At 43.7% G+C, this 57,671-nt stretch carries 57 protein-coding genes (1 of these 57 running past the window's edge); 21 read left to right on the top strand and 36 right to left on the bottom strand.

What is annotated here, in order from left to right:
* The 7 genes from hflX to QZZ55_RS08280 all read right to left on the bottom strand — a co-directional run.
* Positions 1-701, bottom strand: the 5' portion of a protein-coding gene (hflX, locus tag QZZ55_RS08310; protein ID WP_293266855.1) for a ribosome rescue GTPase HflX. The gene continues 598 nt to the left of window position 1, outside the view; the window shows 701 of its 1,299 coding nt (coding positions 1-701); its start codon is at positions 699-701; its stop codon lies beyond the left edge, outside the window.
* A 12-nt stretch (positions 702-713) separates the two neighbouring features.
* Complete coding sequence (gene hfq, locus QZZ55_RS08305) at positions 714-953, bottom strand: RNA chaperone Hfq (RefSeq protein ID WP_028469893.1); 240 nt, start codon at positions 951-953, stop codon at positions 714-716.
* 107 nt (positions 954-1,060) lie between these two features.
* Positions 1,061-2,002, bottom strand: a complete 942-nt coding sequence (miaA, locus tag QZZ55_RS08300) for a tRNA (adenosine(37)-N6)-dimethylallyltransferase MiaA (RefSeq protein WP_293266854.1) — start codon at positions 2,000-2,002, stop codon at positions 1,061-1,063.
* Positions 2,002-3,831 carry a DNA mismatch repair endonuclease MutL gene (gene mutL / locus QZZ55_RS08295; protein ID WP_293266853.1) on the bottom strand — a complete coding sequence of 610 codons (1,830 nt, stop codon included), beginning with the start codon at positions 3,829-3,831 and terminating at the stop codon, positions 2,002-2,004. Before mutL ends, miaA begins: the two co-directional genes overlap by 1 nt.
* A gap of 39 nt (positions 3,832-3,870) precedes the next feature.
* Positions 3,871-5,214 carry an N-acetylmuramoyl-L-alanine amidase gene (locus QZZ55_RS08290; RefSeq protein ID WP_293266880.1) on the bottom strand — a complete coding sequence of 448 codons (1,344 nt, stop codon included), beginning with the start codon at positions 5,212-5,214 and terminating at the stop codon, positions 3,871-3,873.
* A 41-nt stretch (positions 5,215-5,255) separates the two neighbouring features.
* Positions 5,256-5,738, bottom strand: coding sequence for a tRNA (adenosine(37)-N6)-threonylcarbamoyltransferase complex ATPase subunit type 1 TsaE (gene tsaE, locus QZZ55_RS08285; RefSeq protein WP_293266852.1), 483 nt, complete (start codon positions 5,736-5,738; stop codon positions 5,256-5,258).
* A gap of 5 nt (positions 5,739-5,743) precedes the next feature.
* Complete coding sequence (locus QZZ55_RS08280; RefSeq protein WP_293266851.1) at positions 5,744-7,249, bottom strand: NAD(P)H-hydrate dehydratase; 1,506 nt, start codon at positions 7,247-7,249, stop codon at positions 5,744-5,746.
* 132 nt (positions 7,250-7,381) lie between these two features.
* Between QZZ55_RS08280 and queG the strand changes: the two genes are divergently transcribed.
* A complete protein-coding gene (gene queG / locus QZZ55_RS08275) occupies positions 7,382-8,470 on the top strand; it encodes a tRNA epoxyqueuosine(34) reductase QueG (protein ID WP_293266879.1) in 1,089 nt (362 codons plus the stop codon).
* Between the two features lie 2 nt (positions 8,471-8,472).
* On the opposite strand, the gene QZZ55_RS08270 is transcribed toward queG, so the two are convergent.
* The 5 genes from QZZ55_RS08270 to QZZ55_RS08250 all read right to left on the bottom strand — a co-directional run bounded on the left by QZZ55_RS08270 (position 8,473) and on the right by QZZ55_RS08250 (position 14,252).
* Entirely contained in the window at positions 8,473-10,314 is a 1,842-nt protein-coding gene (locus tag QZZ55_RS08270) for a VWA domain-containing protein (protein ID WP_293266850.1), read from the bottom strand.
* 88 nt (positions 10,315-10,402) lie between these two features.
* On the bottom strand, positions 10,403-11,215 hold the full coding sequence (locus QZZ55_RS08265) for a CbbQ/NirQ/NorQ/GpvN family protein (protein WP_293266849.1): 813 nt from the start codon (positions 11,213-11,215) through the stop codon (positions 10,403-10,405).
* Between the two features lie 83 nt (positions 11,216-11,298).
* Positions 11,299-12,720 carry a cbb3-type cytochrome c oxidase subunit I gene (locus QZZ55_RS08260; protein ID WP_293266848.1) on the bottom strand — a complete coding sequence of 474 codons (1,422 nt, stop codon included), beginning with the start codon at positions 12,718-12,720 and terminating at the stop codon, positions 11,299-11,301.
* Between the two features lie 17 nt (positions 12,721-12,737).
* Positions 12,738-13,172, bottom strand: coding sequence for a cytochrome c (locus QZZ55_RS08255; protein ID WP_293266847.1), 435 nt, complete (start codon positions 13,170-13,172; stop codon positions 12,738-12,740).
* Positions 13,173-13,355: 183 nt separating this feature from the next.
* A complete protein-coding gene (locus tag QZZ55_RS08250; protein ID WP_293266846.1) occupies positions 13,356-14,252 on the bottom strand; it encodes a LysR family transcriptional regulator in 897 nt (298 codons plus the stop codon).
* A gap of 74 nt (positions 14,253-14,326) precedes the next feature.
* On the opposite strand from QZZ55_RS08250, the gene QZZ55_RS08245 reads away from it, so the two are divergent.
* From QZZ55_RS08245 to QZZ55_RS08235, 3 genes are all read left to right on the top strand, one after another.
* Positions 14,327-15,265 (top strand): DMT family transporter, encoded by a 939-nt coding sequence (locus QZZ55_RS08245; protein WP_293266845.1) that lies wholly within the window; start codon positions 14,327-14,329, stop codon positions 15,263-15,265.
* A 111-nt stretch (positions 15,266-15,376) separates the two neighbouring features.
* Positions 15,377-16,516 carry a CHASE4 domain-containing protein gene (locus tag QZZ55_RS08240; RefSeq protein WP_293266878.1) on the top strand — a complete coding sequence of 380 codons (1,140 nt, stop codon included), beginning with the start codon at positions 15,377-15,379 and terminating at the stop codon, positions 16,514-16,516.
* Positions 16,517-17,164, top strand: a complete 648-nt coding sequence (locus QZZ55_RS08235; protein ID WP_293266844.1) for a GGDEF domain-containing protein — start codon at positions 16,517-16,519, stop codon at positions 17,162-17,164. It abuts the gene before it with no gap.
* 29 nt (positions 17,165-17,193) lie between these two features.
* Here the strand turns inward: QZZ55_RS08235 and QZZ55_RS08230 are convergent, their stop codons facing one another.
* The 4 genes from QZZ55_RS08230 to QZZ55_RS08215 form a co-directional block, all read right to left on the bottom strand.
* Positions 17,194-17,433 (bottom strand): cytochrome C oxidase subunit IV family protein, encoded by a 240-nt coding sequence (locus tag QZZ55_RS08230; RefSeq protein WP_293266843.1) that lies wholly within the window; start codon positions 17,431-17,433, stop codon positions 17,194-17,196.
* Positions 17,433-17,957 (bottom strand): cytochrome c oxidase subunit 3 family protein, encoded by a 525-nt coding sequence (locus QZZ55_RS08225; protein WP_293266842.1) that lies wholly within the window; start codon positions 17,955-17,957, stop codon positions 17,433-17,435. The genes QZZ55_RS08230 and QZZ55_RS08225 overlap by 1 nt, the downstream gene beginning before the upstream one ends.
* Before the next feature lie 141 nt (positions 17,958-18,098).
* Positions 18,099-19,862, bottom strand: coding sequence for a NapC/NirT family cytochrome c (locus QZZ55_RS08220; RefSeq protein ID WP_293266841.1), 1,764 nt, complete (start codon positions 19,860-19,862; stop codon positions 18,099-18,101).
* A gap of 114 nt (positions 19,863-19,976) precedes the next feature.
* Complete coding sequence (locus QZZ55_RS08215) at positions 19,977-21,623, bottom strand: cytochrome D1 domain-containing protein (protein ID WP_293266840.1); 1,647 nt, start codon at positions 21,621-21,623, stop codon at positions 19,977-19,979.
* A 219-nt stretch (positions 21,624-21,842) separates the two neighbouring features.
* Between QZZ55_RS08215 and QZZ55_RS08210 the strand changes: the two genes are divergently transcribed.
* On the top strand, positions 21,843-22,163 hold the full coding sequence (locus QZZ55_RS08210) for a plastocyanin/azurin family copper-binding protein (protein WP_293266839.1): 321 nt from the start codon (positions 21,843-21,845) through the stop codon (positions 22,161-22,163).
* Between the two features lie 10 nt (positions 22,164-22,173).
* Here QZZ55_RS08210 and QZZ55_RS08205 read toward each other — a convergent pair whose 3' ends face one another.
* From QZZ55_RS08205 to QZZ55_RS08170, 8 genes are read right to left on the bottom strand one after another with little or no spacing between them, the layout of a single operon-like run.
* Positions 22,174-23,730 carry a cytochrome D1 domain-containing protein gene (locus QZZ55_RS08205; protein WP_293266838.1) on the bottom strand — a complete coding sequence of 519 codons (1,557 nt, stop codon included), beginning with the start codon at positions 23,728-23,730 and terminating at the stop codon, positions 22,174-22,176.
* On the bottom strand, positions 23,727-24,911 hold the full coding sequence (gene nirJ, locus QZZ55_RS08200) for a heme d1 biosynthesis radical SAM protein NirJ (protein ID WP_293266837.1): 1,185 nt from the start codon (positions 24,909-24,911) through the stop codon (positions 23,727-23,729). Before nirJ ends, QZZ55_RS08205 begins: the two co-directional genes overlap by 4 nt.
* A gap of 9 nt (positions 24,912-24,920) precedes the next feature.
* A complete protein-coding gene (locus QZZ55_RS08195; protein ID WP_293266836.1) occupies positions 24,921-25,439 on the bottom strand; it encodes an Lrp/AsnC family transcriptional regulator in 519 nt (172 codons plus the stop codon).
* A gap of 9 nt (positions 25,440-25,448) precedes the next feature.
* Entirely contained in the window at positions 25,449-25,892 is a 444-nt protein-coding gene (locus QZZ55_RS08190) for an Lrp/AsnC family transcriptional regulator (RefSeq protein ID WP_293266835.1), read from the bottom strand.
* A complete protein-coding gene (locus QZZ55_RS08185; protein ID WP_293266834.1) occupies positions 25,885-26,457 on the bottom strand; it encodes a hypothetical protein in 573 nt (190 codons plus the stop codon). The genes QZZ55_RS08190 and QZZ55_RS08185 overlap by 8 nt, the downstream gene beginning before the upstream one ends.
* The gene (locus tag QZZ55_RS08180) at positions 26,454-26,900 is read right to left on the bottom strand and encodes an Lrp/AsnC family transcriptional regulator (protein ID WP_293266833.1); all 447 of its coding nucleotides are present in this window, start codon (positions 26,898-26,900) and stop codon (positions 26,454-26,456) included. The genes QZZ55_RS08185 and QZZ55_RS08180 overlap by 4 nt, the downstream gene beginning before the upstream one ends.
* Before the next feature lie 17 nt (positions 26,901-26,917).
* On the bottom strand, positions 26,918-28,117 hold the full coding sequence (locus QZZ55_RS08175; RefSeq protein ID WP_293266832.1) for a cytochrome D1 domain-containing protein: 1,200 nt from the start codon (positions 28,115-28,117) through the stop codon (positions 26,918-26,920).
* Positions 28,117-28,437 (bottom strand): cytochrome c, encoded by a 321-nt coding sequence (locus QZZ55_RS08170; protein WP_293266831.1) that lies wholly within the window; start codon positions 28,435-28,437, stop codon positions 28,117-28,119. Before QZZ55_RS08170 ends, QZZ55_RS08175 begins: the two co-directional genes overlap by 1 nt.
* Before the next feature lie 146 nt (positions 28,438-28,583).
* Between QZZ55_RS08170 and cobA the strand changes: the two genes are divergently transcribed.
* Positions 28,584-29,411 carry a uroporphyrinogen-III C-methyltransferase gene (gene cobA, locus QZZ55_RS08165; protein WP_293266830.1) on the top strand — a complete coding sequence of 276 codons (828 nt, stop codon included), beginning with the start codon at positions 28,584-28,586 and terminating at the stop codon, positions 29,409-29,411.
* Between the two features lie 100 nt (positions 29,412-29,511).
* A complete protein-coding gene (locus QZZ55_RS08160; protein ID WP_293266829.1) occupies positions 29,512-30,204 on the top strand; it encodes a Crp/Fnr family transcriptional regulator in 693 nt (230 codons plus the stop codon).
* Positions 30,205-30,263: 59 nt separating this feature from the next.
* Here the strand turns inward: QZZ55_RS08160 and orn are convergent, their stop codons facing one another.
* Positions 30,264-30,806, bottom strand: a complete 543-nt coding sequence (gene orn / locus QZZ55_RS08155) for an oligoribonuclease (protein ID WP_293266828.1) — start codon at positions 30,804-30,806, stop codon at positions 30,264-30,266.
* Positions 30,807-30,913: 107 nt separating this feature from the next.
* Between orn and rsgA the strand changes: the two genes are divergently transcribed.
* The 5 genes from rsgA to QZZ55_RS08130 all read left to right on the top strand — a co-directional run bounded on the left by rsgA (position 30,914) and on the right by QZZ55_RS08130 (position 36,479).
* Positions 30,914-31,939, top strand: a complete 1,026-nt coding sequence (gene rsgA, locus QZZ55_RS08150; RefSeq protein ID WP_293266827.1) for a small ribosomal subunit biogenesis GTPase RsgA — start codon at positions 30,914-30,916, stop codon at positions 31,937-31,939.
* Positions 31,940-31,986: 47 nt separating this feature from the next.
* Positions 31,987-33,642 (top strand): HDOD domain-containing protein, encoded by a 1,656-nt coding sequence (locus tag QZZ55_RS08145; protein WP_293266826.1) that lies wholly within the window; start codon positions 31,987-31,989, stop codon positions 33,640-33,642.
* Between the two features lie 75 nt (positions 33,643-33,717).
* The gene (locus QZZ55_RS08140; RefSeq protein WP_293266825.1) at positions 33,718-34,530 is read left to right on the top strand and encodes a sulfurtransferase; all 813 of its coding nucleotides are present in this window, start codon (positions 33,718-33,720) and stop codon (positions 34,528-34,530) included.
* A 32-nt stretch (positions 34,531-34,562) separates the two neighbouring features.
* On the top strand, positions 34,563-35,420 hold the full coding sequence (gene asd / locus QZZ55_RS08135) for an archaetidylserine decarboxylase (RefSeq protein ID WP_293266824.1): 858 nt from the start codon (positions 34,563-34,565) through the stop codon (positions 35,418-35,420).
* A 27-nt stretch (positions 35,421-35,447) separates the two neighbouring features.
* Positions 35,448-36,479, top strand: a complete 1,032-nt coding sequence (locus QZZ55_RS08130) for a folate-binding protein (protein ID WP_293266823.1) — start codon at positions 35,448-35,450, stop codon at positions 36,477-36,479.
* Between the two features lie 64 nt (positions 36,480-36,543).
* On the opposite strand, the gene QZZ55_RS08125 is transcribed toward QZZ55_RS08130, so the two are convergent.
* From QZZ55_RS08125 to prfB, 6 genes are all read right to left on the bottom strand, one after another.
* Positions 36,544-37,890: an AarF/ABC1/UbiB kinase family protein gene (locus tag QZZ55_RS08125; RefSeq protein ID WP_293266822.1), complete on the bottom strand. Its 1,347-nt coding sequence runs from the start codon at positions 37,888-37,890 to the stop codon at positions 36,544-36,546.
* 9 nt (positions 37,891-37,899) lie between these two features.
* The gene (locus QZZ55_RS08120) at positions 37,900-38,619 is read right to left on the bottom strand and encodes a TetR family transcriptional regulator (protein WP_293266821.1); all 720 of its coding nucleotides are present in this window, start codon (positions 38,617-38,619) and stop codon (positions 37,900-37,902) included.
* A 204-nt stretch (positions 38,620-38,823) separates the two neighbouring features.
* Positions 38,824-39,507, bottom strand: a complete 684-nt coding sequence (ung, locus tag QZZ55_RS08115) for a uracil-DNA glycosylase (RefSeq protein WP_293266877.1) — start codon at positions 39,505-39,507, stop codon at positions 38,824-38,826.
* Positions 39,508-39,513: 6 nt separating this feature from the next.
* A complete protein-coding gene (locus QZZ55_RS08110) occupies positions 39,514-39,951 on the bottom strand; it encodes a hypothetical protein (RefSeq protein ID WP_293266820.1) in 438 nt (145 codons plus the stop codon).
* Positions 39,952-40,047: 96 nt separating this feature from the next.
* Positions 40,048-41,562, bottom strand: a complete 1,515-nt coding sequence (gene lysS, locus QZZ55_RS08105; RefSeq protein WP_293266819.1) for a lysine--tRNA ligase — start codon at positions 41,560-41,562, stop codon at positions 40,048-40,050.
* Between the two features lie 30 nt (positions 41,563-41,592).
* Complete coding sequence (gene prfB / locus QZZ55_RS08100) at positions 41,593-42,687, bottom strand: peptide chain release factor 2 (protein WP_293266818.1); 1,095 nt, start codon at positions 42,685-42,687, stop codon at positions 41,593-41,595.
* A 149-nt stretch (positions 42,688-42,836) separates the two neighbouring features.
* Between prfB and nhaD the strand changes: the two genes are divergently transcribed.
* Both nhaD and QZZ55_RS08090 read left to right on the top strand, forming a co-directional pair.
* On the top strand, positions 42,837-44,327 hold the full coding sequence (nhaD, locus tag QZZ55_RS08095) for a sodium:proton antiporter NhaD (RefSeq protein WP_293266817.1): 1,491 nt from the start codon (positions 42,837-42,839) through the stop codon (positions 44,325-44,327).
* Between the two features lie 2 nt (positions 44,328-44,329).
* Positions 44,330-45,010 (top strand): cytochrome b/b6 domain-containing protein, encoded by a 681-nt coding sequence (locus QZZ55_RS08090; protein ID WP_293266816.1) that lies wholly within the window; start codon positions 44,330-44,332, stop codon positions 45,008-45,010.
* A gap of 9 nt (positions 45,011-45,019) precedes the next feature.
* Here the strand turns inward: QZZ55_RS08090 and QZZ55_RS08085 are convergent, their stop codons facing one another.
* From QZZ55_RS08085 to QZZ55_RS08075, 3 genes are all read right to left on the bottom strand, one after another.
* A complete protein-coding gene (locus tag QZZ55_RS08085; protein WP_293266815.1) occupies positions 45,020-45,523 on the bottom strand; it encodes an HD domain-containing protein in 504 nt (167 codons plus the stop codon).
* A gap of 79 nt (positions 45,524-45,602) precedes the next feature.
* Complete coding sequence (locus QZZ55_RS08080) at positions 45,603-46,118, bottom strand: flavodoxin (RefSeq protein ID WP_293266814.1); 516 nt, start codon at positions 46,116-46,118, stop codon at positions 45,603-45,605.
* A gap of 104 nt (positions 46,119-46,222) precedes the next feature.
* Positions 46,223-46,549: a phasin family protein gene (locus QZZ55_RS08075; RefSeq protein WP_293266813.1), complete on the bottom strand. Its 327-nt coding sequence runs from the start codon at positions 46,547-46,549 to the stop codon at positions 46,223-46,225.
* Between the two features lie 127 nt (positions 46,550-46,676).
* On the opposite strand from QZZ55_RS08075, the gene gloA reads away from it, so the two are divergent.
* The 4 genes from gloA to QZZ55_RS08055 all read left to right on the top strand — a co-directional run bounded on the left by gloA (position 46,677) and on the right by QZZ55_RS08055 (position 49,964).
* On the top strand, positions 46,677-47,075 hold the full coding sequence (gene gloA / locus QZZ55_RS08070; protein WP_293266812.1) for a lactoylglutathione lyase: 399 nt from the start codon (positions 46,677-46,679) through the stop codon (positions 47,073-47,075).
* 217 nt (positions 47,076-47,292) lie between these two features.
* Positions 47,293-48,102, top strand: a complete 810-nt coding sequence (locus QZZ55_RS08065) for a tetratricopeptide repeat protein (RefSeq protein WP_293266811.1) — start codon at positions 47,293-47,295, stop codon at positions 48,100-48,102.
* Positions 48,103-48,249: 147 nt separating this feature from the next.
* Positions 48,250-49,485, top strand: a complete 1,236-nt coding sequence (locus QZZ55_RS08060; RefSeq protein ID WP_293266810.1) for a YeeE/YedE family protein — start codon at positions 48,250-48,252, stop codon at positions 49,483-49,485.
* Between the two features lie 23 nt (positions 49,486-49,508).
* Complete coding sequence (locus QZZ55_RS08055; RefSeq protein WP_293266809.1) at positions 49,509-49,964, top strand: RDD family protein; 456 nt, start codon at positions 49,509-49,511, stop codon at positions 49,962-49,964.
* Here QZZ55_RS08055 and lptG read toward each other — a convergent pair.
* A complete protein-coding gene (lptG, locus tag QZZ55_RS08050) occupies positions 49,961-51,022 on the bottom strand; it encodes an LPS export ABC transporter permease LptG (protein ID WP_293266808.1) in 1,062 nt (353 codons plus the stop codon). The two genes, QZZ55_RS08055 and lptG, sit on opposite strands and share 4 nt — an antisense overlap.
* The gene (gene lptF, locus QZZ55_RS08045; RefSeq protein WP_293266807.1) at positions 51,022-52,137 is read right to left on the bottom strand and encodes an LPS export ABC transporter permease LptF; all 1,116 of its coding nucleotides are present in this window, start codon (positions 52,135-52,137) and stop codon (positions 51,022-51,024) included. The genes lptG and lptF overlap by 1 nt, the downstream gene beginning before the upstream one ends.
* A gap of 131 nt (positions 52,138-52,268) precedes the next feature.
* Here lptF and QZZ55_RS08040 point away from each other — a divergent pair, with 131 nt between their 5' ends.
* From QZZ55_RS08040 to QZZ55_RS08030, 3 genes are all read left to right on the top strand, one after another.
* Positions 52,269-53,777, top strand: a complete 1,509-nt coding sequence (locus tag QZZ55_RS08040) for a leucyl aminopeptidase (RefSeq protein WP_293266806.1) — start codon at positions 52,269-52,271, stop codon at positions 53,775-53,777.
* Positions 53,777-54,214 carry a DNA polymerase III subunit chi gene (locus QZZ55_RS08035; RefSeq protein WP_293266805.1) on the top strand — a complete coding sequence of 146 codons (438 nt, stop codon included), beginning with the start codon at positions 53,777-53,779 and terminating at the stop codon, positions 54,212-54,214. Before QZZ55_RS08040 ends, QZZ55_RS08035 begins: the two co-directional genes overlap by 1 nt.
* 172 nt (positions 54,215-54,386) lie before the next feature.
* Positions 54,387-57,257: a valine--tRNA ligase gene (locus QZZ55_RS08030; RefSeq protein WP_293266876.1), complete on the top strand. Its 2,871-nt coding sequence runs from the start codon at positions 54,387-54,389 to the stop codon at positions 57,255-57,257.
* Positions 57,258-57,671: the final 414 nt, after the last annotated feature.

Raw genomic sequence — 57,671 nt, 5'->3', positions numbered from 1 at the left:
TCAAGCGTGGCAAACAACTGATTAGCAACATACACTTCTGCATCCGTCATTTTATTAAATAACGATGATTTACCTGCATTGGTGTAGCCCACTAACGAAATAGTCGGCACCTCAGCGCGCTGCCTTGAACGACGCCCTTGCTCTCGCTGTTTTTGAACTTTTTCCAGGCGAGCAAGAATAGTTTGAATACGCGCTCTTAATAATCGCCTATCTGTCTCAAGCTGACTCTCACCAGGACCACGCAGACCTATACCACCTTTTTGTCTCTCAAGGTGAGTCCAGCCTCGCACCAAACGAGTAGACATATGCTCCAATTGAGCAAGCTCTACTTGCAACTTACCCTCATGGGTTCTGGCACGTTGTGCAAAAATGTCCAATATAAGTCCAGTACGGTCTAATACTCGGCACTGAATTACACGCTCAATATTTCTTTCCTGAGCGGGAGACAAAGCATGATTAAAAATAACCAATTCAGCTTCATGCAGCTGGGTAAGCTGTTTTAGTTCTTCAAGTTTTCCAGTACCTATAAAGAACTTTGCAGTAGGCCTTTGACGGCTACCTGTCAGTATTTCAACAGGATCAGCTCCGGCAGACAGTGCGAGCTCTTCGAGCTCGCGCGGGGATTCTTGGATAGCCTTAGCAGACATATCCATATGAACGAGTATGGCTTTTTCGCCTGACTCAGGACGCTCAAAAAACAATCAGTTTATACCTCAGTCAGGTTGAACTTCATCAGGCTGTGGCAGTTTCACCGGGCGTGATGGGACAACCGTAGAAATGGCGTGTTTATACACCATTTGGCTTACCGTATTTTTAAGCAAAATAACAAATTGATCAAAAGATTCAATTTGTCCTTGCAGCTTAATACCGTTTACCAAGAAAATTGAAACGGGAACACGTTCCTTGCGTAGAACGTTCAGATAAGGGTCTTGTAAAGATTGCCCTTTTGACATTGGAAACTCCTTCCTGATGAATATTTCATTATTATGTTAGGCCATTTATCTAAAAATGATAACAAAGCCTTTTTTGTGCACAGCACCAAAACCGTATAACTACAGCATTATATAATGGCTGAATCAAATAATTTCAAGCTGTGATTGAGAATATCTTTATCTTCGCTCTTCAGCCAGTGTAAATTTTCCCAGCTTCTTAGCCATGTTATCTGCCTTTTCGCCAATTGGCGCGTCGCTATAATACCCTTTTCGATCATTGTGTCATGATCATACTCGCCATCAAGGTACGACCACACCTGACGGTAGCCAACACAGCGTACAGATGGCATTTGCGCATGAAGGTCACCGCGCTGATACAATACGTTTACTTCTTCAACAAAACCTTCCTTCAGCATTAATTTATAACGCAGCGCAATTCGTTCATGTAAAGTTTTACGCTCCTCAGGCATAACTGCTATATTCTGCACTTCATATGGAAAACGCTGCCTTTCTTGCTCAGCCCATAACTGCGTCAAGGTTCGTCCGGTCAACTGATATACCTCTAGAGCTCGCTGCAACCGCTGAGAATCATTTGGCGCTAAACGCTTGGCAGATTCTGGATCAATTTTGGATAACTGCTCATGCAATGCAGGCCAACCTTCACGCTCACCTTTCTCCAACAACTGCTGGCGTATATGCGGATCAGCTTCAGGCAAAGAGGCCAGCCCTTTCAAAAGAGCGTTGTAATACATCATGGTACCGCCTACCAACAACGGAATACGACCCTTCGCCGTAATTGCCGCCATTTCACGCAACGCATCTGCTCTGAACTCTGCTGCCGAGTAACTTTGTGCCGGATCTATAATATCGACTAAACGATGAGGGTATTGTTTCAACATCTTCGCATCGGGTTTCGCCGTACCAATATCCATACCCTTATAGACCAATGCAGAGTCGACACTAATAATATCGCAAGGAAGCTCTTCAGTAAGGCGCATAGCTAGATCCGTCTTTCCTGCAGCCGTAGGCCCCATCAAAAAAATTGCTGGAGGCAATTTATTAGTAACCATTACTGCCCCCTCATAAACAATTTGTCTAGTTCGGACAGACTCAACTGAGTCCACGTTGGGCGACCGTGATTGCATTGCCCACTGCGCTCTGTTGCTTCCATATCTCGTAGTAGGCTATTCATTTCAGGAATAGTCAGCTGACGGTTAGCACGAACAGCTCCATGACAAGCCATCGTGCCTAATAACTCATTCATATGCTCTTCTAAACGTCGACTGCTACCAAACATCATCATGTCAGATAATACATCACGTAGTAACTGCTCTACGTTGGCCTTAGCCAAAGTGACAGGCACCTGTCGAATTACCACTGTCTCTTCGCCCATACGTGCGAGTTCAAACCCTAGCTTTTCAAACAGTTCATTAAACTCTTCCGATGCATCTGCCTCACGAACACTCAGCGCCACACTGACAGGCACTAGTAATGGCTGGCTTCTCACGCCCTCTGCTTCACAAGCTAGCTTTAAGCGTTCATAGACAATACGCTCGTGGGCTGCATGCATATCCACTAGCACCAAGCCTTCTTTATTTTGAGACAGAACGTAAATTCCATGCAGTTGCGCTACGGCATATCCCAGCGGCGGAATCTCAGCCATTTCATCAGATTCAAACGGCATCACTGACGGACTCGTAGAAAAACCACCTGATGAAGGTTGTGAAAAAGTACGATTCTGATGCAGCTGCCCGTAAGAGGCTACTTGCTCATTCACACCGGATATCTCACGCGGCTGGTGCAGCGGCATATATTGCTGATCAAATTTTTGTTCAGCTGTTGCTTCTACTGCTGTTAATTCCTGTAGAGCAGGCACACTGGAAGCATCAGGGCGAATTTCGCCAATCACTCGATGGATGGACCTAAATATAAAATCATGGACCAGCCTGCCTTCACGAAAACGAACTTCGTGCTTAGTCGGATGTACATTCACATCAACCAAGGCGGGATCCAGCTCCAAATAAAGAACATAAGCGGGGTGGCGGCCATGAAAAAGTACATCAGCATAGGCTTGTCGAACCGCATGTGTGACTAATTTGTCTCTAATCATCCGCCCATTGACAAAAAAGTACTGCAAATCAGCCTGACTACGAGAAAATGTCGGCAGTCCGATCCAGCCTCGAAGGCTTAAGCCAGAAGCTTCCGCGTTCATATCAACGTGCAACGACTGATCAACAAATGCAGGCCCACAAACCGAAGCAACACGGCGTTCTTGCTCTGCTTTAACACTGGCAGGCTTTAACTGGTGGATAACGCGGCCATTGTGTTTCAATTGAAAAGCAACATCAAAACGGCTCAACGCCAAACGCTTCACCACTTCTTCGAGGTGTTTAAACTCTGTGTTTTCCGTTTTTAAAAATTTACGGCGCGCCGGTGTATTAAAGAACAGATCGCGCATTTCAACCGTAGTACCCTGCGGGTGCGCTGCGGGCGACAACTGCGCCGACATATCTCGCCCTTCAGTCTGCACCTGCCAAGCATATTCACTATCAATCCGACGTGAGGTTAACGTCAAACGAGACACCGAACTAATACTCGCCAGCGCCTCTCCACGAAAGCCCAGGCTGGCCACCGCTTCTAAATCTTCAAGTTCATAAATTTTAGAGGTTGCATGACGACTTAATGCCAATGGAAGATCATCTTTTTCAATGCCATCACCGTCATCACGGATACGAATCAATTTTATACCCGCTTGCTCTACATCCACTTCCAAGCGAGTAGCACCAGCATCCAAACTGTTTTCCAGTAACTCTTTAACAACAGAAGCAGGCCGCTCAACCACTTCACCGGCCGCAATTTGGTTCGCTAGGCGAGGAGACAATAAATGAATTTGTGACATGAAAACTCTAAATAATAGTCGAATTGAAACTCGAAAAGATTAACTGGTGGGAATACGCAAAACCTGACCAATACGAATTTTATCACCTTTGATATCATTGGTTTTACGTAACACGTTCAATTTAACACCATGGCGCGATGCAATCACCGATAGTGTATCACCACTAACTACCTGATAACGACGCTGCCCTGACTGTTTATAGCCATCATTTTTTTTATAAGCAATATAAGTGTAAGCAGGGGGTTTATTCCAAAAGTGGGACTTAATCCCTGCATAAATCGCTTTGGCCATTTTGCGCTGGTAAGCTTTTGTTTTAAGCAGACGAGCTTCTTCTGGATTTGAAATAAAACCTGTTTCTACCAAAATTGATGGTATATCAGGAGATTTCAGCACCATAAAACCAGCACTTTCTACCCGAGATTTATGCATTTTAGCAAATTTATCAACGTTACGATGAATCTTGCTAGCGATTTGCAAGCTATCAGATCGACTCGCCGTCATCGACATATCTAATAAAACACCCGCCAACACATCATCTTTATCTTCAAGGCTGACACTACCAACGCCCCCAATCAAATCGGCACTGTTCTCTTTGCGTGCGAGCCAACGACCCACTTCACTGGTCGCGCCTCTACTAGACAACACCCATACTGAAGCGCCGCGTGCTCTAGAATCTTTAAAGGCATCAGCATGAATAGAAACAAATAAGTCAGCATTTTTGGTACGCGCCTTTTTAGTACGACCACGCAAACTAATGTAATAATCGCCCGAACGAATCAACTCTGCTTTAAATCCTTTTTCTTTATCAATCAGTCGCTTAACTTCTTTAGATATACCCAAAACCACATCTTTTTCACGTACACGGCCAGCACCAATTGCTCCAGGATCTTCACCACCGTGTCCTGCATCTATCGCAATGACGATATCACGCAACTTACCCTTTTGGTCACGTGGAGTAGCGGTCTTAACCACTGTTTCTTTTTCAGTATTAAATAGATCTAGTACTAAACGATGCCCATACTGGTCGTTCGGTTTTAAGTCAAAACTTCTAGGACGAATACTTTTATTGAGATCCAAAACCACACGTAAGTTCTTACCCTTCGTGCTGGTGCGAACCTGCTTGATAGGGCTTCCTTTAAGGTTGAGCTTAGACAGGCGGGTTTTAACAGCGGCGTTGTTAATGTCTAGCACCAAGCGATCTGGCTTGTTTAACGTGAAAATTTTATGCGTCACTGGCCCACTTAAATCGAAGACCAAACGAGTGTTATCTGGCGCCAGCCACATGCGAACATTTTTGATATCGGCGGCATAGGCCATGCCCACCGTCAGTACGCAACTTAGCAGTATTGAAGTGCGTACTATGTTTTTAATCAAAAAAATCATCATGTCAGGTTAGTCGACGCTCTGTGTAATTAGTTCAGTGATTAGTTTAACGCTTGATTATCAAGCTGTTGAGATAAGTTATCGGCTGCAGCCTTACCTTTTTGAGTTTTAGCTTTCCAGCTAATAGAACGCCCCTCTCCAGAGACATCTAAAAACACCTCCAAATCAGCTTCTGGCAGTAAGCCTTGGCCTTTATCCGGCCATTCAATCAAGCATAACGAAGTATCTGTAAAGTAGTCCCGAATACCCATATATTCCAGCTCTTCAGGATCAATCAAACGATACAAATCAAAGTGATAAATAGTGCCGCAATCCTGCTCATAAGGCTCAACAAGCGTATAGGTCGGGCTTTTAACCGTACCTTGGTGGCCGGCAGCACGAATAACCCCACGACTTAATGTTGTTTTTCCCATGCCTAGATCACCGACAAGATTGATCACACCCTGGTGTTGCATTGCGAGTAATAACTCAGCACCAAACTGCTCCATCGCAGCTTCATCTTTTGCAAAAATTTTTTGTTGCATTTAATCTACATTTTTCCGTTTAAAATCAATCTAACATAAGGGAAAAGGTCTGTTGCTTTCAAGCCCCGCTCTCCACTTGTCTGCACGCATAAATCTGCAGCAGCAGAATGAGCATATACGCCAACTCTAGCGGCATCAACCGGACTTAGCTTTTGAGCTAATAATCCGCCAATAATACCCGACAATACATCTCCCATTCCTCCCGATGCCATTCCGGGGTTTCCAGCACTGCACAAATGCATCACATCACCATCGGTGATTAATGAACCTGCACCTTTTAGCACAACAGTACCGCCCGCTGCTGTTTGTAGCTCCATGGCACTACTAATACGGTCTTTTTGTAACAATGAAACTTCAGACTCAAGCAATCGAGCAGCTTCGCCAGGGTGGGGTGTTAAAATCCAATTTTTCCTCGATAGCTGGTTAAATCTGTCTTTCTTTAACAAAATATTTAAACCATCCGCATCAATAACAGCGGGTAAGTTTGTTTTCCAAACTACTTGAAGCATTTGCTCTGCCCACGCTTGCTGCCCAATCCCAGGGCCAAATACAATGACATCAGCCTGTTCAAGCAAAGGCAACAACTCAACCCCTGACTCAACAGCACGCACCATGATTTCAGGGCATCGGCATAATGCTGCAGTTAGATGCTCACCCCTTGTGGCTAACGTGACTTTTCCTGCACCGCTGTACAATGCAGCTTCTGCTGCCATGATAGCCGCACCTCCCATACCTTGATCACCGCCAATAACGAGCACGTGACCACACATGCCTTTATGAGCCAACCTTGATCGCGCAGGCAAACACTCAGCTATATCATCAGCCCCCACGCGAAAAGCGCTGACAGAAACCTGCTCATACACTGACTCAGGTATATGCAAACCATCAAACGATAACACGCCTACATGCTCAACCGCCTGATGCATGAAAAGCCCTAGTTTTAAGCCAATAAAAGTAACGGTGACATCCGCTTTAACAGCACACCCTAAAACCTGCCCGGTATCTGCGCAAAGTCCTGAAGGTATATCCACAGCAATGACAGGCGATACATGGCGGTTTATTTTATTAATAGCTAGATGAAATACCCCTCGCACATGACCAACCAAGCCGGTTCCAAGCAGCGCATCAACGATTACATCGCCTTCAAATGGTTGATCATCTTTAAATACATCAAATTTAACACCCTCACTGCTCGCCCATAACCATGCTTCTCTGGCCTCTCCTCTAAGCTCGCAGGCAAAATCATCCCCTCCAACGTAGAACGCCTGCACTGAAAAGCCTTTCTGGCGCGCCAAAGCCGCTACGACAAAGCCATCTCCACCGTTATTTCCTCCCCCGCATAGCACCGTAAGGCTTTTAATATCTGGCCAGCATTTTTGAATTTCAAAAAAAACTGCACGCCCGGCACGCTTCATTAACGTAAAGCCTGGTATACCTCCTTCGTCAATAGCTGTTTTATCCAGTAAACGAGTTTGCTCAGCTGTGTATAATGTACTGGGTAGCTCTTTCATAACCTTACGCTTCCAAACACTTGGTGACTCATTTCATTATAGTTGAAGCAACAGTTTAACAGGCAAGTATTGATCGTGACCGATTCTATTTCATCAACACCTATTCAGCCGGTAGCGCCAGATTACCAAAACATTCCTCATGAAAAACTGGCTGAGTTAGCAACACAAATCCACCTTTGGGCCGCAGATGCAGGCTTTCAAGAATGTGGCATTGTTGACCCCGACCTTAAAGAAGATGCCGACAAACTACACGAATGGTTAGGAAAACAGTATCACGGAGAGATGAGCTACCTTGCTGCAAATACCGATAAACGCCGTGATCCATATTTACTTGTCCCTGGAAGCTGTCGCATTATTAGCGTACGCATGGACTATACCCCACCCGCTTTTTCTTCACTAAAAGTACTCAAATCCCCTGAAAAAGCATATATCGCACGCTATACGCTAGGCAGGGACTATCACAAAATGATGCGTAAACGCCTAACACAACTTGGAAAACGAATTGAAGACACCATAGGCAAAATGGGTTACCGAGCCTTTGTCGACAGTGCCCCTATAATGGAGCGCCCTATTGCACAGCAAGCAGGTATTGGCTGGACAGGAAAACATACTCTCATTTTGAATAGACATGCTGGCTCGTGGTTTTTTCTTGGCGAGCTATTTATCGACTTACCACTTCCAACGGACACCCCTATAGAAAAACAACACTGTGGTTCTTGTACTGCTTGTTTGGATATATGTCCGACTAACGCTTTTATTGGCCCATATAAACTGAACGCCACCCGATGTATTTCCTATCTAACAATCGAGAAAAAAGGCGCTATTCCTGAAGAACTACGGCCACTAATGGGCAACCGTATTTTTGGATGCGACGACTGCCAGCTAGTCTGCCCATGGAATCGTTTTGCCAAACATACTGCAGAGCCAGACTTTCTTCCACGTCATCAACTGGATGATGCTTCCTTGGTTGATCTGTTCAATTGGGATGAGGCTGTCTTTTTAAAGCGCACTGAAGGCTCTGCCATTCGTCGCACAGGTTACGACGGATGGTTACGTAATATTGCGGTTGCATTAGGCAATAGCGGAGGAGGAGAGGGTATAATCAAAGCCTTACAAGCCAAACGACCACACTGCTCGCCAATGGTAACAGAACACATTGACTGGGCTATCAAGCGATTATCAGAAGGGACCACCCTACTATCACCGATTCAACTCAAATAGCTTTAAGATGTAAGGCGTGCATACAACTGCGGTAGCTTAGCAGGCAGTTCTGCTGCCCTTCTAATTAGCGTGTAATGACCGCGACCAAACAGGTAAGGCAAATAATCTTCAGCCTCTTCATCTATGGTTATACAGAAAGGGATAAGACCGGCCTTACGCGCTTCAATAATTGCCATACGTGTATCTTCAATACCATAGCGTCCTTCATAATAGTCCAGATCATTCGGCTTGCCGTCAGTCAAAATCAATAGAAGTTTCTGCTTTTGTGGTTGAAGATTCAGCAACTCTGTTGAACGACGTATTGCCGCCCCCATACGCGTATAATAACCGGGTTTAATGGCTTCAATTTGTTGGCGGGCCTGTTTACCATAAGCTTGATTGAAACCTTTAAGCATATGAAAACGAATATGGTTACGATAACGAGAAGAAAAACCGCAGATTGAAAACTGATCACCTGTTTGTTGCAAGGCCTCACTAAATAGATACAAGCTATCTCGGATAATATCGATAACCCTTCCCTGATCTCCCACCCAAGCATCAGTGGACAGCGACAAATCTGCTAATAATAGGCAGGCCAGATCTCTATCCTTTTTCTCTAACGCCGAATATAAACGGGGCTCTTCTACTTGCTGCCCTGCAGCACGCTGACCGCGAAATTTAAGGTAAGCCTCAAGATCTAGCTCACTACCTTCTTCTTGATGCTTGACCCAAGTAGACTGAGGCCGGAGCGCCAAAAATTGACGACGCAATCGCCGTGCTGCAGGCCTAAGCCTTTCTGGCAATTCACCCTCATCCGTTACTCCTGCCTGGATAGTCAAAAGGCTACAATGGTCTTTTACTAATACTTGCTTTCTGTAATCCCACTCAGGCAACAAATGCCCCTCACTTATAATAACCTCCTCCTCTTCAGCGGAGGGCAAGTCCAAGTCAAATCGAACACGTTTTGCGGTGGTATCATTATCACGAGTAATGGTGAGTTCATCCATCTCGTTCGCATTATTTTCGGCGTCCTGCAAATCATCGTCTTCATCTTCAGAACGATCCAAATTTGCCATTTCGGCCACACTAAACAAGCTAGTCTCATGACGTAACGTAAGCAAACCGCCTTTATTATTGTCAGATTTCTTGCGCTTAGCCTTTCGCTTGCGCTGCTGCTCAGACTGCTTCGTCTCCCCCTGTGAGGAGGGCTCTTGTTGACTTGCCGATTGGCACACGTCAGTGGCAACAGCACTTTGAGGAGGTGCCGGGTGCAACCACAACAACACCGGCAAAGGGTCTAATGGACACTCGCTCAACTCCTCAACTGATCCAGGTGAGTACAATGCCTGCTGAATATCTCGCTCTTGCGCACCTTCTTGAGCATTCAACTTTTTCGCATCAGGGCGCAAGTCGATAGCCGCCGTCACTAAGCGATGATAGCGGTCAACAAGGCCTGGGTAGCGCTGCAGAATAAACAGAACTTGCTGCTGGCTTCTAGCGATCCAATTAAGCTCATCAAAAGCGGGAGCTGTGGCCATCGCGGCCAACCAATAATAAAGTTCACGATTGAGGCCCGCTTCAGGGAATAAGTTGATTCGATCTGGAAGATGTAGCGTCTCGGCACTACGCCACGCGAGTGAAATGCGCTTACCGCTGCCAGCAACACGTTGCAACCAATGTCGTCTAAGTGAAGACTCTGTCTGAACAGAAGCACGAATGCTCAACCCACCATCGCCACCCAGGGTACGAAAAAAAATAGAAAGTGGCTTGCGAACGCTATCAAGCGTAACGGCTTCATGTTCCCAAGCAGGATCAGCCATTCGCCTAATCAGCCGATCCCAATACTTACCTACTTGCTCTTCCATCGGACGACCTCAATTCATTGCATTCACAGCGCAACATGATAAACAGCTATAAAAAGTTGCTGCCAATTAATTAGCTACCAGCAAACATTTAGAAGTTAGCTTTTACAACTTCCATCAATGCGGTAATTGTATCTTCATCATCCGTTAGCGATTCAACCAAACCTGCTCTGCACGCTTCAACAGGATCAAATCCTGCTTTCATTAAAGTCGCTGCATATACTAGAAGACGCGTACTTGCGCCCTCTTCTAAGTCCATATCTTTTAAACCACGCAAACCAATCGCTAAATTTATAAGCCGTTGCGCATTTGCCGAATCCAATCCCGTTTCTGCTTCAATAACACGTTTCTCTTCTTCGGGCTTCAAATAGTTAAAGCTCATCGAAATAAAACGTTGTCGTGTACTGGGCTTAAGACCCTTCATTAGGTTTTGATAACCTGGGTTATAAGAAACCACAAGCATAAAATTCTTAGGTGCATGCAGCAGTTCATTCGTACGATCTATCGGTAAAATACGACGATCATCCGTCAACGGATGAATAACCACAGTGGTATCTTTACGTGCTTCCACTACTTCATCTAAATAACAGATTCCACCTTCACGAACAGCTCGAGTCAATGGGCCATCATGCCACTGAGTCATACCATCGCCTATCAGGTAACGGCCGACTAAGTCAGAAGCAGTCAAATCATCATGACAAGAAACCGTGTGCAATGGCAGGTTTAAGCGCTCAGCCATATGACTAATAAAACGTGTTTTACCACACCCTGTCGGCCCTTTTATTAATACCGGCAACTGGTTTTCATAAGCATGCGTGAATAATTCAACTTCGTTATTCTGAGGAAGATAAAAAGGAGCATTACTGGCAGAGAGATCCAGCTCAACTGGGCTAGCAGTGTGCATAAGGGACTCCATGAAAAGAAAAAAGAAAAGCGCCCTGCCCAGAAAAGGACAGAGCGCGAGAGAGCTTACACTCTAGATGTTTATTAAGCGTTTTCTTTAGTGTTAGCTTTTGCTAACACTTTTGCAGCGTCGCGTGCAGCGTCAGCATCTGTTCCGATGAAGAAACTCCATATATAGACACCTAAACCGCCTAGGAAGAATACTCCGGCAACCTCACGCATCCAAAAGAAAACAGCCATTTTGTCTTGAACGAGCATGAATGGCATTGGTGTTTCGGTATAACGTTGCAGCCAAACCTGAACAACACCAGCAGCCGTCAAGAACAAGGTGATGAACACCATAGACACAGTCATCAACCAAAAGCCCCACATCTCAGCGACCTGAGCCTTGTTGCTATTAGCAATACGACCACGCATCAGCGGCATTGAATAAGAGATGATGCACATAACAACCATCGCATAAGCCCCATAGAAAGCCATGTGACCATGAGCTGCTGTCAACTGAGTACCATGCGTATAGTAGTTAATCGGTGCCAGCGTATGCAGAAAGCCCCACACGCCTGCTCCTAGAAATGCCATAACACCTGTACCCATCGCCCAAAGCACTGCAGCCTTGTTAGGATGCTCACGACGGCGCTTATTGACCATATTGAAAGCAAACAGCGTCATCATAAAGAATGGAATAGGTTCCATCGCAGAGAATACAGAACCCAACCACTGCCAGTATTCAGGTGCACCAATCCAGAAGTAATGGTGTCCTGTACCGAGAATACCGGTAATCAGTGCCATCGCAACAATCATGTACAACCATTTTTCGATAACTTCACGGTCAACACCGGTGACTTTGATCAACACAAATGCTAACAACGAACCTAGAATTAGCTCCCAAACACCTTCTACCCATAGATGGACAACCCACCACCAGTAGAACTTGTCACGAACCAAGTTTTCTGGGTTATAGAAAGAGAACAAGAACATTACTGCCAAACCAATTAAACCGATCATCAGGATAGTGCTGATAACCGTTTTACGGCCACGTAGTACAGTCATACCTACGTTGAACACAAAACCCAGCGCCACAATTACGATGCCGATTTTAGTGATCAAGGGTTGCTCAAGAAACTCACGGCCCATGGTGGGCAAAATATCATTCCCTGTCATCTCAGCTAAACGTGCATAAGGCACCAATAAATAACCAAGAATAGTTAATGCGCCGGCAACCAAAAAGACCCAGAAAAGCACGATGGCTAATTTAGGGCTCCACAGCTCGGTTTCTGATTCCTCTGGAATCATGAAATAAGCGGCACCCATAAAGCCAAACAGCAGCCAAACGATAAGCAAGTTGGTATGTACCATACGTGCAACGTTGAACGGGATAGCAGGAAACAAAAAGTCTCCGATAACGTATTGTAAACCCATAATCAGACCGAACAGGATCTGACCGACAAAGAGCCCCAGCGCAGCGATAAAATATAATCGTGCGACTTTTTGAGATTCATACTTCATATTGATGCTCCTTTGCCTCAACCCTGAATATTAGGTGGCCAGTTACTGGTGTTAATCTCTGAAGTCCATTTCAAGAATTCAGCCACCGCTTCCAACTCTTCATCAGATAGATTGAACTGCGGCATACTACGACGCCCTTCAATACCTTCAGCCGGACGGTATTTGATGAAAGCGATAATCGCTTCTTTACTACCACCAAATCGCGTATATACATTGCCTAGTTCTGGCGCGAAGTAAGCACCCTCACCCAGCAAAGAATGACAACCGACACAGTTATTTTCTTCCCAGACTTTTTTGCCTAGGACGACCTGCTCGGTGATGTTTTCACGGTGATCCCTTTCGGGAAGCACCTTTTCAGTATGATAAGTTAGGCCAAGAAACACTAGAATGAAGAATAAACTTCCTCCATAGAAAATATTTCTTGCCATAGCTTTGGTGAACGTTTCATTCATAAAAAGCTCCGTAACCCAGCGAAGGGACCAGATTGCATAGTTAAAATTCAGGTAGCGCTATTATGAAATATTTGTGCACAGTATAAAATTGATCGATATCAACTACATTAAAATATATTAAAAATACATTTTAATACACAAGGCAATAACCCCATGAATCCAATGGTTAATCGTACGTTTCACCTATAAGAGCAACTTAATTAAGCCTGTGCTCTTAGCCGTTTTAATAAATGCTAATGTCGCAGGAGATGCCCTCTTTTCACTATGAATAGCCAAGCCTATCTGCCGGTATACGGGCGGATCAAGAGGCTTCATAACATATTTCTTTTCACTCATTTGTTGTCCATCCACAGGTAAAGCAAGTTCTGCCAACAGAGACACGCCTTCTCCTCTAGCCACCAACGCTAGAGTACTCATCACTTGAGCACTACGAAAGCGCACATTGGGGGTTAAATGTGACGCGTGAAATAAAGACGCTACAATTTGCGCAGAACCAGCCTCAGTCATAATAAATGGATCACTACATAGCTCGTTTAGACGAACACTGTTTTGTGTCACTAACTGATGGCTTGATGGCAACAATGCAATTATTTGATCGGTAGTAAGTAGATACGTTTCGAAACGCTCTTCAGGCAACACAACAAAACCCACATCAATACGCCTATCCAGAATCCATTGCTTCACATCCTGATCAGGCCCTTCATCGATATGAATTTCAATATTTGGGTATTGTCGGCGATATTCACTGAGTAGTGTAGGCAGCAACCTTAAAGAAGAACTAGGTCCAAAAGAACCTATACGTAATGTTCCCGCATTCAAACCATTCGCATCGGCAGCTTCTTGGCGAATTGTTTCGCAAAGCCCAATCATTTCACGTGCTCGAAGTAATAAGCGACTACCTATTTCGGTGACCTCTGCATCTGCTTTTAAACGTATAAAGAGCTGAACGTTTAGCTCTTTTTCAAGCGAGCGGATCGCGTGCGATACAGCTGACTGGCTTATCCCAAGGTAAAGCGCTGCCGCCGTAAAACTGCGCAGATCAGCAACCATCACAAAAACTTCGAGCTGGCCATTAGTCATGAGTATTTACTCATTTTACTATGAATTAACATGAGGTAGATCATATAGCTTATTTCATCTCGGAGCTCTTTTCCATGACAACACCTTCCCCAGCAATGCTAACAACACCCTCATTAATAAGAATTTACTTAAAGCTAACAACTGTGGCCTTTGTCTGGGGAGGAACATTTATTGCTGGGCATTCATTAATGGAAACACTACCGCCCATTACAGCAGCGACTGCAAGATTCATTGTTGCCGCAGTCCTACTCATCGCCTGGGTTTACAAAACAGAAGGAGGCCTTCCCAGGTTAACGACACAACAATTATTGGTTACTTTCTTTCTTGGCGCTAGTGGCGTGTTTTTATATAACGTGTTCTTTTTTGAAGCCCTATCATCTTTGCCCGCAGGGCGAACAGCATTGCTTGTTTCGCTCAATCCGATTATTACCGCTTTAGTGCTTGGTCTGCTATTTGGTGAACGATTAGGAGTGATCCGTTGGCTAGGAATCATACTGGCTTTCGTTGGAGCAGCCATTATTATCACTCGTGGCAACTTACTAGCCGCAGCACACGACTTATCTAATGTCTTTGGCCAAGGAGAAATATATATGATGTGTGCTGTTATCAGCTGGGCGACTTATACCATCATTGGTCGTTATGCTCTCAAAGGTCTCAGTCCACTTGCAGCAACTACTTATGCAACGTTATGGGGATTGTTTCTGCTAATGGGCACAACACTACTCTTCCCACCGGAACCCGACTTCAATCAACTGTCTTTGTTATCTATCGGATCAGTGATTTATTTGGGAGCATTTGGCACTGTTATTTGTTTTGTCTGGTATTACCAAGGAATTAAAGCAATTGGCCCTTCGAGAACGGCGATATTTACCAACTTAGTCCCTGTTTTTGGTGTATTGCTAGCCATGTTGTTATTAGGAGAACCAATACTGATATCCATGTTACTGGGGGGCGTACTGGTTATTTTAGGTGTAACAATGACAAATCACTCAAACGCATATTCGCCAAAATAACCAAAAACCATGTAACTAAAAACCTAATAACCACTCATATCTTACTGTCTTTTTTCGGCGACATAAACCATACTTGCTTAAGGTGGAATTGACTTACGAACTTTTGTGGATATGCAACAAATGTTAATCGAGAACATTAAGGAAAAAAGCCAGAGCAATCCGGTACATGCTATTGTGTTAGCCCTTATTTTCTTATTAACCGTCACACTTTTTGCAATGATTGCAGTGATTTTTCATAGTACAAATCAGGCCAATGATGAGGCTCGCTCACACTCCATATCATCAGCCAACAACATTTTGAAAGAAAAACTACTTCAATTAGAATCTAATGTCTCTGATTATTCTTATTGGGATGATTTGATTCAGAACACCTATTACCGCCATGATCAGAAATGGATAGATAATAAGCTGGGTAAGTACTTACTTAACAATTTCAACATCAGTAATGTTATCGTTTTAGACGGTAAAAACAAACCGATCGTAGCTATAAGCAACGGAGTCACAGTCGATAAAAATTTTTACCATACCTTTGTAAGTGATCTAAAAGAGCTCGCCGAAAAAGCACGTGAACCATCCCCAACCCGACAAGGCACCTCTCGCATATCAATTTTTAATAATACGCCCATATTATTAGCCGCTTCCGTTCTAACACCTGAAGATGGAAGCCAACTTCCCAGCCCAGCTCCCGTACTAATTTATGGCAAACAACTAAATAATAGCTTCCTTTCCAAATTATCAAAGCAATTTCAATTAGATGAGCTTCAATTTACTCAAACTGGAAAAGCTGATAGCTCACAGGCTTTTATAGATATCAAGAATAGAAAAAATCAATCTATAGGAAAGCTTACTTGGTCTCCAAAAAAACCCGGTGATCAGGTACTAACAAAAACAAAAAGACCCATGATATTTCTTTTATTAGGCTGTACCCTTGTACTTTTCATCATCATCAGATCAACCAACATAATCACCAAACGTCTTGCAAATGCTAAGGAAAGTATCGAATTTCTATCAACAGCGATTGACCAAAGCCAAAGTATAGTGCTTATTTTTGATCATGAAGGCACTATAAAATACACCAATTTACAAGCAGACAATTTTTTTAATATATCATTCCAAGACAAAAACATTGCAAACCTTATTCCAACTTTATTTAATGATAAGTTTTATCGCATCATTAATAACCACATCATAAATAAAAATTTATGGCAGGGTGATTTTGAATATAAATCATCTGATAGCCATAGTATTTGAATGCATGCAAACCTTTCACCGGTCGTTGAAACAAACGTATCAACTCACATCATTTGTGTGCTGGAAGATATATCAAAATTGAAAACTGCTTTTGATGACATGGCACACCTTGCCAGTCATGACGTACTCACAGAATTAATTAACAGACGGCTATTTAACGATCTATTAGAGCAAGCTATAACATCTTCAGAAAAAGATAATGAATCTTACGCACTGTTATATGTAGATCTAGACGGGTTTAAGCAGGTGAATGACAGCATGGGGCACTTAATAGGCGATGAGCTACTCATCAATGTCGCTTTACACTTAAAAGCAACCACACGTGAAGATGATACTGTAGCGCGTATTGGTGGTGATGAATTTGCAGTACTCTTAAAAAATATTAGCAGTCGCTCAGACATAGAGGCCATACTTGAAAAAATACTACGCTCGTTAAGTAACACCATGACACTATCAGGAAACAGCGTACAAATTAGTGCTAGTATTGGCGTAGCCATGATTCCAAACGATGGTACAGATATAGACACATTGATATCTAATGCGGACTTAGCACTTTATGAAAGCAAGGCGGTTGGACGAAACACCTTCCGGTTTTATAAGGATATTGTCAATGTTCATACACCAGAGCAAACCAGCGTTACTCTCTAAAACCCCTTCAAATGCAGTTTCAAAATCATCTATAACAATAACAACGAGATAAGAAATACGACGACAGGTGAATAAAGCATCAAGCCCCGCTTGACTACGTGCTTAACACCGGCCAACTCCATGAATCCTGCAACAATCAACAAGCCCTTTACTGCTGAGATAATCAACACGATCATGATGATTTCTGAACTAGGCTGCACCTCGCCCAGCATAAACATGGTTAACGTTAGGGAAATTAAAATCAGCCAAATAGTAATAGGATGTTTCATCAATGAATCACATAAATCAGCGGGAAAAGAATAACCCAGACAAGGTCAACCATATGCCAGTAGCAAGCTCCACTTTCTAATCCGCTCATCTGCGCTGGAAGATAACTACCACGCCACAACCTAACGGACATAAAGCCCAATATCACGATCCCCAATACAACATGAAGTAAGTGAAACCCCGTTAGCAGAAAGTAGCCTGTGTAGAAGTGATTACTATCAAGATCAAACCCCTGTCGTACTAGTTGTTGGTATTCCCATATCTTTACCACAATATAAATAGAGCCTACAGGAATACTGACCAGCAACCAGCCAAATGCACCGGACTTGTTCTGACGCACCATATGAACAGCCTGAGCCACACAAGCACTTGAGGTCAGCAATGCTAATGTATTAATTAAACCCGCTTGCGGGTGCAATGTTTGCTGCCCGGCTAGAAAAGTCATTGAGTCGCTGCTACGCAAATAACTGAATAACAAAAACAACAGAGCAAAGACGGAAAGCTCGGCGATAATAAAAATCCACATTGCCAAGTCACCTGGTAATGCAGGGGAGGGATACGTTTTACATGAGTCCATATTTAAACAAGAAAAGGAACAGCAGCCTACAGGCACTGTTCCTTCTCAACTCGCACGAGCCAATACTTGGCTGATTAATAACGAAAATGTCTATTGCTTGGTAGCATTAAACTCGGCTTCTGCATTACCAAAACCTAATTTATATCCCAGTGATACATGATGAAAACGAGCATTTGAATAGTCATCATGAATCGCAAAGCCAATATTATACAAGCTTTCTTCAGCCATACTAATATCGCCTTCTTTATCAGATTTTAATTTACGTTTCATAATAACAACCCATGAACCGCCATTAAGCGAAGCATCAAACTCAGCACCCTGCCCACCAGCCATTTTCCTATCAGCCAGTAGAACACCATCCTCAACCACATTTTCCCCAGCTTTTAAGCGAATAATGTCCATAAAATGACCTTCACTCATTTCGGCAGCCAGCTCTTCATCTGATTTAAGCTTATCCCATCCACCTCTTGGTTTACCACGGCGCCCTTTCACTTCTAGCTTGGTACGTGACTCTTTAATATATTTAGTCACCCCACCCGCTAAATCTAAACGCTCACCTAAACCACTGGCCGTTAACACATCTTGCGCAGGTGTATCAGGCATTGACCGAGCATCATGATGGCACGAACCCCAGCAACCCGCTTGGCCTGCATACTCAACATCATCTGTTGCAAACATCAGCGCCAATTTCATTGAGTTCTTAGGATCCATTTTTCCACCTTCTACAGAAGGCATTGGTACATGTTCTGCATCCTGCCAACTGAAGCGCATGTATAAAAACTCATTATCGTAAGTTGACTCTACGGTTACCGGAATACTACCGCGCTTACCAGGAATAGGAGCTGACTCAGCGACTTCTCCGCTAACAATTCTAGCTCCCATATCTGCTGTTTCTTTGTCATGGCAAGTAACACAGCGCTCACCGCCTTTTAAAAATGGACGAGCTCCGCCATGGTCACGACCATTCATTACCCACTCAATTGACGCTTCACCGGGGTAAAATAACGTAACATCTCGGCTAGAAGCCTTACTCCAATCTACATTAATCGAGCTAGCACTCTGTGTTGTTGCACTATCACCCGACGTGTTATTAGACTGACTAGCCAACGCCGATGCGACGGCGGCTTCAATACGTTTTTTCTCAGCAGCTTTAGCTTCAATTTTTACTAAACTTGCTGCAGCGGCTTCTTCAGCCTCTTTTGCTTCAACCTTGGCTAATCCGTCAATATACATTTGAGGAACTTCACGAATAAAATCTGGATTAGGCGCTTCTAACGCTTCCAAATCCTCATCACTTAGAAGGTGTCGTACACTGTTGTGAGCAATACCTTTGTGGCAATCAATACACGTTTGCCCGCTTTCAAAAGCATTCAAATGCTGCTTACGTGCACGAGGGCGCTGAAATTCAGGATTCATAGATTCAAAATCGTGGCAATTTCGACATTCCCGCGAATCTGTATCTTTCATTTGATTCCAGACATTCGTTGCGAGCCTTAACCTATGCTCTTCAAATTTTTCAGGGGTATTAATAGTACCCAGTGCTTTATGTAATAATTCATTCGATGCTTGTACTTTACGAACCACCTTATGTATCCACGGGCGTGGAACATGGCAGTCCGGACAACCTGCCCTGACCCCGGTACGGTTCGAATAATGAATACTCGGTAAGTATTCTTGATAAACGTTATCTTCCATTTCATGACAACTAATACAGAACTCGGTTGTATTCGTTGCTTCCATTGCGGTATTAAAACCGCCCCAAAAAATGATACCCACGACAAAAAACACAATGGCACTAGCTATAGATGTGCCTAGTATTAACCGGCGTGACATAAAACCTGTTTTAATTTCCATAGGGGTGACCATATGTGTGATGCGAAGGGATCAGGAAAATCTGCTTTAAACTTATTAACTCCGTACAAACGAGAACAGGCATAGCGAACTATGCCTGTTACACGTACAGCAGTATTAAGTTTTGTGGTTTACACGGTTAAAGACGTTAAATTTACCAGTCGGTGTTGTTAGACCTTTAATACGTGCTTTCTCTTCAAGAGTTTTAGCATCGTAAACTACGATCTCACCTGTTGGGTTTTTAGCATCTTTACGGTTCCATACAGAAACCCAAACCTCAGTACCATCTTTGTTAAATTCCATGTGAAGCGCAGCTTTACCTTCTTCTTCGGTTACACGGATTGTTTTAACAATTTCACGAGTGTCTTTATCAAATACTTGAACACTCTGCTGAATTTCTGGTTCTGGGTGTTTCAACTGATCTGCCCAAACATACTGAGATGTTTCATGCGTACGAATAAAGACACCAGCACCATCTGTTTCAACTTCATAACAAAGTTTCCAAGCTTGATCTGGGTGACCCATAGGGTCATTACCCCAAACAGAAACAGAACCTTCACCTAAGTGAGTTGTGCCACCGACAGGACCACACTCTTTGTCAATCCAGTTAGCGCCAGGCCCAGGATGCGGCAATTTAGCAACATCAATCATCTTCTCGAGCTTACGTTCTTTGGTATCAACAACAACCATTTTGTTTGATGCATTTGCTGCGATCTGGAAGTAACGACCAGTAGGGTCAAAGAAACCATCATGCAAGAACTTAGCAGAATTAATTTGCTCTATACGCAAATTATCTAAGTCAGTGTAATCAACCTGCCACATCTGGCCAAGTTCTTTAACAGCAACAAGGAATGTAGGTTCGTTAGGTGTAGTGTAAATTGCTGCGACACGCGCCTCATTTACATACTCACCATCTACATTGATACCACGTGAAGAAACAACTTTTAGTGGGTCAAGTGTTTCAGCATCCATGATGACGAAATGCGGCGGCCAGTAACCACCTGCGATAACGTACTTACCATCACCTGACACAGCGATATCACGTGCGTCATATGCCATCTTAGTTTCTGCAACTAGCATTTTGTCCGGTGTTTGCCACAAGTCAATCTTGTTAACCTTGCCATCACGTCCAATCGTATACCAGAAACGACCTACAGCATCTTTAGGATGCTCCGTTTTATGATGCTCCGTGCCTTTGATAACATGTACTGCGTAACCTGTATCAAGGTGAGCAACTATTTCTTTAGTATCGCCATCAATAATCGCAGCGGTTCCTGCATCACGCTCAATAACTACAAAGAAGTTTTCCCAGTTACGACCATGCATCGGTTTGGTAGGATAATCTTTAGGTGAAACGAATTCTTTAGTGTGCTTTTTCATCATTGCCAGAGACATTTCTGGCGGCACTGGTGGTTCCATCTGAATGTAAGTAGCTAGCGTAGATATTTCCTTCTTAGAGAAAATATCATCAAAGTTATTCATACCGCCTTCTGTACCGTAAGCGATAATTTGTTCAAGGCGCTTTTGACCTAATTCTAACGTCTCTTTAGGCTCTAGGTTTTTACCTGTAGCACCTTTACGTAAAACACCATGACAGCCAGCGCAGCGCTGAAAGTACATTGTTTTTGCTTGTTCAAAGTCAGCTTCACTTAAGGATGGTGTTGCTGGCTGAGCTGCTGCAGCATTAGCCCACCCAACTGCTAACGTTAATGAAGTAGCGGTCAACCATAAGGCAGGTCGCTTAACAAGATTTTGCTTCTTCATTCTCTAATTCTCCTCTTCCGCTTTTGCGGAGATTATTGTTCTTATGTTCATCCCCTGAACGTATAAAACCAACAAGAGTTGAACAGACTGGTACATGTTAAATAACCCAAGGCAACATGCACTTGATAAAGGTCAACTTTAAGTTATTTTATTGACTCAATCAGATTAAAAACTTACGTTTACTTATGACATGGTAAATAAAGATAATCGGAGCGGGTTATGAAGACATATCAAACCTTAATGGCAGGAGCCATTTCATTGCTAATCACGTTTAGCGTACAAGCCGATATCGTCGAGGTAAGCATCTATAAATTCGAGTTTATTCCCAAGATAATATCCATAAAAAGTGGCGATACTATCGTATGGGTCAATAAGGAAAAACGTCAATACCATAATGTTTGGTTTGAACAGTTTGATGCGAAACAACCCGATTACTTATTCCCAGGTGACCGTTATGAAAGGACCTTCAATCAATCAGGCGAATTCCCTTATCGCTGCGGCCCTCATCCAGAGATGAAGGCCACCGTCATTGTTGAATAGAGCTCATCTATTAATGGCTCGTTCCTTCTTCATAGCGGGTTTTATTCCAGACATTATACTTTCCTGATGGTTTTACCATCGGGATACGTTTCACCTCTTCCAAGGTTTGAGCATCATAAACAATCACCGCTCCATCCATATCCCAGATGCTAAGAAGCGCATAGCGACCATCTTTTGTAAACTCAACATGTGCGGCGACTTTACCTACTGCCGGGCGCAAAGTTTTAACAATTTCCAATGTCTGTTTATCAATTATATGCACAGCCTCTTTTTCAGGGCCAAAAAAGACATCCACCCACGCATAGGGGCTATTTTTATGACTTCGCATAAAAAAACCAGGACCTTCAGTTGGAATATTTTTAATCGTTTCCCAACTGTCCATATCAATAATACTGACTTCACTGGTGCTTAAGTTAGGCGTTGCTAAAACTCTACGGCCGTTATAAGCCCAACTAATACCTGACCCAAGGTGCGGCATACCTGCAAGATCTAAGGTTGCCTTACGCTCACCGCTATCTAAAGAAATCACTTGCCCCTGAGCTGAACGCTTTTTCCCTTCTTGTTTTGGTCTTGTAGTTCCCATCACTAAGTCATAATCAGGATCAAACAAAAAATCATCAAGATAATCGCTTATAGTTATGCGTCTTGCAGGTAGCGTCGCGCGCGTTGCGGCAGAATCTACAGGTTGTTTAATGTCAGCATAAGAAAACTCCCAAATTTCTGAAAGATCTTTAAGCGCAGCTACAAAACTGCTTCTAGATGGCGCATTATAAACGGCACTAACTCGAGAACTTGCTCCTGCTTCATTCTCAACATCAATTCGCTCTATCGGCGTCAAATCCCGAGCATCAAGCAGCACCATACTATGCGGTAAGTAATTGCCCGCAAGTACATACTGACCATCACTTGAAACCGCGATATTGCGAGTATTTAAACCAACTCTAATCTCTGCGGTAACTTTTAAGTTATAAATATCAAATTTACTCACCCAACCATCACGAGAAGCAAAATATACATAACGCCCATCTGGTGAGAATTTTGGCCCCCCATGTAAAGCAAAACGCGTTTTAAAGCGATGAATAGGTTCAAAAGTGTCACCATTAAGTAGCGTCGCATGGTGGTCACCAATTTCTACCACGATAAAAAGATTCATAGGATCAGCTACAAATTTCATTTCATCAGGTAACGAACCAAAAGGGTAACTCACCACTTGGCTTGCTTTAATATCAGCATCATCCCAACGTGGCACCTGAGCAGGCTTAGAATAAATAAAGTCTGTAATTGCTGCTATTTGTTCTGTACTCAAGCGTTCCCCAAACCCTTCCATTTGAGAAGCAGCTCGACCATTCGTAATGACTTCGATGGCCTGCTTCTGACGTAAACGTTTAAGATTTTGCGGAAAAAGCGCTGGGCCAATACCACCCAAACGTTCAGCATGATGACATGCAGCGCATTGTTCCTGATACAAGCTTTTAGCGGCCTCAGGAGTAACCATTGCATTTACGGTTGTCGCTAAAAGCGAGCCAGCAATAACCAGCCCCCATCCAGTTTTAAGCGCCAACCTCATGCCATGCTCTCCACATTGATCCTCTCAGCAAATTGGCTGGAGTCCACACCAATTTCTTCATCTGTCAGGTAACAAGCTGGATCTTCCGCCCAAGGATCATCGTGCAGTTTCCATGCTCTTACACGGGTATTACCACCACAGATACTCTTATGCTCGCAAGCACCACACCGGCCTTTTAAAGGGCGAGGTTGCATACGGAATTCTTTTAAAAGCTGATCATCCGAGTGAGCCCATATCTCAGAAAAAGGTTTTTCACGGACATTTCCAAGAGAATGTTCCCACCAAAAAGTATCAGGATGAACATTACCTAAATTATCAATATTCGATATATAACGGCCTGACTGGTTTCCACCCCAAGCAATTAACTGCTCACGCAACCCTTCTGCACGCTCAGGAAAATGCTTTTGCGCCCATTGGTATAGGTAAACACCATCCGCATCATTATTACCCGTAACAATGTCACGCAGAAAACCATTTTTATGATCCAACACAGCCTGCTCAATTAGCATATCCACTGCTTCACGAGTCGTGCGGTGGAAAGCATCTTCTCCGCGGTTTTTATTGCCACGCCCTGCATAGTTCAGATGAGATAAGTAAAACTTGTCAACGCCCAGATCTTCACTCAACTTCACTAAATCTTGTAATTCATGCGAATTTCCAGCAGTGATAGTAAAACGAAGCCCTACTTTGATTCCTGCAGCCATACATAACTTAACAGCATGTAAAGACGCATCAAAAGCGCCGTCTTTACGACGAAAAGCATCGTGAGTTTCTTTCAAACCATCTAGGCTAATACCCACATAGTCATAACCCGCTTCTGCTATCTCATCGATGTTCGATTCATTTATTAAAGTACCGTTAGTCGACAACCCCGTGTAGATTCCCAATGCTTTTGCCGCTTTACCAATTTGATGAATGTCCGGGCGCATAAGCGGCTCACCACCCGACAGAATCAACGCGGGTACTTTAAACTGCTTTAAATCATTCAATACTGTTAACGCTTCTTCGGTGTTTAGCTCACCCTTGAAATTTGTATCAGCAGAAATCGAATAGCAGTGCTTACAAAGCAAATTACAACGCCGGATAAGATTCCAAATAACGACAGGACCTGGTGGTGTACCCGGCTTGCGCTGACTGCCGGGCTCTAGTAACTCTCTTACAAACTGACTTAAGCGGAACATTGCAACTCCTTAATTTTTCTCTACAGGCAAAGGCACGAACTTGGGCTTGAGCCGCATTCCGGTCTTCTTAAGAATTTTGCTACTATAAAGGCGATCAGCCTGACGGCAATGATCACCCAATAGCTCATGAATGCATGCGATTTGTTGCTCGACGTCTTGCTCGGTTTTCCCATGCACCATCGCAAACAAACGGTAAGGCCATAATGGCAAGTGCCGTGGACGCAAATAACAATGACTAACGAATGCTAGCGCACCTACCTTTTCCCCTAATGCAGAGGCATGAGCATCATCCACATCCCAAACCGTCATCGCATTATGCGTATAACCCAAACGGTAGTGATTGGGAACTAAACCAATACGGCGGATCACACCCTTTTCCAGTAGCAACGACATATCCGCTAATACCTGCTCTTCACTGCAACCTAAAGTCGCTGCAATTTGCGCATAAGGTTTTGCCACCAAAGGTAAACCACTTTGTGTCTCTATTACCAATCGGCGTTGTAATTCAGTCAACTCAATCTGACTCATGTTTAACCCTCAAACCTCAAATCTAAGATTGATGTAGAACTCTTCTTCTTTAGGAAAAGCATACACTTTTAGACCTGTCGCACCTTCTAGGTCTGTAATAGTCCTTGCAGCCTGCTCTGCCACCTCGCAAGCAATCACGAACCACATATTTAAGCGATGATTACGTGCATAATTATGAGCAACTTCACTAAAGCCGTTAACAATTCCTGTCACTTCTTCAAAACGGTTTTCAGGCACCTCTATCGCGGCCAATACAAACAGCCCACCAAATACTTCAACATCATACAACGGGCCAAAACGCGTCAGTGTTCCGTCAGCAAGCAATGACTCTATACGTGTAATTACTTTATCTTCCGTACAACCAAACTGTTCAGCAAGCTGTAAAAAAGGTTGTGAAGTTAACGGAAAACCGCCTTGGTACTGATTGATTAGCGCTCGATCAAAATCATCCATTAAGAGCCATCTCACTTACGCCACAGGTAACATTATGGCGACTATAAACAGGCCCCATTGGAGCCTTGTCAGTATGCAGGTATCGCCCTCCACGCTGCTTATAACAGTATTCACTAAATAACAGTTCATGCTGAATATGCTGCAATGAAAAACGCTCGAGTATTTGCTGTAACTGTTCCCGTACTTGTATTTCGTCACGCCCATGAATCATAGTAAATAAATTATATGGCCAGTCCGGCAGCCTACGTGGGCGCTCATAACAAAGGGTGACACACTCTTCAGCAGCAAGTTTCTCAGCCTGTTGCTTCAGCGAACAATCTGGAAGATTCCACACCACCATAGCATTAGCTTTAAAACCCAAAGGGCGGTGACGGATAATCAACCCACTACGACGCACCTGATTATCCTGCTGTAAAAAAGCTAACCTTTCAGCCAGCAGCTCTTCACTACATCCAAGCTCTTTAGCCAATGCCTCATAAGGGTGTGCACATAAAGGCAAGCCTTCTTGTAACTGGTGCAATAACGCTAAATCAATAACACTTAACGAAGGCGCGAGTGCTTTCATAATGCAAACCCCAAATTAAGATGGAACGGCTGCAGCATCGGCAAATTCAAGGGTGTATAACCAGTTCGCTGCGCTATATCTCCTAACACATGATCAATTTCTGCATCATCACGCCCCGTAACAACAAACCAAATATTATAGCGATGAGTACGTTTATAATTATGATTTACTTGCTGATACTCACTCACCTGTTGTGCCACTTCATCACAGCAGTTATCCGGCACAGCCAATGCAGCTAATGTACTGGCACCCACTTTGCGGTGATTAAGAACGCCGCCAACCCGACTAAGTACACCTTGTTCTTTCCACTGTTCAAGCTGCACCAAAACGGCAGCCTCTGTCATGCCACAAGCTTCAGCCATATCGGCATATGGCGTGGTACTAGCTGGCAATTTTTGCTGAAACTGATTTAACAATAAGCGTTGCTTTGCAGTTAGTTCCATCACGTCCTCCGTTCGCCCTACAGACCGATCATATGTGCTCGTGCAGTCATGAAAATACCACTAGGGCTAGGCAAAGATAGTTGTGTTTTTAATTGGAAGCTCTCTGTGTCGTATTGGTTAATTTGATGTTTATCACGAACCGATACCCAGACACTCTCACCTCGCGGAGAGAACTCCATATGCAACACACCCAAGCCAGGCTGCAAATGCTCCAGCGGCTCGAGTGTTTCAGAATCAAATACTTGTATATGACTGTTATCTGGATGTGCGAAGTTCACCCATATTTGCCGCCCGTCTGGGCGAGCCATAACAAATACAGGCTGCCCCAAAACAGGAATTCGCCCTACTTCTTGCCAGGTGCGCGTATCCAGAATTAACACTTCATGACGCCCCACCGCGGGAATAAAGGCTCTGCCAGAAGCGATAGCCCACCCTTCAAGGTGAGGCATTTTATATACAGGTAGCTTTTCTTCTCCACGCCCATAGTTTGGCAGAACGCGCTTCACACCCTTTTCCAGATGCCATAAATCCAACTGCGCCATACCATCTTCACCAAACAACCCTGCCATATAATAACGGCCATTCGGTGTAATCAGCGCATCATAAGGATTGCGACCGATATCTTCGAAGCGGGTAATTTCGAAAGGAGATTTACTGAAATCGGCAATCCAAATTTCATTTTTATCCCACAAACTAAATACAAACCGTTGTCCTGGGGCATCGACTAATCCAACTGTTTTTGAGCCGCACGGAATATCAGCTACTTGAGTCAAATCAGCACTGCTGAATACTTTTACTCCGCCTGGTTTATAATTCGAAACAGCCACCAGTGATCCATCCTGACTAATAGCTCCGCCGATACTATTACCTCCCTGAATAACACGATGTGTTATTTTCTGTTCAAGGATATCAATTCGGGTCAAACCGCCGTCACGACCAAAAACAAATGCAAACCTAGCATCACGAGAAAACACTATAGATGCATGTGACAAATCCCCCAAGCCGGGAACCTCTGCAATGATTTTTTCTTGACTTGTATCAATTATTGCAACTTTCCCATCTGCCCGCGCAATCGCTACCGCTAAGTCCCCGGTTCCCCGTAAAGACAATGCTGGCGCAGCGTTAAATTGAAGTTCATTAGATAGGGGGGCACAGGCGCTTAATGTTGACGCTCCAACCAATACACCTAAACTGCTTAGTACTGTTCTACGCTTCACTACATACTTCCTTTTCTTAGGCGCTCAACCAACCAATGAATATCACTATCACTGAGTAAAGGCCCCCAAGGAGGCATAGCCAACCCTGGCAAGCCCTGCTTTATTGCCTGAAACAGAGCATCATCGCTACGTTCTTTTAGATCACCCGGTAGTAAAGAAGAACCCAAACCACCTTGCAGTGTCATTCCATGGCATGAACCACAGTCATGCTTGAGAAGATGCTCAAGCTCCTGCTGGCGAGCTGATAACGAATCGGCAGATACAGGCAAGACTAGAAATATCGAGGCCGCAAGAATTAACCAACTAAAACCAACCTTCATTAAACATACCTAATCACAAATTACTTTCCAGATACTAAACCTATAATATTTCGATTCCTTGACTTTTAACAATTTTTCCATCGAAAGAGAAGGGGATACTGATCACCATCAAACGATCTGGATTTATTAGCGGAAAAGGAATAAAAGTGCCTACATCAATATTACAAAGCACTCAGAAGCAAACAAACCGCAAAGTTTTTTTGGTGGGAGCAGGCCCTGGCAATCCAGACCTTCTTACCGTCAAAGCACTTCGCCTCATCCAGAGTGCTGATTGCGTTATTTATGATCGACTTGTGTCTGCTGAAATCATGTCACATGTACCTAAGGACGCGCTTTGCTTATTTGTCGGCAAAGAAGCTGGGTTTCATAGCCTGCCTCAAGATGAAATAAATGACTTAATCGTTAAACAGTACCACTTAGGAAAAAGCATCATTCGCTTGAAAGGCGGAGATCCGTATACCTTTGGAAGAGGAGGAGAAGAAGCTGAAATTCTTTGTGAAGCGAACATTCCATTTGAAGTAGTACCCGGCATCACTGCAGCGGCAGGCTGCTCGGCAGCCGTTGGCATACCATTAACGCACCGCAACCATGCTCAATCAGTACGGTACATTACGGGGCATCTTAAAAAAGGAAAACTAGATTTAGACTGGCCATCCTTTTCATCGCCAAACCAAACCCTTGTTTTTTATATGGGATTAGGAGCACTAGAGACTATTACTCAACAGCTATTAAACCATGGCTGCCCTTCTACTCTCGAAGTTGCTCTGATAGAAAGAGGCACAACACCACAACAACGATTACTGACAGGAAACTTAAGTAACATTGCTAAACGTTGTTTAGATAGAAAAATGAAATCCCCCTGCCTTATCATTATCGGCTCCGTTGTTTCACTCTCCAATATTCTGGGACAGCTCCCAAACGAAGCAGAAAAATTTTCTATCGATAGCGAAGTAAACATCAAACAAGCCATGTGAAAAAATTATCGTAATTGTTAATAATCCTTTATGCTTAAACCTAATATCAAATTACTGTGATGACACGCAATAATTAACTGCCAATTAGGTTTATGTTCTTATGACATCTAAGCCAGCATTTGAACAAAGTTGGGCTATAGCAAGCAAGCATGTACTTTTTTCTGCTCACGAAGCAGATATAAGCACACAACTATCTGAGCATTCACGCGTCATATCACTTAAAAATGATGAGTATCTTTTTATGCAGGGAGATGCAGCTCACAATTTTTACCTAGTGCTAGAGGGCAAGATAAAATTATTTAGACTCTCTATAGATGGCAATGAGAAAATTATCGAGGTTGTCCAACCCCAGCAAACATTTGCTGAAGCCGTTATGTTTATGGAAGGCAGTAGTTACCCTGTCAGCGCACAGGCCATTGGCTGTACACAAGTGCTTTCCATAAATAACCAAGCTTATATGGACAGCATTGCTATGAATCCTGACTGCTGTAAGCGCCTTTTGGCAAAAATGGCCGAAAAACTACATGTATGGTTGAATGAAATTGAAACCCTAACCATACAAAACGCACGCCATCGTTTAATTCGCTTTTTATTAGCTCATATACCTGATTTATCCGTACAAAGCGCTACCATAAAGCTCCCTATGGCCAAGCGTTTAATAGCCTCTCGCCTAGCAATGCAACCTGAGACATTCTCACGCATCATGCATGAGTTAAAAGATAAAGAGATCATCACTGTTAAAGGTTTAACCGTGCACGTTTTAGATGTCCAGTGTTTAAAGAATCATAATTAAACACTGAATGCAGACTCTTTAAAGCACCCAACCCTAATCTACTGCAAAAAATGGTCAAGTTATTCCCTAAAAAAGTTAGCTCGATAATGTTGTAGCTCTGCAATAGAATCACGAATATCATCCATGGCCAAATGCGACCCTTGTTTTTTGAAATTGCTTAATAGTTCTGGCTTCCAGCGACGCGCTAACTCTTTTATAGTGCTGACATCTAGATTACGATAGTGAAAATAATTTTCCAGCTCAGGCATATAGCGATGTAAAAAGCGACGATCTTGTCCAATACTATTCCCGCAAATCGGAGATGCACCTTTATCTACATACTCCGCAATAAAAGCGATAGTTTGTTGCTCGGCTTCTCGCTCAGTAACATTGCTTTCATGTACCCGTTGAGTTAGCCCAGATTTACCATGCTGCTTAACACACCACTCATTCATATTATCCATAACCATTTCTGGTTGATGAATAACCAATGAAGGACCTTCAGCTAAAACATTAAGATTAGCATCCGTCACAATCGTTGCTATCTCGATAATATAATCAGTATCGGGATCTAAACCGGTCATTTCCAGATCGATCCAGATGAGATTATCTTTACGCGACATATATATTCCTCTTAATTAAATTGATAGCACTCTATAATGATTCACAATTCAGAATACCTTACCACGAAGCACGACATGTCGGTGAGATGACCAGGTAGTTATTTTTAATGGCAAAACGTAAAGTTAATCGCCGTCAGGCATGGCGTATAGAAAAAGTACAACAAGAGCGTGCTGATCGTGCGGCACGCAAAGACAACAAAGTGGAGAAGCAACTCGAAGGGGGAGATCTGGGGCCAGAAGAGCAAGGCCTTATCATTTCTCACTTTGGTAAGCAGGTTGATGTAGAAGCCCTCGACGGCGTAAAAGCCGGCCAGATCTTTCGCTGCCACCTGCGAACTCATCTAGGGCAACTCGTCACAGGAGATAAAGTCGTCTGGCGCGCAGGCCTTGAGCATGGTGTTGTTGTAGCCGCTCTTCCCCGCATTAGCGAACTAATTCGCCCAACTAACCATGGCGAACTAAAGCCTGTTGCGGCTAATATTGACCGACTCATCATCACCTTTGCTGTAGAACCAACACCCTTCGCTAACTTGATCGACCGTTACTTAGTTGCTGCTGAGCTAAGTGATATAGAACCTGTTTTACTATTGAATAAAGCTGATTTGATCACTGAAGAGAATCAGCAGGAAATGGAAGACCTTTTAGCTAGGTATCGCAAAATTGGCTACCGAGTGCTGATGGCTTCTACAACACTAGAACAAGGACTCGATCCCTTACTGGCTGAACTGGACGGGAAAATTAGCGTTTTTGTGGGTCAATCAGGTGTCGGCAAGTCATCTTTAATTAATGTATTGCTGCCAGGTGTCGACATAAAGGTAGGTGAACTTTCGGAACTATCTCGAAAAGGAAAGCACACAACGACAACAGCGCGCTTATTTCATTTCCCTAAAGGAGGCGATCTTATCGACTCGCCAGGAATAAGAGAGTTTGCTCTTTGGCACATTAAACCAGATAAGCTACTTGATGGCTTTGTTGAGTTTCGCCCTTTTATAGGCCATTGCAAGTTCAGAGACTGCAAACATGACCAAGAGCCTGGATGCGCTATACTGGGTGCTATCGAGAACGGTGACGTCAGCGCTAGCCGTATGGAAAGTTATCAACGTATTTTAGGGTCGCTGCTGGAACAGGGATAAATCAGCCCCATTCAGCATCGCTTTTTTAGGCAATAACAAAGAGAGTTATGATGGAAGAGCAGGCACAGATTCAGGAAACGGAAGAAGAGAGTGAAATCCTCTATGGTGTCGATGCTTGGGTCGATTACCTTAAAGATAAACCCTTTCCTGTTCGTGCCAGCAGCCTAAAACGCTTGAAAATATTGCTTGGTAAAGATTCCACCATGATCAGCCACCTAACAGCATTGGTTCGATCTGATCCAGTTCTGTGTTTACATGTTGTAAGAGCTGCTGAAAAGGTACATGCGGCAAAAGGTTCACACGTCACCAGTATTGAACATGCGGTATCATCCCTAGGCATAGACCCTCTAACGCAGTTAGCAAAATCACTACAACCCGTGAAGCTCAACCCCTCTAGCGTGCAACAAAAGCAATACCTACGTACGGTTGCTAATAGTCATCATGCAGCGGTGCAGGCGCGCACATGGCAACAAATGAAACGACTCCCATTTACCGAAGAGGTCTACTTAGCGTCCTTATTTTATAGTATCGGCTTATGGGCTCTATGGTTAAATGCACCTCTACACATGCATCAGGTGCGTATAAAAATATGGGAAGAAGATATTGACCCAACACTCGCTGAACACGATATTCTTGGCTGCACCATGCAACAGATATCCATGGGACTATCTGAACAATGGGGTTTCTCCGAGCTAACTTTACAAGCGCAAGACCCCGATACATCTCCCTCTAAAGGACTGTTAGCCAAATTACACCAACGTGCCTTATCTGACCCACGCTTAAGCGAAGAAGAACTACGTGAACTCAACCACCTAACACAAGAACGCCATTTCCCAATAAAGCTAGCCAATTGGCTTTCCTTGATTGTTAGCCGGGGCTGGCGAACAACCCGCAATATAAAAACAACTGATATTATCAGTGATTATTTAAATTTAGATACGGACTCAACACTAGCACTTTTACATACGTTATGTGCGGATGCATCACGAGAGTATCATGCACCAGGAACACTCGCTCCAGCCGCTGAAATGCTTATGATTTCATCGTCATATCCAAATAACTATAAGCTGGGCAAACGCGAATTAGAGCTCCTCACAACCAAGTACCCTACGCCAGAAAAACCAAAGCCTAAGCAGAAAAAGGTACCCGTTAAAATAAAGCCTGCAGCACAGGTGCAAACCAACGTACCTGAAAAACTGGTAGATGAAGAAATCTACAAACAAATTGTCGAACGCTTTTTGAAAGACTATCACTTGTACACTAAACCAGCGCATATCCTGCAAGGACTGATGCAGGGATTGATTCAGGGCTTAGGCTTAAAACGTATTGCATTAAACTTAGTCAATACAAAAAGTCATAAGATGAGAGCCGCACAAGTAGTCGGTATAGAAAAAGAGCACCCTTTTGCCAGTTACGAAATTGATTTACAAATCCCAAGCATATTTAAAAAGCTCTGCGACAAACCTGCTTGCATCTGGATTACCAAAGAGAATAAACATCAATATATTAAGCTAATGCCGGATGCTTATAGTGCTCAGCTACCCGAAAACGACAGCCTAATGATGTCAATTTTCAAAGGAAAAGTACCCGTCGCTGTTATCTATGCTGATTCAGGAGATGCGGGCTTACCTTTTACAGAATTCCACCACCAGCGCTTTAGATATCTCTGCACGGCAGCAACGTTAGCACTAAAACGCATGTAAAAAACAATTTTTCAGATTGAGCCATCACGCACAAATCGTTATGATCGATTTCCGGCATTCATGTGAGAGACAACTATGCTTCTCCCTCTGGTTATTAACCCAGCCCAGCTTTCTTCTGTTATTGGCAAAGAAGACCTGATTGTTCTTGATCTTTCTTCGCACGATAACTACTCACTACAACATATCCAAGGGGCTATCTGGGTAGATGCGAATCGCTTATTGCGTGGCACAGCTCCCGTGGCCAACAAACTACCGAGCGATCAACAGCTCTCAGAATTATTTTCGGACATTGGCATTACACACAGAAGTCATGTCGTCGTATACGATGATCAAAATGGCCCTTTAGCAGGACGCTTTATCTGGAGCATGCATTGTGTCGGGCTAACAAACACTTCCTTTCTTAATGGGCACCTGTCTGCATGGACTACTGCGGGCTATGCCACAGAACAAACAAACAACCCAGCGATACCCTCCTCACTAACAGTATCAGCCTCTAGCGAGCTAATAGCAGATAAAGAGTATTTATTAACACATATAAAAACCTCTGATATTTCTATTTGGGATGCAAGGTCTCATGCAGAATATACCGGTGAGCGTATTGTTAATGCCGCTAAAGGGGGGCATATTCCTGGCGCACAGTGGCTCGAATGGACCGATACCTTAATCCAACAAGAACCACCTGTACTAGCTTCACCTGAGACATTAATGAAGATGATTATGAGTGCTGGCATTGATCCTGAAAAAACAGTCATCACTCACTGCCAAACTCATCGCAGGTCAGGCCTCACCTATATTGCAGCACTCCACGCAGGGCTGAAGAAAATCAAATGCTATGACGGCTCCTGGTTCGAATGGGGAAATGCAGAAGATACACCCGTCGAAATATAAACATATTCTATCGTTATTTTTTGGAGTTTTTGGTGAAGCAGCAACTTTTTATTCTCTTTCAACACGTCGTTCCACAACATTTACTATCTCGTTTGGCGGGTCGCGTTGCTGACTGTACAAACCCTTGGGTTAAAAACCGATTCATAAGTTGGTTTGCGAAAAAATACCGTATCAATATGGCAGAGGCCTTAATTGAAGAGCCAACAGCCTACCCCTCTTTTAATGCTTTTTTCACGCGTGAGCTAAAGCCTGGCAGCCGAGAGATAAACCAAGAAGCTACTGCTATTGTATCACCAGCAGATGGAGCTATTAGCCAGATGGGTGCCATTGAACACGGAAGGATTTTCCAAGCAAAAGGTAGAGGCTATGGCTTAACCACACTGCTTGGCGGGTACGAAGAACTCGCAACCCCCTTTAAAAATGGTTATTTTGCCACCATATACTTATCACCGAGAGACTATCATCGTGTACATATGCCCTTCAAAGGCACGCTACGCGAAACAATTTATGTACCTGGTGACTTGTTTTCGGTTAACCAGACAACAGCAGAAAATGTAGACCAGCTGTTCGCTCGTAATGAGCGGCTAGTCGCGATATTTGATACAGAAGCCGGTCCCATGGCGATGATATTAGTTGGCGCCATGATTGTTGCCGGTATTGAAACCGTATGGGGTGGGCAAGTAGCGCCGATGTTACGACAAACAGTGCGAACCCCCTATTCTCCTGAACCTAAAGCACCTATCACACTAGAAAAAGGTGATGAGATGGGACGCTTTAAGCTAGGTTCAACTGTGGTTTTATTATTTGGCCCTAATGCTATTGAGTGGATAGACACATTGAAAGCCGAATCAGCTGTAAACCTTGGCGAAAAAATAGCTACTCACCAATAGCGCACCCGATTACACAGGATAGACACAATGAGCCAATGGCAAACACTATTGCATACATATCAAGTCACCCTTTCTGAGCAAGGCGACGAGGTAATCACGGTTGCAGATCATGATAGCCAAACATGTATAGTCCCACTTGTTCATGACAAAGCAATTAGCGTTTTAGGCCCTGAAGCAGAAAAATTTCTCCAAGGCCAACTCACCTGCGACATGAGTGATGTTAGCGATTTAGGAAGCCGTTTGGGTGCCCACTGTAATATCAAAGGAGGCATGTTAGCGCTGTATCGTGTAATTTCAACTGAAGGCGGTTTCTGGCTGCGAACTCATCAAGATATGCTAGAAGGTGGACTAAAAAACCTTAAAAAGTACATCATGTTCTCTAAAGCAGAAGCAGAAGATCAAAGCGAGAACATCATTGGGTTCGGACTTATAGGACCCGGCGCCGGCACGTTAGTTGAAAAGCTTTTTGATAAACTTCCTTCTGAAACCGATAAAGCCATTCACGCCGGTAATATGATAGCTATTAAGGTTCCTGGCGACCGTTACGAACTTTGGCTACCGGCAGACGAAGCCGAAGCAGTATTAGCACAGCTCACACGCCTCGCTCCTCTAGGCACAACTCAAGAGTGGATTCTTGCAGAAATACAGGCGGGTATTCCTGACTTGCGTAGCGCTACGCTAGAAACGTTCATCCCACAAATGACAAACCTTCAAGCACTTAAAGGAGTCAGCTTCACCAAGGGCTGCTACACCGGCCAAGAGATAGTGACACGCCTACAGCATCGTGGGAAATTGACCAAACCTATGTACCTCGCGCAGGTAAAAACAGCTGAGCTACCCAACGCAGGTGACCAATTACATAGCATTAATAAAAACAATGTAGGGCAGGTTGTACTTGCAAGTTGGTCTGATGAGGGTGAAGCAACGTTATTAGCCGTGATAAATAAGACACAAGCTGACGAGCACGCTATTCATCTAACTGATACGTTAGGCCCTGAATTACAACTACTGTCTCTGCCTTACGAGCTAGATCCTGAGCTATTTGAATCGAAAAGATAATTAGCGTAACCGGTGTGTGAGCCCCACCACCGGTAATTGCCCAAAAAAAACTTAGCGATGAAAACTAAACCGCTTTATTTTGACAAAAGCGCACCCAATCGGTTTTAACAACCGCACCAATGTCTGTGAGCAAATTCATTAGTCCAAGGTGTGCTCGATCAAAACACAGTTGCTCATGATAAAAACCATTCAAAAGCTTAACTAGTTTACGACTATCTTCAGATGGCTTTCCAGGACAGGCTTGTTTCAAACTAAAGTCAAACTCATCTCCAACATAAGCTTCGCAAAGCCACCGTCCGAAGGGTTCAATGGAAGGTAATACATCGCTTTCAAACTGCTCCAAAGTCATCTCATCTGATATCACTTTGAGCGACTGATAGACTATGAGTAGTTGTTCAGTATTTCGCCCATTATGAAAGGTTTCTACTAAGGCCGGAATTAAGTTTACAAAGGCCGCTATAAAATCTTTGTCTAAACTGCGCACGCATCCAAAATCCAGAGCGCCTAGATTTTCGTCTTTCAAGATAAGAAAATTTCCGGGGTGAAGGTCAGCATTAATTCGTTTCAAGTCGAAAACACAATACCAAAAATAATCAAATAATTGTTGCCCCACTCGATTTCTTTGTTGCTGTGAAGGGCTAGTGGCGAGCCACTCAGTTACGTGCAAACCTTCTAACATTTCTAGGGTCAAGACTCTTTTGCTAGATAGCTCATCCACAACACTAGGGATGGTCACTCCGGCTAACACAACATTACCTTTAAACCATTTAATGTTATCCGCTTCTACATGATAATTAACTTCTTCTCTTAACCGATCTTGCATTTCGTCCATCATTATCGATAGAACATTTCTTTGAGGCAACAAGTCACTGGTTCTTGAAAGTGCAGAAAAGAGTGTCTCTATTATTTTCAGGTCGCTTTCTATAGTAGAAGCAATACCAGGGTATTGAATTTTTACCGCCACATCAGCACCATCATAAGTGGTAGCACGATGAACCTGCCCAATACTCGCTGCAGCGAATGCATGACTATCAAACTGATGAAAAAGATCATTGGGTGACTTACCCAGCTCCTGGACTAATTGTTTTCTAACCAAAGCACGATTAATTGGAGGCACCTGATAACACGCCTCTTTTAGCTTTTCTCGAATAGGAGTAGGAAGAATGTTTGCCTCCATACTCAATATCTGTGAGACTTTTAGTGCCGTCCCACGAAGTTGAGTTAGTACTGAAAAAACTAAATCACCAACTTGTTCTTCATGAAGGAGCTTAGAGGCTTGCTTGTTTTCGGGTTTTATAAGCATTGATCTAGCTTTGTAACCCGCATGTTTCATACCGACTCTTGCTGCGGTCATGCCAGTCAACGCACTTCTCTTTAACTTGGAAACGGGAATATCTGATTCAGTAGGCATTTTATGTCCCTATCGTGAAAATGATTTTGCGAGAATCATTTTGTTGAGAAAATCGCTTCCCATAAACTTAAACAAATGAGCTTTTACGAAGAAGCCTACCAAATCAGTCATTTTGCTCACTATACCGGTTTTAAGGATTTCTATACCCAGAGATAAAGACATGTCCACCAACTGAGTGGTATTACTAAACTCATCAGAATCATCCTTAACCCAATAGAGTAATATCGCGAGAATAAAGTCATTTGTAAGCTTTGCGGTATAAGCAGTAAATGAGGATTTTTCAATCTCTCCCGACTTCTCTGCTTCGGTAAGCATATCGTGGATCAAGCCAACAAATTCTTTTCTAACTGGAGTCACATCTTCAAATAATACACTGGGGGACTGCATAATCATTTGGAGACTATCAGCCACAAACTCTCGATCAGGGAGAAGATTCTCAAGATAAATATCAATTAGAAGCTGAATTTTTTCCTGCAGCGAATAACGCTCTAAATCGGACTCTTGGGTAAAGCTCTCTACCGCTTCTTCTGCCCGCAAACCATAGTAACCAAAAATGAGCTTATCTTTACTAGAGAAATATTTATAGATAGTTGCATCGCCGATACCTACTTCTCGTGCAATTTGCTTCATAGTGGTCGAATCAAACCCTTTTTCGGAAAACATTTCGACCGCGGTATGAATAATTAGACGACGGATTTCTTCTTGCTTTTCCTTAGACACTCTAGCCATATAAATACTCACTATCTAAAAAATTAAGTAAATCACTATTTATATGATAGCCCATATCAATAAAGCATCCAAGTAGATCTTTTTACTCGTCGTATACCCACTATGACCTAAAATGCAAAAACGGCCATAAAGGCCGTTTTATTTGAGAATCAAACCATCGTCAGCATTAGGCTAACTGGTTTTTCAACACTTACCCCTTACCTGCTATTTACTAATATCAGGCAAAGCCCAATTTATCTGGCCTCTGCCTTCCTTCAACAAATAAGTATTCGCTTGACTGAAATGACAACAACCAAAAAAACCACGATAAGCCGCTAACGGCGATGGGTGAGGCGCTTCCAAAACCAAATGACGTGTACCGTCAATTACTGTGCCTTTTTTCTGTGCATAACTGCCCCAAAGTAAAAAAACAACGTGATCACACTCTCTATTCACCACATCAATTACTTTATCTGTAAACTGCTCCCAGCCTTTTCCTTGGTGCGAGGCGGGGCATGAATCGTTGACTGTCAGCACCGCGTTAAGCAACAGCACACCTTGCTTTGCCCAGCTTTCTAGATACCCGTGATTAGCACGAGGGATAGCCAAATCGCTCTCTAGCTCCTTGTAAATATTAAGCAACGAAGGCGGGATTTTAACACCTGGTTTAACTGAAAAGCTGAGGCCATGAGCCTGCCCTTGTTGATGATATGGATCCTGGCCAATGATTACGACTTTGACTTTATTCAGCGGTGTAGCTTGTAAGGCGTGTAACCAATGCTCTTCTGGTGGAAAAATTACATTGTGCGGCTTTTCTAGCTGCAAAAACTTTTGCAGTTCTTGCATATACAAAGCGTCAAACTCATCAGCTAAATACGGTCGCCAACTAGTAGGTATTTCTAACACGATGCTCACTTATTTATGGCTATTATTGTCGACATCAGAACCCAATAGCACTTCATGCGTTAATACAGAACGATGCCAGACCGAATAATATCGTAATTTGCCCGGCGCATGCGCAATGACACCTGAAATCACTATAACTACTATAAACACTAACCGGTCCATCTCTGGAAAGAAGGTCGCAGCCAAACCTAATAATGCGATTTTTAATAAGATCACTTGCCCACGCAACTGCAACAGGCAGATAGTATCTTGATAAATCTCTTTAAACATCATCAAGAAGCCACTGACTAATGTTACTAGCAAGTATCCATACCATTCAGACTCAGGCAAAGAAAACAGGTAGGCTCCCGACAGGCCACAAATACCCACTAAGTGCAGACACCTCAACCCAATACTTAGCCAACGCTTGACAGGGATAGTTCGCTGTTGAGTGAAAAAGCTATGCATTAGAATTTTCCGAATAAAGGAAAAGAAGAAAATCATTTTTATAAATAGCATACATAAAAAAAACTGCCGAAGCAGTTTTTTTCAATTTACTAATGCCTAAGCACGCGGACGCATAGCTGGGAAGAAAATAACATCGCGGATAGACGGCGAGTCAGTAAATAGCATCACCAAACGGTCAATACCAATACCTTCACCGGCTGTTGGTGGCAAGCCATACTCTAGCGCGTTGATGTAGTCTGCATCGTAATGCATGGCTTCATCATCGCCCGCTTCCATCTCTGCTACCTGCGCTTTAAAACGTTCAGCCTGGTCTTCAGAGTCATTCAACTCCGAGAAACCATTAGCTAGCTCACGGCCAGCTACGAAGAACTCAAAACGGTCAGTCACGAATGGGTTATTGTCACTACGCCGCGCCAACGGAGAAACTTCTGTTGGGTATTCAGTGATAAACGTTGGCTGCTGCAACAAGTGCTCAACTGTTTTCTCAAAGATTTCAATTTGAACTTTACCTAAACCCCAACCGTCTTTTACATCTATATCTAGACGCTGTGCAATCTGACGCGCTGCATGGTCATCTGCCAATGCTTCAGCTGTGATATCTGGGTTGTATTGTAAAATTGAATCAAAAACGCTCAAACGAGTAAACGGTTTTGATAAATCATACTCGAAAGTTTCAAGTACTTCGCCGTCATCATTGCGCACTGTATTGACAATGGTCGTAGTACCCAACACATCTTGAGCGACTTGGCGCAGCATATTTTCTGTCAAATCCATTAGATCTTTATAATCAGAATAAGCCTGATAAAACTCAATCATGGTGAATTCAGGATTATGGCGCGTTGAAAGACCTTCGTTACGAAAGCTACGATTAATTTCGAAAACACTCTCAAAACCACCCACAACCAAGCGCTTTAAATAAAGCTCAGGGGCAATACGCAGATACATATCACGATCCAGCGCATTATGATGTGTTACAAACGGGCGTGCCGTCGCGCCACCAGGAATAACCTGTAGCATAGGTGTTTCGACTTCGATAAAGCGACGCTCAGTCAGGAATTTACGAATACCTGACACAATTTTAGAACGTGCTTCGAAAACTTTACGAGATTGCTCATTGGTTATCAGGTCGACATAACGCTGACGATAACGCATCTCAGTATCCTGTAACCCTTTGTGCTTATCAGGTAATGGACGCAGATTTTTTGTGAGTAGTTGATACTCGCCCAAGTCCACGTATAAGTCACCCTTGCCTGACTTATGAAGAACACCGGTTACACCAATGATATCACCTAGGTCCAAACTTTTGGCAAACGGGCGTGCGTCTTTATTCACGTAAAACTGAATACGCCCACTCACATCCTGAATAACACCAAACGCCCCGCGGTTAAGCACAACACGCCCCGCAATACTGACGGTATGGCCTGCAGCTTCTAACTCTTCTTTCGTCTGTTCGCCGTATTGCTCTTGCAGGTCTTGTGCATAGCTGTCTCGACGAAAGCTATTAGGAAAAGCATTTCCCGCTTCACGTAAAGCATTCAATTTTTCCCGACGCTCTGCAACCAGTCGGTTTTCATCTTGTTTCTGATCTTGCTTCTGATTGTTGTCAGACATGGGTGTGGTGAACCTTTAAGTTAATAGTTTTTACAAACCAGCTTTCAAGCTAGCTTCAATAAATAGATCGAGATCGCCGTCCAGCACTTTGTCACAGTTGGAGGACTGCACATTGGTACGTAGATCTTTAATACGCTGATCATCCAGAACATAAGAGCGAATCTGACTTCCCCAGCCGATATCAGCTTTGGAGTCTTCTAACTCTTGTGCAGCCTCGCTACGCTTGAGCATTTCCATCTCGTATAATTTAGCCCGTAGCTGCTTCATACAAGTGTCTTTGTTCTGATGCTGTGACCGCTGGCTTTGACTCTGCACCACAATCCCAGAAGGTCCATGAGTAATACGTACGGCAGACTCGGTACGGTTAACATGCTGACCACCCGCGCCAGAGGCTCGATAAACATCAACGCGTAAATCTGCCGGGTTAATATCTACTTCAATATTATCGTCAATCTCAGGCGAGACAAATACCGAGCAAAACGATGTATGGCGACGACCACCCGAATCAAAGGGTGATTTACGCACTAAGCGATGCACACCGGTTTCTGTACGCAACCAACCAAAGGCATACTCACCTTCAAAGCGAATAGTTGCCGATTTAATACCCGCAACATCACCATCAGAGGCTTCAACCAGCTCTGTTTTAAAGCCCTTATCTTCACCCCAACGCAGGTACATTCGCAGCACCATATTGGCCCAATCCTGCGCTTCCGTACCACCAGAACCTGACTGGATGTCCAAAAAGGCATTATTTGGGTCAACTTCACCAGAAAACATGCGGCGAAATTCAAGCGTTTCAAGTTTAGCCATCAAACCGCTGACTTCAGCAATGACTTCTTCAACTGTTTCTTCGTCATCTTCGTCAACAGCCATATCCAACAATTCGCGAGTATCAGTCGCGCCATGCTTTAGCGTATCCAATGTACTGACGATAGCATCTAATGCCGAACGCTCTTTACCTAGTTTTTGAGCATTCTCAGGATCATTCCAGACCGCAGGATCTTCAAGCTCACGTTCTACTTCTTCCAGGCGCTCTTTCGTGCCTGGATAATCCAGATAGCTATAAAGCGATGCCGTTCGCTCACCGATATCCTTCAAGTCATTTATGATCGGATTGACTTCCATCGTTAATGCCCAACACTCGCAAATTCAAAAGGGAAAGTATTTTAACCGATACGCGCTCGGCTTTAAATCTTTGTAACAGTTATATGTTAATTGTATTTTTTTGCAGTGCACAATTCGACTTTTAAACCGATATATACCAAAATAATTTCATGAAAAAATTTCTTACCCAACACAACTACATCTCTTTCCTTGTTCTTACTGTCATGCTCGCCCTGTTTGTATCAATGTTATATACACCAGCATGGGCTTTCACCGCTAATACAGGCCAACAAGATATAGACCTTACTGACTCGATATTTGGTTATTTATCACTCTTTATTTTTTTTGTAGGGTATTTATTTGTGCTAGGCGAAGAGTTTACGCGCTTGCGTAAATCTAAACCTATTATTATTGCTGCGGGGCTTATATGGCTAGTTGTCGGCATTGGTTATGCTGTGCATGGAGATACTGAAACAGCAGGCATTGCCGTTCGACACAACATCCTTGAATATGCCGAACTGTTTTTGTTCTTACTCGCCGCGATGACCTTTATCAATATGATGGAGGAACGCAATGTTTTTGCCGCTTTGCGAAGCTGGTTAGTCCTCAAGAATTTCTCTATTTTACAAATCTATTGGATTACTGGCACGCTCGCTTTTTTCATATCACCTCTCGCCGACAACTTATCCACTGCACTATTAATGGGTGCTGTCGTCATGGCGGTGGGTAACAATTACACTAAATTTGTTACTGTTGGGTGCATCAACATTGTTGTCGCCGCCAATGCGGGCGGAGCCTTTAGCCCTTTTGGTGATATCACTACTCTCATGGTGTGGCAAAAAGGCACCGTACAATTCCAAGAATTTTTTAACTTGTTTATCCCCTCGCTAGTTAATTGGCTTGTCCCTGCATTCATCATGTCTTTTGTCGTTGAGAAAGCACCACCCACCCTTCATAAAGAACATCAACAGAATATGAAAAAAGGCGGGAGCACTGTCATTACTCTGTTTCTTATGACCATTGCCGTTTCTGTTAGTGCGCACAGCATCTTAAACCTACCACCTGTCCTAGGCATGATGACGGGATTAGGCGTACTGAAGCTTTATGGCTATTACTTATGCCAGCACGAATCATCCGTGATTGATCACGGGCATATACATCACCACCACAAAGACAATATTCAAGATATGCGTAACGTTGGCGGTGATCATACAGATGTAATCAGACGCTTTGATATCTTCAATGTTGTAGAGCGAGCTTCATGGGATACACTGATGTTTTTCTATGGCGTGGTCCTATGTGTTGGCGGACTCTCAACATTAGGCTATCTCGCATTACTGTCTGACGCGCTTTATGGCTCATTAGGTACAACATGGGCTAATTCCTTGATCGGTGTTCTCTCCGCCGTCATAGATAACATCCCTGTTATGTTCGCGGTGCTTACCATGAATCCTGTTATGAATACGAATGAGTGGCTATTAGTCACCCTTACCGCAGGCGTAGGTGGATCTTTACTCTCTGTGGGCTCTGCTGCGGGTATTGCACTGATGGGACAAGCCCAAGGTACCTATACTTTTCTGAGCCACTTAAAGTGGAGCTGGGCCATTGCTTTAGGTTATGTATTGAGCATTTTTACTCACTTATGGATTAACGGAGTTTAATTTTGAACGACGCTTCTATTTATCAAAACAACACCGTTAAAGTGTGGGATATATCTATCCGATTAATGCACTGGTCACTGGTCGCAGGTATTGGGTTTTTATGGTTTTCAGGTGAAGAAGGCGGCACTATCATGAAATGGCATATCTATACTGGATATTACATGCTTGGGTTAGTTACATACCGGTTCTTATGGGGTTTCATGGGTAGTCGTTATGCGCGTTTTTCAAATTTTTTGTACAGCCCAAAAAACACTTTTACATATGCACAAAAACTTTTAAACAAACAGAGTAAAGCTTATATCGGGCACAACCCTCTCGGTGGCTGGATGGTGCTGACACTACTTTTATTAGTGCTTATCCAAGCAATATCTGGACTTTTCACGAGTGATGACATATTTACAGAAGGTCCTCTTTATATCCTCGTAAGCAGTAAAACTGGTGACCTACTTACGTCCATCCATCACTTGAACTTTAACTTTCTTTTAGCGGCCATTGCATTACACCTAACCGCAGTCGCCTACCATAGCCTCATTAAGAAAGAGCCTTTAATAAAGGGGATGATCAGTGGTGATAAAACCATCAACACTCCTCTTAATACCTTACCCAAGACTAATTATTTACTGATGTGCGTAATAGGAGGAATTTCTGCCACGGGGGTTTACTGGCTTGTTAACCTTGCTTAAAAAAGAGGCTCAAGTAGTGTGCATTTTTTGTAACTCTAACCAAATTTCTTCACACAGACTTTCACGATAAACTGACTGCTTAAAGACAGAGTACTCAGACAAATATATGTCCAACAAACGACGATTGCTTTCTGCGACACACGCTCTAACATTTGCCAAACGGTCTGCAGATTTCACAAGCAAGGCAAGCGTTTCTTCGCCATTCACATGAGCCATTTTTTCATATGTTTTAGCTTTACGCTCTTTCCTTGTTTTACCAGGCTCATCCGTCACTATCGCTACGCATTTCGACACAAAAACACCAAACTCTGTAGAAATCTCATCGATGGTCACGTCTGTATCTTCAACGACATCATGTAAGTAAGCGATAACTTCAGCCGCTGCACCATAGGGCTTTACCAGTGATGCAACAGCATCAAGGTGTACAGAATACGGTAACTCACCATACAATTGCTTACCATGTGCCTTTACGGCAAATTCACGTGCCTTTTCTACACTGCCATTACCCACCATAAGAATGCTTCCATAAAGCTAATTATGATTATGAATGTAATCGTACACGATATCATTTCGATGTGATCTCATCGACTTTTCACAGATCAAACAGTGGTTTTAATTGTACTAACCATTCAGCAATACGCTCATCTGATTCTGCCATCTGACAATCATCATCCAGTGCTAAACCCACAAAAAACTCTCCATCTTCAGTCAACGCCTTAGATGCTTCAAACTCATAACCAGCAACAGGCCATTTCCCGTGCACTACCGCTTCAGCCGTTTCTAGCAATTCATGGAGTAATCCCATTGCATCCAAAAACCATTCGCCGTATCCGATTTGATCACCCAAGCCAAACAAGGCACATGGCTTTCCTCTTAGGTCCAGATGAGAAAACTCATTCCAGATATCTTGCCAATCTTCCTGCAGTTCACCAAAGTCCCATGTAGGGATGCCAAAAATACAAATATCGTAATCTGCAATACCCTCCAAACCTAAATCAACAATGTTATGTAATACAGCTTGCGACCCTAGCTGCTCAACTATTAGCTCAGCAGCACGTTCGGTATTGCCTGTTGTCGATCCATAAATAACGCCGACCTGCTTACTCATAACTACCTCATATTCAACACAGGTGCCTATTATAATGGTGATAACAGTTTTATATAGGTATTAAAAAAGCAGCCAAAGCTGCTTTTATCTATAAAACTAAAAAACTATTCTGAAGCAAAAGCATTAAATGCGTCTTTAGTGATCTTTTCTATTTCATCACGTGCATCATGCAGTGACTTCAGGTTCTCATCACTGGCTCCTTTTAACGTATCTTCTAATTCCTGCGCGTAAGATTGTTGTAACTCCAACAAATCATTAGCTGATTTACATTGTTGAAGTTGTTTAGTTTGCGCAAGCGTGGCGTTGATGCAGGATTTAGTACACTCCATTTGCTGACGAGTAAGGTCTTCGAGCATACGTGTTTGAATATTGACTAACTCTTTAAAAGGCTCAATAGATTCACTCACTTTTTTTGTCATATCTTGAAACATTGGCATGTCCTTCAGTAAACCGCACGACATTAATAACTGCGCATAGGATATACTTACATTCTAGAAGGCTTTCGGCAACTTTGTTAGGTCCAATTATTGAGATTTCATAGCCATTCAGGAAGGGTTTATGCGCCTGTTACATACCATGTTACGTGTCACTGATTTAAACAAATCAATCGACTTCTATACAAACACACTCGAAATGAAACTATTACGTCAAAAAGACTACCCACAGGGGCGCTTCACTCTGGCCTTTCTTGGCTATGGCGACGAGTCTGAACATACCGCTCTTGAGTTAACTCATAACTGGGATACCGCCCAGTACGAGTTAGGTAATGCTTATGGGCATATCGCTATTGAAGTAGACGATGTTTATCAAGCATGCGATGCAATTAAAGCAAGAGGTGGCGAAGTTGTACGTGAAGCAGGGCCTATGAAAGATACGACTTCCGATACTATTCTAGCCTTTGTAAAAGACCCCGATGGCTACATGATTGAACTTCTCAGCGCAGAACGTTCAGACTAGAATCGATTAGTACTCCAGAAAATTAACCGATATCAAGATTTGAGCGGTTTTTTGCTGCAGCACAGCATACGATCCGTTAAAATACAAACATTAGGAAGTTCTAATTAATTATCAATCTTATTCTAAGTGCTTAGGGTTGGCAATTTCAAATAGCGACTGGGCATCTGTATAATGGTGCCACTTTTAATCCCATAAAACCGTTGGGGCATGACCAGATATGAGCAAGAAAACGTTATTGGCCGCTGCAGGCCTTATCTTGGGGCTGCAATCCATGAGTGTTATGGCAGCCAGTATTTCAGCTGCTACTGAGGCTATTCAAAAGCAGGATTATGCAACTGCAATGGATAATCTTAAGGACTTAGCAAAAGAAGGAAACGCTGATGCTACCAACCTCATGGGTCAACTCTATGAAAATGGGTGGGGTGTTAATCAAGACATCAAAAAAGCGCAATCGCTTTATGACCAAGGCGCGCGTAAAGGAAACATCAATAGCGTTAATAGCCTTAGAAAGCTAAAAAATAAAGAATACAAAGTCGAACTCGATGCGCTATTACCCAAAGCAAAAGCAGGTGATGCTTCTGCTCAAAACCGCGCCGGCGAAATGTATGAATTTGGCTATGGAGCAGACCGTAATGGCCGCTTAGCTTTTGAGTTATACCAAAAAGCGGCTGATCAAGGCTTAGTGGCGGCTCAGCATAACGTAGGCAGAAGCTATAACTTCGGTACGGGTGTTGAACAAAACTTTAAAGAAGCAGAGCTTTGGTACCGTAAAGCCGCTAAGCAAGGCTATACCAATTCTATGTTTTTCTTAGGCACTTTGTATTCAAATGGGTACGGGCAAGACAACAGCCATCCAGCTGACGTCATTGCTTATGCATGGATGCACAATGCAGCAGCTCTAGGTAACGGCACAGCATCTTCTATTGAGAGCCGCTTACTCATGAAACTTCAAGAAAATCAGATGGACGAAGCAAAAACACTCGCTTCTGATTATGAAGAAGACTATGTAAAACCTTTCAAGAACTAATCAGTTTAAACGCTGCTTTATAGTCTGACGTTAAAGCGTCAGACTATTCTTGTTTTTTAGTGCTCATAGTATTCACTTAACGAATTCGTCAACGAGTGGTATATTAACCAGCCCTTTTAGCCCCAGTATATACTTGGCTTTCTCCATATGCCCTCTGGTACACGCCCCATTGTTACAACGCCCATATTCACAGCGCGTTACTTTATCCCTCTGAGCATAGTAACTTTACTCTGTATCACAGCCTTTTTTTGGATAGCCAAAATAGAGTCTTGGCATGAAGCACGCTTATTGATGCTGGGGACAGCCTTAGGCTTAGCGTTATATCACGCAGCATTTGGCTTCACCACTGCATGGCGCACTTTTGTCACTCATGGGCAAGGCAAAGGCCTCAGAGCACAAATGCTGATGCTGTCGGTTGCTGTTTGCTTGTTTTTTCCTGCACTAGCAGCAGGGGACTTATTGGGCACAAATATTTCAGGTTTTGTTCGCCCATTAGGTTGGTCAATTGTTATTGGTGCTTTTATTTTTGGCATTGGCATGCAACTAGGTAATGGATGCGCTTCGGGTAACCTTTATCATGCTGGAGGTGGGCAGCTCCGAGCTATTCCAAGCATGCTTGGATTCACGGTCGGTGCTCTCTGGGCTACAAAAGACTATGAATGGTGGACAACGCTTCCCCAGTTAGCTCCATACTCATTTATTGAAGCGTTTGGTTTAGTGCCCGCACTTATCATTCACTTATCAGTTTTTGCATTTATTACGTGGATAACATTGAGAATCGAAAAACGCCGAAATGGCTCCATTGATAAAGATACTCACGACACTTCTCTTCCCTTACATCGCCAATTATTATTAGGCCCTTGGCCCTTTATTTGGGGTGCAGTAGCATTAGCCGTACTAAATTTCATGACACTCGCCATGATTGGTCGCCCTTGGGCAGTTGCCCTTGCCTACCCGCTTTGGGGAGCAAAAGCAGCAGAATGGTTAAATATTGATTTAGAATTAGATTTTTGGACATACTGGATGCAACCAGGGCGCGAATCCGCATTAATGGAACCACTCACGTCTGACGCTGGAACTCTAATGAATGTAGGCATTATTATGGGTGCGCTACTAGCGGCCTCTCTCGCTGGCAAGCTTACGATACAATGGCGTATGCCTTGGCCACATTGGATTGCGGCCGTTATTGGCGGCCTGATGCTGGGGTACGGAGCCACTATTGCTTTCGGTTGTAATATCGGCGCCTATTTTAGTGGTATAGCATCAGGCAGTCTGCATGGTTGGTTGTGGCTAGTTGCTGCCTTTCTCGGCAGTATGATCGGCACCTTAATTCGACCACTGTTTAAATTAAGCAACCTAACTGCAACCAACACTCGTTGCTAAACTATTTCAAAACAAGGATAACCATGCCAAAAGTTTACGATCAAACACAAGTACTACAAGCATCACTTTTGCGCAGACTTGCGGCCTTGGTTTATGACATTTTAATCGTCATCGCCATTTTATTTGTGCTGAGTGGCATAGGTGTTGCCATAAATGATGGAGAGCCTGTTTCAGGCCCCCTGTATAAATCACTTCTTTTGGTCGCTATGTTCCTATTTTTTGGGTACTTCTGGACACGTTCAGGACAAACGGTGGGTATGATGGCATGGAGGATCAGGGTTCAAACAGCTGAAGGCTACAGTCTCAGCTGGGTACATTCATTGATCCGCTTTTTTATGGCAGGAATTTCTATTACCTGTCTTGGCTTAGGTTATTTATGGGTGCTCTTTTCAGACCAAAAACTCACGTGGCACGATCAGGTTTCGGGTACACGTGTTGTACAATTACCACCCAAAAAGAAAGATAAGAAAACGAGCTAACCAGCCCTACGTAATAAAAATAGCCCAACAACAAAACAAATAATAATTGGAATAACGGTTGCCAACAGTGGTGTAAAACCAACTATCGTGCTGGCAGGACCTAACAGGTCCTGAGAAAATTTAAAAATTAGTCCAACAATAACACCAGCAATAATTCGTTGGCCAACAGTCACGCTTCTCAATGGCCCAAATATAAAAGAAATAGCCACTAAAACCAGCGCGAAAATTCCCGCAGGCTGTAAACTCTTAGTCCAAAAAGCCAGTAAATATTGGTTATAGTCCAAACCTTGGTCACGTAAATAGCTTGAATAAGACCACAAACCAGTAATCGACAGGTCCATAGGGTCTACTACTATCACCGATAACAATGTCGGCGTTAAACCCGATTCCCAGCGTTCTTGCTCTACTTGTTTGGTCTTTGTATGGTCATCTGAAAAAATAGTACTCACGACATTGCTCAACTGCCAAGCACCTTCACTGTACACACCACTTACTGCAAAACTAGAGACCAGCATCTGGCGTTGATCGTTAAACGTGTAGCGAGTCACTCCATGTATCTTCCCGCCAGGGTCGACCGCATTTATATGAATGAACTGACCACCTTCACGGTGCCATACGCCATGCTTAGACTGTAACGCCTCGCCTGCCGACTGAGCTAAGGCACGCGAGCTTTGTGCTTTTTGTTCAGTAACAGGTACGACGTATTCACCAAGAACTAAAGCTAGCGCCGCTAGTAACATAGTAGGTTTTAATACACTCAACACAATACGTTGTATTGAAATACCCGCGGCACGCATCACAGTTAATTCACTATTACTTGCCAATACTCCCAAACCAACCATACATCCAATTAAACTGGACAAAGGTAAAAACTCATATAAACGACTAGGTACTCTGAGTATTAAATAACTCAGTACATCTGCAAAACGGTAACGCTCATTAATATCACCGGCTTGTTCCACAAATTCGAAAATCAAATCCAGCCCGACAATAATCAACAACACTACAAAAACAGCACTGAGCACTTGATAAGCGATATAACGATCCAAACATTTCATCAAGCCTTACCTCGCTTAGGAATGGACGGTATTAAACTGAAAATGCGCTCCCAGACCCCAGATGCAAATATCAAACTCATGGCCAGTAAAAAGAAACCTGCATGAATCATCCATAATAAACTGACCGATGCTTCTCCGTCGTCAATCATCCCTTTTGCGCTCGTTAACAGTGTCAAATACAACATGTAAAGCAAGATCGATGGGATCAATTTGGCATAACGCCCCTGCCGAGGATTGGTCTTACTCATGGGAACGGCTATGAGTGTAATAATCAACGCCAAGAGCGGCGTTGAGAAGCGCCAGTGAAGTTCGGCTTGATAATAAGTGCCTGAACGCCCCATTAGTTCGCTGACTGTCATGGCTTCAATCTCAGGCCCACGAAGGTTATCGCCAGGACGAGGCATCAAAAAACCATATTCGGCATATTTAACTTCTTGATAATTAGCCTGGCCAGGAACACCGGCATAACGGTATCCATTTTTCAGTACAACAAAGCGGTCACCCGTTTTGGGGTTCGTGACTACTTGTTTGCCTGACTCCGCAAGTACGACCCGTAACTGCCCTGTCTTACTATCTCGTTCGGACACAAAAATAAAATCGAGTTCCTTCCCTCCTTCTTTTACGCCATTTATATAGGTAGTACGCCGGCCATCTTTACCTAAACTCTGGAATCGACCGGGGCTCAAGCTATCCAGCTCACTTTTCGCACTTTGCTTTTCATAAATAATCTCAATCTGTTGCCAGCAAAGGGGTGAAATATATAAACTCAATAAAGCGACGACCAAGGCCACACCAACCGCTGGCCCCAACGCAAATGCAGCAAGCCTGTGGCCACTCACACCGCTAGAATTCAAGACCACCATTTCACTTTCAAGATACATGCGCCCATAAGCAAGCAGCACACCCAGAAATAAACCTAGAGGAAGGATCAATACCAACATACCCGGTATACGATACATAATTGCCTGAAAAACAAACTCTGGGGACAATTCACCTGCAGCCACATAAGACAAATATCTAACAAAACGACCGCTAACAATCAACATAGTCAGCACAGCACTAACAGCCAGTGCACTCATCATAATCTGACGAGACAAGTAGCGAAAAATAATCAAAGTAAACCAACCTGTAAGCTAAAGGGTTTATGTATATCAACGAAATGGTTTATAGTGCCAAACAATTATAGATGCTGGAAATAACCGGCATTATCTATCAAACCAGCATTAATGTCTTGTTTGGAGCCATCATGGATTTTGAAATTGTAAACGGTGCGGTTGCATCTCTGGAAACTGAATGTCTGGTAATTGGAATTGAAGATGGAGCGACACTCAGCCCATCAGCCCTGGCCATAGACCAAGCCTCACAAGGCTACCTCAGCGGTCTCATCAGTAGTGGTGATATCAAGGGAAAAACTGCTGAATCATTACTGTTACAGAAAATTAACGGCGTTGCGGCCAAACGCATTTTGTTAATTGGCTTGGGCAAAGCTGAGGAGCGCCATGACCGTAACTATAAAAAGGTCGTAACTACACTTAGCTCCACGATCAAGTCTGTCAGTTTAAAAGAAGTTACCGTCGCATTTGATGGGCTTGCTTCAAAAACAGCCGATACCTATCGCCAAGTTCGCCATTTAACCGAATGGGTTACCGCAGACCTTTACCAGTACGATAATACCAAAAGCAAAAAAGCAGAGCCTTATGCCATCAAAAAACTCTGCATCCACCTGCCTGATGCACAGACAGAAGAAGGCGAAGGCGCACTGGTTGATGGAACGGCCATCGCGAACGGTATGAATGTAGCCCGTGATCTAGGTAACCTACCAGGTAATATTTGCACGCCAAATTACCTTGCTGAACAAGCCAAAGAACTAGCCAACGAGTATGACTCCGTAACGTGTGAAATCCTCGACGAAGACACCATGGAGCACCTTGGAATGGGCTCTTTGCTATCAGTAGGACGCGGTAGTGAGCAGCCATCACGCTTGATTGTTATGAAATATAACGGAGGCGAAGACGATGCCCAGCCACATGTCATCGTTGGTAAAGGTGTAACGTTTGATACTGGCGGTATATCTCTTAAGCCCGGCGCTAAAATGGACGAGATGAAATTTGATATGTGTGGGTCAGCGTCCGTCATGGGCACCATGCATGCTATTGCTGAAATGGACCTGCCTATCAATGTCGTTGGCGTTATTGCTGCCGCCGAAAATATGCCAGGAAGTAAAGCAACTAAGCCAGGCGACATTGTTACAACACTTTCTGGTCAAACTGTCGAAATTCTTAATACAGATGCAGAGGGCCGCTTAGTGTTATGCGATGCTCTTACATATGTTGAGCGTTTTAATCCAAAAACAGTGGTCGACATAGCAACTTTGACGGGAGCCGTTATCGTTGCACTGGGTAACAGTGTTTGTGGTCTGTTGACCAACGACGAAGAACTCGCTAGCGAATTAAGCAGCGCAGGTGACTACGCGAATGACCGCGCATGGCGCTTACCGTTATGGGACGACTATCAGGAGCTGCTCGATAGCAACTTTGCTGATATCGCCAATATTGGTGGGCCCGCAGCAGGGACGATTACAGCTGCCTGCTTCTTATCTCGCTTTACCAAATCCTACCGCTGGGCGCATCTGGATATTGCAGGCACTGCTTGGAACAGTGCAGGTAAAGCAAAAGGGGCTACAGGCCGTTGTGTCCCTTTATTGAGCCAGTACTTGCTAAATCAAGCAGCCAATGAGATGACAGACGACTCATAATGTCTCAAGCCGACTTTTACATTCTGCCTAGTGCAGATGAAGACAGCCGCTACCAATTTTTAGGAAAATTGGCGACTCGCGCAATTAGCGCGGGTCACTGGCTGTATATTCACACGGATTCTGAACATATGGCCGAGCGGATCAGTGAACGTCTGTGGCAGTCTTCACCTGAAAGCTTTTTGGCCAATAGCCTGCCCACAGAAGAATTACATGCCCCTATTTTAATCGGATGGCAACTCGAACATATTCCAAAAACGCCCGATATGTTGGTAAATTTATCGGCTATATTCCCCACTCAAACAGCACAGTTTAGTCGTGTAGCGGAAATTGTCATTCAGTCCGATGAGATACTCGGGCTAACACGTGCACGCTTTAAAGATTACCAAACTGCTGGAATCCAGCCTCGCATGCACGATATGCGTAAACGATCCTCTTAAACGCCTTCATTGATACCGTCTCTACAGGTATAATTCTCTGTTTTACTGGTTACAATTGTATCTTTTTCACCGCACGCACTCCTAAAGAACGTTCGGTATGCCGCCAGTCCTTAATTTAAGCCGCTTTACACAAGCAGCCTTACACAAACAGTGCCAAGAGACGCAGACCACGATGGATAAGACCTACCAGCCACACGAGATTGAAAAATCCTGGTACAAAACCTGGGAAGACAACGGATACTTCGCCCCCTCTGGCGAAGGCGAGTCATATAGCATCATGATTCCACCGCCGAATGTCACCGGCAGCCTGCACATGGGCCATGCATTCCAGCACACCATCATGGATGCACTCACTCGCTACCATCGTATGAAAGGCAAAAACACCTTATGGCAAGTAGGTACCGACCACGCCGGTATCGCAACCCAAATGGTAGTAGAGCGCAAGCTTGCGGCAGAAGAGCAAAAAACGCGTCACGATTTAGGCCGAGAAGCCTTCATCGAAAAGATTTGGGAATGGAAAGAAGAGTCTGGCGATACCATAACACGCCAAATGCGCCGTCTAGGCGACTCAGTTGACTGGCCAACCGAACGCTTCACTATGGATGCAGGTTTTTACAGTGCCGTTCAAGAAGCCTTTATCAGCATGTACGACGATAAGTTAATTTATCGTGGTAAGCGCTTGGTAAACTGGGACCCTAAACTACATACAGCTATATCTGATCTTGAAGTAGAGAACCGCGAAGTCCAAGGCAAGATGTGGTACCTACGCTACCCTCTAGCTGATGGCGCAACAACAGCAGAAGGCAAAAACTATTTAGTCGTGGGTACAACACGCCCTGAGACTATGCTCGGTGATACGGCTGTAGCCGTAAACCCAGAAGATGAGCGCTTTCAAAGCATCGTTGGCAAATTCATTGAACTACCTCTTGTGGGTCGTCGTATTCCTATTATCAGCGACGAATACGCTGATATGGAGAAAGGTACGGGTTGTGTGAAAATCACACCTGCACATGATTTTAACGATAATGAAGTAGGTAAACGCTGCAAGCTGCCGATGGTCAACATCTTCACACTTAACGGGGATATCCGCGACGAAGCACAAACGTTTACTTCTGATGGCCGTGAGAGCAACGACTTCGACAAAACTTTACCCGCGAAATATCGTGGTATGGAACGCTTTGCTGCACGTAAAGCGATTGTGGCAGATTTTGAGGCCCTTGAGTTACTCGTAAAGGTTGAAGAAAACGCCATGACCGTTCCTTACGGTGACCGTGGTGGTGTTGTCATTGAGCCGATGCTAACAGACCAATGGTTTGCTGATGCTAAAACATTAGCCAAACCTGCCATTGAAGCAGTTGAGAATGGCGACATTAAATTTGTCCCTAAACAGTACGAAAATATGTACTTCGCTTGGATGAACGACATTCAGGACTGGTGTATCTCTCGTCAGCTCTGGTGGGGTCACCGTATCCCCGCGTTTTACGATAACCAAGGCAATGTTTACGTCGCTAAAGATGCCGACGCAGCACGAGCGAAGTATGGTTTAGATCTTGAGACAGAACTACGCCAAGACAACGATGTATTGGATACCTGGTTTAGCTCAGGCTTATGGACATTCGCTACACTTGGCTGGCCCGAAAACACTGAGCGCCTGAAAACGTTCCACTCGACAGATGTACTCGTCACAGGCTTTGATATCATCTTCTTTTGGGTTGCCCGTATGATGATGATGACGATGCACCTCGTTAAAGATGATGACGGCAAGCCACAAATACCGTTCAAAACCGTTTATGTTACTGGACTTATCCGTGACGAGAATGGCGATAAAATGTCTAAATCTAAGGGCAACGTCCTTGATCCGTTAGATATGATCGACGGTATAGAACTCAAAGACTTACTCGAAAAACGTACCGGTAACATGATGCAGCCGCAACTGGCTGAAAAGATTGGCAAACGTACTGAGAAGCAATTCCCAGAAGGCATTGCCGCCCATGGCACCGATGCATTGCGCTTTACACTGGCAGCATTGGCTTCTACTGGCCGTGATATCAACTGGGATGTGAAACGCTTAGAAGGTTACCGTAACTTTTGTAATAAAATCTGGAACGCCGCACGCTACGTTCAAATGAATACTGAAGGCGAAGATTGCGGCCAGATCCTAGTGGATGGCAAAGCGGGCGATGTAGAATTGTCATTGGCCGATCGCTGGATCGCTAGCCGCTTGCAGCAAGTGGAAGCTGACGTAAGCAAGCACTTTGAAGAATACCGCTTCGACCTAGCGTCACAAACCCTATACGACTTTATCTGGAACGAGTACTGCGGTTGGTACCTAGAACTATCCAAACCTGTACTGTGGGACGAAAACGCGTCTGCAAGCGCCAAGCGCGGTACACGTCGTACATTGGTACGGGCACTCGAAGTAATCCTACGACTGACTCATCCGATCATGCCGTACATCACCGAAGAAATCTGGCAGTCCATCAAAACTGAAGCGGGTGTTGAAGGCGACACCATCATGCTACAGGGCTTCCCTATTGCCAATGAAGCTAAAATCGATACGGCAGCAGAAGCCGATATCGAATGGCTGAAAGGTGTTATTGCAGGTGTCCGTAATATCCGTGGTGAAATGGGCATATCTCCTGCTAAAGAGCTAGATATCCTGCTACAAAATGGTAACGCTGAAGACAAGACTCGCTTGGATGCAAACCAAAACTTTCTATCAAAACTTGCCTCTCTTGCTTCTATCACCTGGCTCAACCCAGGCGACGAAGCGCCGATGTCAGCAACGCAGTTAGTGGGCGATATGCAGGTCTTGGTGCCCATGGCAGGCTTAATCGACAAAGATGCAGAACTAGGACGTCTCAAAAAAGAGATGGATAAACTTCAGAAAGAAATTAGCCGCGTAGAAGGCAAACTAGGAAACGAGAAATTCGTATCCAACGCTCCTGATGCTGTTATCGCTAAAGAGAAAGAAAAACTCGATACTGCCAAGTCAGCTCAAAGCCAGCTGACAGAACAATATGGGAAAATCGAAGCGCTATAACATCTGCCACTCATTAATAACCCCGACAACGGTCGGGGTTATTAATATATAAGCCTACATACTGCAATTTTAGACAACGCAGCAACAAATATTTAAATAATGTCACTCGTTAATATTTTTTCTTATATTATAAAGACACTTTATAATATAAGAAAAAACATTATTTAATTGAAATAATTCATGCCATACAATTATCTTATTATTTAGCTTCACCTTTTACTTAAGATTGTTTCGCTACTATTAATTTTTTACATACCCTATTTGCTATGGACTAACTTAACAGAAGCTAAGTAATATCTTTCGGCCAATGATACAAAAAAATAAGATTCAACTCTCAGTGATAAAATAAAAAGGTTCCATAAATAGTCCAAAACATATGTATGCCAAGGTTAACAAGCAAGTAATGACTCTAAT

The sequence above is a fragment of the Neptunomonas sp. genome (genome assembly GCF_016744175.1).
Classification (GTDB): Bacteria; Pseudomonadota; Gammaproteobacteria; order Pseudomonadales; family Balneatricaceae; genus Neptunomonas.
Note: the sequence above shows the minus strand (reverse complement) of the source record. Positions and strands in the feature narration are given on the sequence as shown.

Coding starts and splice junctions, on each gene's coding strand:
- QZZ55_RS08220 (WP_293266841.1), bottom strand. CDS start 19,862: ATGGAAATTAAAACAGGTTTTATGTCACGCCGGTTAATACTAGGCACA.
- QZZ55_RS08260 (WP_293266848.1), bottom strand. CDS start 12,720: ATGAAGTATGAATCTCAAAAAGTCGCACGATTATATTTTATCGCTGCG.
- tsaE (WP_293266852.1), bottom strand. CDS start 5,738: ATGCAACAAAAAATTTTTGCAAAAGATGAAGCTGCGATGGAGCAGTTT.
- QZZ55_RS08040 (WP_293266806.1), top strand. CDS start 52,269: ATGGATTTTGAAATTGTAAACGGTGCGGTTGCATCTCTGGAAACTGAA.
- QZZ55_RS08210 (WP_293266839.1), top strand. CDS start 21,843: ATGAAGACATATCAAACCTTAATGGCAGGAGCCATTTCATTGCTAATC.
- QZZ55_RS08060 (WP_293266810.1), top strand. CDS start 48,250: ATGCCCTCTGGTACACGCCCCATTGTTACAACGCCCATATTCACAGCG.
- QZZ55_RS08130 (WP_293266823.1), top strand. CDS start 35,448: ATGAGCCAATGGCAAACACTATTGCATACATATCAAGTCACCCTTTCT.
- QZZ55_RS08240 (WP_293266878.1), top strand. CDS start 15,377: ATGCAACAAATGTTAATCGAGAACATTAAGGAAAAAAGCCAGAGCAAT.
- QZZ55_RS08195 (WP_293266836.1), bottom strand. CDS start 25,439: ATGAGTCAGATTGAGTTGACTGAATTACAACGCCGATTGGTAATAGAG.
- QZZ55_RS08245 (WP_293266845.1), top strand. CDS start 14,327: ATGACAACACCTTCCCCAGCAATGCTAACAACACCCTCATTAATAAGA.
- QZZ55_RS08180 (WP_293266833.1), bottom strand. CDS start 26,900: ATGGAACTAACTGCAAAGCAACGCTTATTGTTAAATCAGTTTCAGCAA.
- nirJ (WP_293266837.1), bottom strand. CDS start 24,911: ATGTTCCGCTTAAGTCAGTTTGTAAGAGAGTTACTAGAGCCCGGCAGT.
- QZZ55_RS08205 (WP_293266838.1), bottom strand. CDS start 23,730: ATGAGGTTGGCGCTTAAAACTGGATGGGGGCTGGTTATTGCTGGCTCG.
- QZZ55_RS08125 (WP_293266822.1), bottom strand. CDS start 37,890: ATGCCTACTGAATCAGATATTCCCGTTTCCAAGTTAAAGAGAAGTGCG.
- QZZ55_RS08230 (WP_293266843.1), bottom strand. CDS start 17,433: ATGAAACATCCTATTACTATTTGGCTGATTTTAATTTCCCTAACGTTA.
- QZZ55_RS08185 (WP_293266834.1), bottom strand. CDS start 26,457: ATGAAAGCACTCGCGCCTTCGTTAAGTGTTATTGATTTAGCGTTATTG.
- mutL (WP_293266853.1), bottom strand. CDS start 3,831: ATGTCACAAATTCATTTATTGTCTCCTCGCCTAGCGAACCAAATTGCG.
- QZZ55_RS08170 (WP_293266831.1), bottom strand. CDS start 28,437: ATGAAGGTTGGTTTTAGTTGGTTAATTCTTGCGGCCTCGATATTTCTA.
- QZZ55_RS08190 (WP_293266835.1), bottom strand. CDS start 25,892: ATGGATGATTTTGATCGAGCGCTAATCAATCAGTACCAAGGCGGTTTT.
- nhaD (WP_293266817.1), top strand. CDS start 42,837: ATGAAAAAATTTCTTACCCAACACAACTACATCTCTTTCCTTGTTCTT.
- QZZ55_RS08225 (WP_293266842.1), bottom strand. CDS start 17,957: ATGTGGATTTTTATTATCGCCGAGCTTTCCGTCTTTGCTCTGTTGTTT.
- QZZ55_RS08035 (WP_293266805.1), top strand. CDS start 53,777: ATGTCTCAAGCCGACTTTTACATTCTGCCTAGTGCAGATGAAGACAGC.
- QZZ55_RS08290 (WP_293266880.1), bottom strand. CDS start 5,214: ATGATTTTTTTGATTAAAAACATAGTACGCACTTCAATACTGCTAAGT.
- QZZ55_RS08255 (WP_293266847.1), bottom strand. CDS start 13,172: ATGAATGAAACGTTCACCAAAGCTATGGCAAGAAATATTTTCTATGGA.
- QZZ55_RS08235 (WP_293266844.1), top strand. CDS start 16,517: ATGCATGCAAACCTTTCACCGGTCGTTGAAACAAACGTATCAACTCAC.
- QZZ55_RS08110 (WP_293266820.1), bottom strand. CDS start 39,951: ATGCATAGCTTTTTCACTCAACAGCGAACTATCCCTGTCAAGCGTTGG.
- lptG (WP_293266808.1), bottom strand. CDS start 51,022: ATGAAATGTTTGGATCGTTATATCGCTTATCAAGTGCTCAGTGCTGTT.
- QZZ55_RS08160 (WP_293266829.1), top strand. CDS start 29,512: ATGACATCTAAGCCAGCATTTGAACAAAGTTGGGCTATAGCAAGCAAG.
- QZZ55_RS08265 (WP_293266849.1), bottom strand. CDS start 11,215: ATGCACACTGCTAGCCCAGTTGAGCTGGATCTCTCTGCCAGTAATGCT.
- prfB (WP_293266818.1), bottom strand. CDS start 42,687: ATGGAAGTCAATCCGATCATAAATGACTTGAAGGATATCGGTGAGCGA.
- miaA (WP_293266854.1), bottom strand. CDS start 2,002: ATGGTTACTAATAAATTGCCTCCAGCAATTTTTTTGATGGGGCCTACG.
- QZZ55_RS08080 (WP_293266814.1), bottom strand. CDS start 46,118: ATGAGTAAGCAGGTCGGCGTTATTTATGGATCGACAACAGGCAATACC.
- QZZ55_RS08215 (WP_293266840.1), bottom strand. CDS start 21,623: ATGAAGAAGCAAAATCTTGTTAAGCGACCTGCCTTATGGTTGACCGCT.
- QZZ55_RS08030 (WP_293266876.1), top strand. CDS start 54,387: ATGGATAAGACCTACCAGCCACACGAGATTGAAAAATCCTGGTACAAA.
- QZZ55_RS08120 (WP_293266821.1), bottom strand. CDS start 38,619: ATGGCTAGAGTGTCTAAGGAAAAGCAAGAAGAAATCCGTCGTCTAATT.
- QZZ55_RS08280 (WP_293266851.1), bottom strand. CDS start 7,249: ATGAAAGAGCTACCCAGTACATTATACACAGCTGAGCAAACTCGTTTA.
- rsgA (WP_293266827.1), top strand. CDS start 30,914: ATGGCAAAACGTAAAGTTAATCGCCGTCAGGCATGGCGTATAGAAAAA.
- hfq (WP_028469893.1), bottom strand. CDS start 953: ATGTCAAAAGGGCAATCTTTACAAGACCCTTATCTGAACGTTCTACGC.
- QZZ55_RS08140 (WP_293266825.1), top strand. CDS start 33,718: ATGCTTCTCCCTCTGGTTATTAACCCAGCCCAGCTTTCTTCTGTTATT.
- QZZ55_RS08270 (WP_293266850.1), bottom strand. CDS start 10,314: ATGGAAGAGCAAGTAGGTAAGTATTGGGATCGGCTGATTAGGCGAATG.
- lysS (WP_293266819.1), bottom strand. CDS start 41,562: ATGTCTGACAACAATCAGAAGCAAGATCAGAAACAAGATGAAAACCGA.
- QZZ55_RS08055 (WP_293266809.1), top strand. CDS start 49,509: ATGCCAAAAGTTTACGATCAAACACAAGTACTACAAGCATCACTTTTG.
- gloA (WP_293266812.1), top strand. CDS start 46,677: ATGCGCCTGTTACATACCATGTTACGTGTCACTGATTTAAACAAATCA.
- orn (WP_293266828.1), bottom strand. CDS start 30,806: ATGTCGCGTAAAGATAATCTCATCTGGATCGATCTGGAAATGACCGGT.
- QZZ55_RS08085 (WP_293266815.1), bottom strand. CDS start 45,523: ATGGTGGGTAATGGCAGTGTAGAAAAGGCACGTGAATTTGCCGTAAAG.
- QZZ55_RS08145 (WP_293266826.1), top strand. CDS start 31,987: ATGATGGAAGAGCAGGCACAGATTCAGGAAACGGAAGAAGAGAGTGAA.
- QZZ55_RS08065 (WP_293266811.1), top strand. CDS start 47,293: ATGAGCAAGAAAACGTTATTGGCCGCTGCAGGCCTTATCTTGGGGCTG.
- QZZ55_RS08250 (WP_293266846.1), bottom strand. CDS start 14,252: ATGACTAATGGCCAGCTCGAAGTTTTTGTGATGGTTGCTGATCTGCGC.
- QZZ55_RS08075 (WP_293266813.1), bottom strand. CDS start 46,549: ATGTTTCAAGATATGACAAAAAAAGTGAGTGAATCTATTGAGCCTTTT.